The organism is Legionella worsleiensis (assembly GCF_001467535.1).
Taxonomy (GTDB): domain Bacteria; phylum Pseudomonadota; class Gammaproteobacteria; order Legionellales; family Legionellaceae; genus Legionella; species Legionella worsleiensis.
The window spans coordinates 352,619-410,289 of sequence record NZ_LNZC01000027.1; the positions used below are offsets into that span (position 1 = coordinate 352,619).

Here is a 57,671-nt window from a genome sequence, read left to right on the forward strand (position 1 = left end):
TTTTCTTAATGAATAGTTCAGTACTTAATGTCGATTTGGGCATTTTTATTGTTCCATCTGATTAATGACCTAATTATAGACACATTTATCTATAAAGTCACACCTTATGGGCGTTGACTAATCGTATCCCAAAATACTTGTAACTTTCCACGTCATCCTGAATCCGAGCGCAGCGAGCGAGGGTGGAGGATCTCCTGTTAGGTGAAACAATTTTTAAAGAATCGATTGATACAAATAATTCCCCCTCTGGCTTCAATGCATGCATCAAATCATGCTTCTTTTCTTTTTTTTAAATAATGATGAAAACACAATATGGGTTGGATTAGAGAAAAATTTAAGGCGCAACGTATAAAAAACCTTGATTTCGCTTACGCTGCATCAAGGCTTGTATCTTTAATGTGTAAGCAAAAAACTTGTAGCCTTGATGCAGCGTTAGCGAAATCAAGGAATTACTCTCCAAATCCACACATAGGCTCAAGCACCGAGTTAGCCGAATTTCTGGTTGTTTTTTTTCTGTTCTTAAATAATGTTGAAAATACAATACGGGTTGGATTAGAAAATAATTTAATGCGCAACATATAATAAAACCTTGATTTCGCTAGCGCTGCATCAAGGCTACAAGTTTTTGGTAAAGTGCTGAACACTAGAGTATTCAGCACTTTAATTCGAATTGTGTGTAATTACTTGGCGGGAATAATCTCAACTTGCAGATTAGCGATTACATCACTATGGACATGGACTTCGACTACATAGTTTCCAATAGAATGTAGTGGGCCTTCTGGCATAACAATTTCACGCTTACTGATTTCAACAGCTTTCTCAACCAAAGCATCTTTGATTTCGTTAACGCCAACTGAACCGTAAAGTTTACCCTCATCACTCGCCATAGCACTAATGACTAGAGTGATGTCGTTTAATTTAGCAGCACGTTGTTCTGCAGAAGCCAAAGCTTGTTGCGCTTTTTTCTCAAGCTCAGCACGTCTTTGTTCAAACAACTCAATGCTTTTGCTTGTAGCAAAAACTGCTTTATTTTGTGGAATCAGGTAGTTACGACCATAACCTGACCTTACATTTACCTTATCACCCAGATTACCCAGGTTACGAACTTTTTCTAATAAGATTACTTCCATCTTAAAAACCCCTTAAGTTGATTCTCTCACCCTTGCCGGGAGATATAATCTAAAATTAAATAAACTGTCCAATGCGCCAAAAACAACATAGGCAAATAAAACAAAAGCCGGTTTAAGTAGTATTATCAAAGCCAATAATAGTACAACCCTAAACTGTCGTTTGCGCGCAAAAGTAAAATATGCCAAGGAAAAACCTGATAAAAGGAAATAACCTAAAATGAGGGGGAGTAAGTTTAACGCACAGGCCACTTCATAATATGATGCGACAGATATGGCAATCAGGCTTAAAAATGCGAGACGACCACTGCGAAACTCAAGAACTTCTTTATGAAATCCCTCGGGCATAAACAATTTAGATTGAATCGAGCGTGCAAATATCAAGGAGATTACAGCAGAGCAAATCACACTTAAAATTTGTAAGCCAAAAAATAACTGAGCCAAAACAAACGCATTCATACCGTCCATGCTGTTATTCACCAGTTGATTGTACTCCTGAAATTGCGCCAAAAGGTTTTTGAATTGCTCAAATTGACCAATAACAAAATCAGGAACCATCAGCTGAATGCAGAAAAAACCAATAAAAGCCTGAATAAAAAACATTCCGAAAGCTGCTTGCCAGCTGGTAGCCTGACGCAGCGCCAGTGCAGCAGCAAAACAGGGAATATAAGTTATCAGAGTATTGATCAATGCGCTATCAACAGGAACCAACATCAATAGTGGTACTGAATGAATTACAAGCGCCGGTAGCATCACTTCGAATCCAGCCTTAGCTCCTTTTCTTAACGTAACCAGAGCAACCAAAGCTACGGAAAGCCAGGAGACAAAAGGCAAGACGGATAAAACAACAGCAAACAGAATCGCTTGCTGTTTGCTTTCCAGCACCAGTTTACATTGTCTCGTTATAAAATCGCCCGCACGCATCATTTTTTTATCTATGGCCGTCACAGTAAGGCAATAAACCGATAAAACGAGCATGTTTGATTGCTTTGGCTAGTTGTCTTTGAAAACGAGTCTGAGTGCCGGTGATTCTGCTAGGTACTATTTTACCTGTTTCAGAGATGTAATTTTTTAATAGATTAATATCTTTATAATCAATTTCATTACCGCCTTCAGCACTGAAGCGGCACATTTTTTTTCTACGGAAATAAGCTGACATCAATGTTCTCCTCTTAAGCGGTTCTGGTTTCTTTTTCTTTCTTCATCAAGACGGATTCACTGGTAATCGCTTGCTTCTGAACAGTAATCAGATTTCTTAAAATAGCATCGTTAAATTTAAATGCGTTTTTAATTTCTTCCAGTGCTTCAAGATTACACTCAACGTTCATCAAAATATAATGAGCTTTGTGAACATCATTGATAGGATAAGCTAACTGGCGTCGACCTAAGTCTTCTTTACGATGAATAAGGCCATTGTGCTTGCTTATGATCCCTTCATAGCGCTCAACCATTGCTGGTACTTGTTCGCTTTGATCGGGGTGCACAAGAAACATAATTTCGTAATGTCTCATGGTATCTCCTTGTGGATAAAGCCTTCTGATTCGGAAGTGACGCAGTAAGGCAAGGTTTTAAAAACGTGCAATTGTAACCGGTTTAAACACAAGTTACAAACACTAATGATGCTGATCAGGGCAAACGCATCTAAATTATGAACATAAATCTCCACCCTTTTGCCTACGTCCTGCGCTTTATGCGCAGGATCCATGCGATCTTAGTGCAGGCAAAGATCTGGATTCTGCGCATAAAGCGCAGAACGCAGGAATCTTGGTCTTAGATAATACGTTTAGATGCGTTTACCCTGTGATGCTGATTCCAGGTAAAAACTGCATTCTTAGTTATTACCAAGAAGCGTTGACCTGTTGCGCTGCCATACAAAGAGTAAAACGAGGCTTAAAATGCCTCAAATGTTCTGCTAGTGTTTTTTTTAACACCACTTGGGCTCAATAATACCAAAAATGCAATTATTTATTTAATTTCAGTTTAATTTTTAGTGACAAACATACCCCAATTAGGGTACCGTCCACATATCATTAAAACAAACAATTAGAGCCACATTTATTACCTAACTAATTATAAAATAACGAGGTTTTTTGATGGATATTATATCTCTTCAGTTTGAAGAACCCCTTATCATAAACATTGGCGATACAGTTGTGAAAATTCTCGCATTTAAAACCCAGGAACACGGAAATATAAAGTTTGGGGTAGAGGCGCCAAGATCCATAAACGTGCATAGAGAAGAAATTTTTCATGCCATTAAACAAAAAGAACTCTTAAACATAACGGAATAACTTTGTCTCATGCAAAATACTGTAACCCGTTATGTGATTTTGCTGGCATTTTTGATAGCTGGCCTATCTGTTTGTGCCTTGCTTGTAAACTCCTTTTTCTTTAAATTTCCTGGCAATAATTTTTTCCCGGAAGGCACTCCCCTTCTTGCCCTTATTCTCGGTATCAATTATGTCGGCTTGATTACATATTTTGGTAAAAATTCACCAATCAGTGACAGGGGTAAAGAGTTAATTTATTTTTATTTGATAATGTGTCTTATTGCGCTTGCCACAAACGCTGTGCAGCTTACCCCCTTCCCACCTATAGATAAATACATCGTTGCGCTTGAATCCAGGCTTAATATTAATTTGGTATCAATGATGGAGTGGACTAATCAATATCAGTGGCTAAAATACATTCTAAATCTGATTTATGAGAACATTCATTATCAATTAAGTATTATACCTCTTGTGATTATTGTCAGCGGGAAATTTCAACTTATGAGAGAATATTATTTCTTGTTGCTTGTAACAGCGATTGTTGGGTTTACATTTTATTATTTCTTTCCCACTACAGCACCAGCAAGTGTTCTATCCAGCTCATTGTTCTCACCCGAGCAAATTGCTACCGGGTATAAATTCAATCAAATCCATCATCACATTATCCCGACAACAAACGAGGGTGGATTAATCGCATTTCCGTCATTTCATACCGTATGGGCGATTTTTTGTGTTTATTTACTCAAAGATTGGGCTATCCCATGCTGTGTGTTGGCTATTATAAATACTTTATTAATTGTTTCTTGCGTGCTTTTAGGCTGGCATTATCTTCTTGATATTATTGGAGGCTTGATTTTAGCTGGATCAGGATTTTATTTATTGCATATACTAGATATTAGACCAGTTCATACACTTGGCAAATGTTAAAAGGACAAGATAAATTAACTTCTCGCCCTTTTGATGAACCCATGTCTTTAAAGTGCGGGTGCAAAAGATGGAGTCTCACCATTCATAACCAGATTCCAGACACCGTCTTTGGCATCAAGTAAGTCTAATGCCTGATTCGCTCCTCGAACTACTTTATGAGCCTGGGAGGGAAGCTTACTGTCCATATCGCTGTAATTAAACATTTTTTCATCAAAAAATGCATATCGTCCTGTTACCATTTTATGCCCCATGGAATAAAGACCAATTCCCAACAAACACAACAATAAATTTTTGAAAAAGGGTTTTAAGCTCAAATCCGACTCCTGGTAAGGCGTGAATTTATCCAGTATGCTCTGTACATCCAAACAGAAATTCAATGCAATGCGATTCAATTCGTCAGGACGAGTCTGACTTGTTACTTTTTGCAGGTATTCGTTTTTGATAATATTAATGTCCTTAAGCAAGCATATTCTGGCTTCTATTATTGAACATTCATCTCGTTCTAATTTTAAGATTTCATCATCAATCAATTTCTCAATTTTAGACAAATGAGCATAAAACACTAAAACACGATTCGGACCTTCCACTGAAACCAGTTTACCGTTTACACTGATCTTTTTCTCCTTCACCTCGTCTGCTAATCTCTGAAAATCGTTACAATAGTTCGGTGTGTAGTTTTGATTGTAATAGGAATTGGGCATAATAATATTTCCTTTGAGTTTAAATGTGATAAATTTTGCCACAAATACGATCCAAATACAAGCGCTTTGATTATTTTTTAATCAATACTTATCCCGTCGATAACCCATGAAAGGAATCCGGAACAAACCGTTCATTAGGCTGATAGTTTTTGCAAATAAGACCATAGCCTTCTGAATAGGTTACAGCATTTATTTCAACCTGCCTTTTATGTGATTTTTCAATGAGTTCTGCTTGAATTAACTCCGGGAGCGGACTAAACCGTTCCAGGGTTAAATCATCCTGTTGTTTAATAAATGCTAAAATATCCAAATCACTAAAGAACGTATTTTTCTTCCAGGCATGATAATAGCGTATTAAGCCGCTACAAAAACTATCAGTAAGGCAATCAGCCAAAGCGCTACATCCTATAGTTCGTCCTTCATACATCAGAGAGCTAAACAAACGATGCGGATCGCTAAATTCAATATAATGATAAGTGCGCAAATCTTTAACAAGATTCCAGGCCTTTACACCGTTTTGCGTGATGATAGAAACCAGACCCTCTAAAATATCCTTAACTGTCAGAGTATGACGAGACTGGTTGTATTCAAAAGTCATATTGATTTCACCGTGTTCAATAGCATAAATCAATATAACCCTTTGCAGCATATGAGATAATTTTCCGTGAAATAACCCCGTTCCATAACCACCCTCAAAAACATAATCTCCTTGTTTAACCTGACTGTCTGCAATTTCATTTGGAACAAATCCAATCCACTGATATGCATACTCAGCCATGCCGTATTTTCTGAAAAGAGAGATCAACAATTCCTGCAGCGCTTTATTTTTTTTCATGGGCTGATAATCAGCTTTAGGCACTGGATAATACAAATCTTCTATGAGTACAAAATCATATTCTTGGTTATTTAGTAAAGGAAATGGTTGACCGTGAGCCTCGAAGTAATACCGGCACAGTTCATCATTAAGAAATTTTAAATAAGGAATACAACGAGCAGGCTGGATTAACAACTGATGAAATTGGGCAATAACAGTTTTAATTGCTTCGTTTTTTTGAGACGCAAAAAGGGCTTTTTCAGCACCCGATCTGCTGCCAAACAAACTAAAGTAACAATCTGTTAATCGTGGTTCTGCCGGCAGGTTATGCAAAGATAATGGTAGGTGTTTGTATTTGTGAGGACGCAGGACCTGGCAAATAGCGTCAAAATCTGCCGCTTTTTCTGGAAATCGGAGCGCAGCGCCACGAGCTTGTGCCAATATATTGGTTACAGACATAAAGAGCCAAAATTGCGGTATATTCAAAAATTGGTGAACTATATCAACAGCTCCGAGAGAACAATGCAATGAAACTGCATCTAAATTTGGTTTATGTTCAATTGCGAGCAATTGTGGGAACAATCCCCGTTTATCGGCCTCTTCTAACAGCAATCGGACAATCCTGGCCTCTCGAGCTATCATTAAAAGACTATGGCGAATGTGATTTATGTGTAACAGATTTGCACCCTTTGCAATCAACAAATGTATAATTTCAGTGTGACCATGAAAACAGGCAATTCCAAGCGGTGAAGTTGCATGCAGTTTTGGGGCAGCGACTTCGCAATTCATCCCTTCATCAATAGGAGCAAGTTCCAATTCTATTAATAAATGAACTACTGAGGGGTAATTTTTTTTTGCTGCGAAATATAAAAGAGTTTCCTGTATAACACCATCGTTATTTTTATAGAAAAACGAAGGCTGTGGCTTACCAATTCGTCCTATGACCTGGTTTAACTGCTTTAATGCGGCTTCTTCTGTTTCCATAAAAGCGGTGAGCAATTCTTTCATTTCACCGTTTATAAGCTCAAAAAAAACCTCAAAAAGATTACGTTTTTTGGCATAACCAAAAGCACTTATGCCATCTTGTGTTTTTTTAGAGATCAATTCATTGAAACAGCCATTATCCATACTGTGGTTTACAATCAAATGACATATTTTAGCGTCGCGAATAACCATAAGCATACTTATCCCAAACGGGTTGGTATGCAATACATTTGCACCAGCTCTAAGCAGTATTGTCACTATATCCTTATTAGCCATGCCACACGCCAGCATCAGCGGAGATTGGTGATGGTAGTAAGGATCTGCTTCACAGACTATGCCGTCTTCAAGGTTGACACCAATATCGATTAATTTTTGTACTACAATCGGATAATTCTTAAGAATACACCAGCCTAACAGAGAGACGTTCATGCGATCAGAAAGTGTCTCGTGGGGCATACTGATAACTATTGGAGACTAAAAAAAAGCATCTGTGCCGTAAGATGCGAGAATATGCTCCAAAATTTCCAATGCTTCTAATTCAAACCCTTGTTTTAATTTATTTAAAAATATTTGCAATTGCAAGTCCATGGTGATCCCATTAATAGACACTACGCTTAAGCGGCGGAATGTTTTATTTATTTAGCCAAAGAATGCATAATTTTCACATAGGGCAACTATTGTGGTCAAATTTTATTGCGGGTAGTTTTAAGATATCGTGAATTGCAATTTCAATGACTGCTGTGGAGAGATAAAATTAATAATCCGCAATTGAAAACAGATACTAGTGGGTATTAATTTGTTTAAGCAAACCAGACGGGTTTTTAAGCTCGGAGTCCATAATGCGATGGGCCTCTCCTGTATTGAGCACGCTCCTCTTCAACAGTGTCAGAAAGCTACTTTTAGAGTTTGAATTCTTTTGTCCTTTTAATAAAGGATAGGCCTGAATATAGGTAACTCCATCCTTAATTCCCACTTTTACAGATTCATTAATAACTCGCACTGGTGTCCCAGTACCTGCCAATTCGTATAAATGTTCTATATCTTCAGGCAACATACGAATGCATCCGGCGCTTACCCGCATCCCTACACCATCGGTTCGGTTTGTTCCATGAATCAAGATTGCAGGCCATCCTAATCTTAAAACATGTCGACCAAGCGGGTTATGTGAACCAGCAGGAAAAACTTCTGGTAACGGTGCGCCCATCTCTTCAGCAGCGGCCCTTATTTTGGGTGTAGGACGCCAAACCGGATCAACTGTTTTATTGACTATTCGGGTAAGCCCTAATGGAGTATTCCATCCTTCTTTTCCAATTCCTACCGGAAAAGTGACTACTATATTCTCTTCAGCGGGAAAATAATACAAACGATATTCAGCTAAATTAATCACTATACCTTTTTTAGGTACATCAGGAAGAATGTATTGAGAAGGAATGAGCAAACGAGTATGAGGTGCCAAGGTATGCATTGGATCTGCATGCGGATTTGCTCTTACCATTTCCTGATAGCCCACATCAAAACGACGTCCGACTTCGTCAATAGTCTCATCAATTAGAGAATAGGTGTATTGGACTTCACCGACAACATCTCCTGATGCAGGTAAGACATAAGTTGCCGCATGAAACTGATTAGCTAATAAAGTACTTAACGAAGCACACAGTAACAGCCATCTTTTTATCAGCATGATTAGTTCATATGAAAATGTTTAAATAGCGATTAAAAAAATGACCCAGCAAGGTGTTAAACCCTGCCAGGCAAAATTCGATTACAAAGAGGCATCGACTTTAAATCGTTCACCATATTTAGATTCAAATGTTTTAAACACATTTTCCAGTTTGTCTTTGCCAAAGTCATGAGCATAGTTCATTGGGCCACCACGAAATGGTGCAAAACCGGTGGCAAATATCATACCTGCATCAAGTAAATCAGAATCAGTGACGACTCCTTCTCTAAGACAAGCTGATGATTCATTTACCATGCGCAGAATTAATCGATCAGCAATAGCTTTATCAATTTTCACATCAGGCCGTTTTTTAACAGGCTTGCCTTTTTTGTATTGATAAAATCCCTCACCAGTTTTACGTCCCAGCTTTCCTGCTTTGACCATATCCTTCAGTCTTTGAGGCACTGTACCGCCAAAATGACTGGTAAGATTTTCAGCTACTGCGAGGCAAACATCCATACCCACGGTGTCGGCTAGTTCTACTGGCCCCATAAACATACCAAACTCAAGAGCCGCTTCATCAATAGTTTCTGCGCTATACCCCTCATCTAATAATTGCACACACTCCATTAAATAAGGCATCAGCACACGATTAACCAAAAATCCAGGGCTTGACTTAACTGGCAAAGGTAATTTACCAATTTGGCCAACAAAAGCACATGAATTGTGTTGTACTTTTTTAGAGGTAGTTGAGCTACTCACAATTTCCACCAGATCCATTTTTGCAACAGGATTAAAAAAGTGTATTCCAACCAAACGTTTGGGATCACGCATCACAGCACTAATTTCATCCAAAGGAATACTGGAGGTATTTGTGGCAATTATGGCTTCTTTTTTGGCTTGTTTTTCAACGGACTTCATGATGTCTTGTTTTACAGCCAAATTCTCAAAAACTGCTTCGATAATAACATCTGCTTTGGTAATACCATGCCCTTGTGGATCAGGCACCAGATTATCCATAGCGGCTTGGACAAGTCGGGGTTTACGAAGCTTCTTTTTATAAAGAGCATGCGCTCTGCCTATAGCCGGCGCAATTTGTTCGTAGGTTTTATCTTGCAAGGTAACGTGTATACCACGTAAAGCACACCATGCAGCAATATCACCACCCATCACACCAGCGCCAATCACATGCACGTGAGATGCTTTAAACTCACCGTCTTTGGCAAAGCTTTTTAAACGTTCACGCAAATGGAATACACGAATAAGGTTTTTTGATGTATCACCATGGGAAACCAGTTGTTCTACAGAATCTGCCTCTTTCAAATAAGCTCTGTCGCCCACTCCACCTTCTTTTTCCCACAAATCAATAATCGCAAAAGGTGCAGGATAATGCTCTTTACGAACACGCTTGGCCACGTTGTGTCTTAACAAATAGGCTATTGGTTTTCTTAACCAACTGTTGTTAGTCAGGCCTTCGACAAATGAGGGTTTGTGTTTCGCTGGTTTCTTTTTGATAAAATAAACTGCAGCTCTTTTTAATTGACGAACAGGAACCACATCATCAACCATGCCCAAACTTTTGGCACGAGACGCTGAAAGAGCGCTTCCAGTCAATATGACTTGCGACAGCGCCTTAAAGCCGCCTACAAGTTGGGGTAACCTAACCGTACCACCCCACCCAGGGTGAAAACCTAACATGACTTCGGGAAGGCCTATGCGGGTATTTTGCTCATCGCTGGCAACTCTATACGTACAGGCAAGCGCTAATTCAAGTCCACCGCCCATGCAAAATCCATCAATCATCGCAACTGTTGGAATTGCCAGGTTTTGTAAGCGTGTAAATACAGCCTGACCTTTTTGCAGAAAATCAACGACCTGAGCAGTACCTTCAAACTGGGAAAATGAATTAACGTCTGCACCGGCGATAAATCCTTTATCTTTAAGTGAATGGATAATCAGACCAATGGCCTTTTTATCCTGGGCAATTTCTTGCAATAGACTGTTAAACTCATCCAGAACTTCTTCATTAATGCTGTTTACCGCAGCATCTTTTCTATTGATGCCTAACCACAAAATATCGTCTTTGTCTCGTTGAAGATCCCAATGTTTGTATTTATTCATGTCCTTTCACCTCAGTCACTCGTTCAAGATACATTGCACCACCCTGACCACCACCAATACAAATGGCAGCGATTCCTTTGGACTCATTTCTTTGCTCCATGGATTTTAAGGCATGCAAAACAATACGAGCTCCACTGGCACCAATAGGATGACCTGCAGCTATAGCACCGCCCTCTCTGTTTAGCTTATCCATTGAAGGACCACCCAGTGCTCCTGATAAACCAAGCTGGGTTTTGCAATACTCTTCATCATTCCAGGCAGCAACACATCCTAACACTTGCGCTGCAAAAGCTTCGTTAATTTCCCAGCAATCAATATCCTGGGGTTTTAAATGATGTCTTTGTAATATTGGAGTAGCTGCATGAACAGGACCCAGACCCATTTGCGAAGGATCCAGAGCAGACCATTGCGAATCGACAATTTTACCCAAAACCTTTAAGTTGTATTTTTTAACAGCATCAGCACTGGCCAGTAAAAGCAAGCACGCCCCATCAGTTATTTGGGAGCTGTTTCCAGCTGTAACCATACCGTATTTTTTATCAAAAAATGGTTTGAGCTGAGCCAATTTTTCAACTGTCGAATCCGCACGAATCCCATCATCCTGGCTGTATACAGTGCCTTTTGGCGCTATGATTGGTAACACTTCGGTCATTTTGTTTTCATTGAAGGCTTGTGCAAGTTTTAGATGACTTTGCACTGCAAAATCATCCATTTGCTCACGAGTAATGTTGAATCTATAGGCCACTTTTTCAGCGGTTTGTCCCATATTCAGTCCTACTATAGGATCGGTTAATCCTCTGAGCAAGGCAATGACAGGTGCTAGATAAGAGGGTCTAAATTGACTGACTAAACCCAGTTTTTGTCCCACACTCTTGGCAGAATACCAATTTGCAAGCCAACCAGCCATCTTTTGGTTAAAAAGTAAAGGAGCATGGCTCATGGCCTCAGTACCACCTGCAAGAACAAGATGACTGCGGCCGCTGGCAATTTGCATTGCAGCGTTATCAATAGCCTGCATTCCTGAAGCACAATTTCTCATCACCGTAAATGCCGGCACTTTATCGCCACAGCCTAATCGTAAGGCAATAACTCGTGCAATATTTGCTTCATCAGGGCCTGGCATAGCGCTGCCAATAATGACTTCATCCAAATCGGCGGGAGCAAAAGGTTGCCTGTTTAGTAATGTCATACCGGCCGAAACGGCCAGATCAGAGGCGGTAAATGGGCCTATTCCCTTGGCTTTGAGAAACGGTGTTCGACTTCCATCTACCACGTACACATCTCGACCACTTAAATTCGACTGCTGTTTCATTAGTCCTCCTTATTCGGGCCTGAATAACAGATATTCACTTTTTATTATTAAACTCAAAGAGTAGCAGTAATCCTGTAGATTTGGAAATTTTTCATTGATTTTTATAAGAATTATGGTGATTCCATTTGTCATCTATCCCCTTTTCTGGGCTCGAATTGAAGATGATGTAACATGCCGCCAATTAGAACAATGGCACACAGCTAAAAAAGTGATTAAATGGATGTTAAATGTTTAACGCATGGCTGTTTGTCTTCTTCTTTCGTTTGTGATGTTAGAGCTGGTGGTCTAAAAAAAGAACTGCTGATTTCTGTTGACAATACCCTGTCAATTGATTGCATCTGCCGCTCAATAAATACAATTAACGGTTCAAACCGCACATCCTTTTTCTTGAATGGTACCAGAGAAGTATACAAATGCTTTAGAACATCATGCGGATTATGTTGACGAAGCAATAATACACTCAAAACAGACAAGGAATAGGTAAAATCAACTCCAACGTGATAATGTAAGTCAATTAAACACTGGCGTTCCATTAATTTCAGTTTATCGAGAATGAACCTGCCTACGACAAAAAAATAATTGACTCGGCTAAGCACAAATTCATTGACTGTCTTAACTTTTGTTGCAGGTAAAATGGTTACATCGTTATATTTGCCATTGTAATAATCTTGTTTCAATACAACCAGATCGTCATTGATTTTTAATGCCGAACTAATCGTCTTATCTCGTAAAATATCAATAAAATCGGAACAATATACTTCATACTCAGAACTGTATTTGGCATGAATAACAACTAATCCAGTCGACTTACAGGCAAAATCTTCTAAAGATACCTCTTTATCCTTTAAGGCTTCGGAATAATCGAATAAATCCTTTATCACACCCAGAACAAATAAAGGTTCGATTTCCTTTTCCTTAAATAAATAAATGTGAACAAGGTGTATTAGTCTATTGATAAACGCTACAGCAGAGTCGGAATTAGACTTGCAAATCGTTGTTGCTAATTGCTCAAACAGAGGTGCATACCACATGATAACAAACACTCATTGATATTGATTTGACAAGCAATAGCATAAAACAACAGCAAAAAAAAAAGAGTGCCATTCTACTGCGCTATTCTAAAAAAACATGCCAAACTGGAAGTCCAGTTGAATGTATTTAATACATTTAATTTTTTTTAACGGTTAAGCTGGGTAAAAAAAACAAAGAGTTATTGACGACACAAAAATACCTGATATACTTCGCAACCATTGATTGGAGAGATGGCCGAGTGGTCGAAGGCGCTCCCCTGCTAAGGGAGTATGGGAGAAATCCCATCGAGGGTTCGAATCCCTCTCTCTCCGCCAGTCAACGCGCCCGTAGCTCAGTTGGATAGAGTATTTGGCTACGAACCAAAGGGTCGGAGGTTCGAATCCTTCCGGGCGCGCCATTTTTAGTTATAGCACCGTTCAGTCTGATTTGTTTTTACTATCGCAATTCAAAAATCCTTAAAAATTGATTTCAAAGTGATGTGTTTTTATTCTGATATTCATAAAAAATAAAATTCGTTGGCTAAATGTATTGTCCACGAAGACATTCATCGTTATTATCTAAAAATAGTCTTTTAAAAAGATAAGAATTCTTTGATTCAGAGGAACCGCATAGAATTGTGCGGCACCACCAAAATGTCATTTTAGTGGTGACATCATCATAAATAGGGAAGTTCGGGTGCTTATGTTAAGGATTCCAACAATAGCCGTTTGCTTTTTACTTAGCTCCTGCATGGTTGGACCTAATTTTAAAGAGCCTAATCAAAAAATAAGCAAAAATTGGCTCGATGTTAAATCATCTCTCAAACAAGCGCCCGTCCACAGTGCCAACTGGTGGAACGTATTTAACGACAAAACATTAACTTCCTTAATCGAAAACGGTTACAAAAATAATCTTTCATTACAAATTGCAGGCGTTCGTGTTTTGCAGGCCAGGGCTCAATTAGCGCAATCGGTGGGAGAGCTTTATCCTCAGCAACAAACGGTTAACGGCAACTATACCTATTGGAGAATTGGCGGCAGCGAGTTGCAATCGGTTTTACCCCCTAATTTTCTAACGGCATCCCTTGGTTTTTCAGCGAGTTGGGAAATTGACTTTTGGGGTAAATACCGTCGAGCCATTCTGTCTAATGATGCCGCATTCCTTGCCTCACTGGCTGCTTACGATCAAGCACTTGTTACGCTTACTGCAGATATAGCCAGTACCTTTGTCAACATCCGTACTCAAGAAGAGTTAATTCGGGTTACCAAAGCGAACATTCAAGTTCAGGCGGCAACCCTGCGCATCGCTAACTCACGTTTTAAAGGCGGTCAAACAAGCCTGCTTGATGTGGAACAAGCCCAAACAGAATTGGCAGAAACACAATCGAAACTTCCACAATATGTGAGCAATTTACAAAAACAAAAAGACAATCTGGCCGTGTTATTGGGTACCACCCCTGACAATGTAGATGCCCTGCTCCATAGAAGTCACGGGATTCCCAAGGCATCGAAAAAAGTAGCCGTAGGAATTCCTAAAGAAGTGATTGCCAGAAGACCTGATATTTACCAAGCTCGAATGGAAGCCATAGCCCAGTCAGAAGCTATAGGAGCAATCAAGGCAAATCTTTATCCGTCTTTATCACTTAACGGTAATTTTTCTTTTGCCTCTAATAATATAGGCAGCACGTCAATTAATGATTTGTTTAACTGGTCTAATCGCACAATCAATGCAGGCCCTTCTGTGATATGGCCTTTCTTAAATTATGGTCAAATAACAAACTCTGTGCGAGTGCAAGATGCCGTATTTCAACAGTCGTTGTTAAATTACCAAAATCTGGTTCTCAAGGTACAACAAGAAGTTCAGGATAATATCACTCAGTATGTCGAATCTCAAAAAACAGAATATTCATTGACCAAAGCGAATAGCTCCGCAAAACGCTCAACTCAATTGGCCATTATCCGTTATAAAGAAGGCGAGTCGGATTACACCACTGTCTTGAACGCAATACAGCAACAACTGCGTGTTCAAACCTCTTTAACCAGTGCCAAGGGCGATGTTTCACAATCACTTATTGCCCTTTACCGTTCACTTGGCGGAGGCTGGCAAATTCGAAATGGGAATGATATTGTTTCTAATCAGGTTAAAGATCAAATGGCAACAAGAACAAATTGGGGTAATCTATTAAATCAAGCAAATCACCAAAAACCCCAAACAAAAAAAGAACAAGTAAAACAACTTTATCTACCAACCTGGTAATGTTTATGAATTCAGACAAAAAAACAATGTTGTTAAAAAAAACTGCCCTAGGGTTCGCAATTCTTTTTGTCATTTATACTTTGGCACAATGGTATAAAGGCAATACACTACCCTCGCTGCCACCACCAGCAGTGATCACTCAAAAACCGAAACTAATGGAAGTGACCGAATACATCACCCAAACTGGAAATACTGTTGCATTTAATTCAGTCGATTTAGTTGCCAGGATTGAAGGCTATCTTGATTCACAAAAATTTGTCGATGGTTCCTATGTAAAAAAAGGACAAGAACTTTTTATTATCGAACCCAAACCCTATTATGAGCAATTAAAAGCAGCTGAAGCCACTGTCGCAGCTCAAAAGGCTGCTTATGCTTTTGCTAAAGCAGAATATGAACGCCAGCAATTAATGTATAAACAGAACGCAACGTCTTTAAAGAGCGTTGAAAAATGGGCATCTAAAAAAGATGAATCAAAAGCAGAAATTGATAAAGCGGTTGCTGATGCTGAGGTTGCCGCCATTAATTACAGTTACACCCATGTGAATGCGCCGTTTGATGGCAGAATGGGACGCCATCTTGTCGATCCAGGCAACCTGGTAGGAAATGGTGCTGCCACAAAATTGGCAACAATTGAGCAAATCAAACCCATTTACGTCTACATATACCTCAATGAACTGGATTTGCTCCACTTGCGTGCTGAAGCTAAAAAAAGAGGGCTTAATTCCTCTGATGTTTCCAAAATACCCGTTTTTGTCGGATTGCAATCACAAACTGATTTTCCTTATGAAGGAACACTGGACTTTGTAAACACTGGATTAAACTCCTCAACCGGAACTATGGAGTTTAGAGCATTATTAGCAAACAAGCAGCTTGATCTTGTTCCAGGGCTTTTTGTTAAGGTACGCATTCCCGTATCAGAACCGTCTAAAAAACTCACCATACCGGATACAGCAATTCAATACGACCAAATTGGACCCTACATTTTAACCGTTGATGCAAATAATAACGTGGTGCTTAAACGAGTTGTGATTGGTAGCTCAAATAATGGGTTAAGGGCTATTCTTGAAGGATTGGACGCACAGGACAATGTCATCGTTTCTGGGCTGCAGAATGCAACACCAAGCCATCAAGTAGCGCCAAAAATGCAAGATAATTGATGGATAATAAATAAAAAAAGGACACCGGCTTGCGATTGCCATTTGAGCAGAGCAGCAATTGAGGGAGAGTATCAGTTTAAATGATTTCAAAATTTTTTATAGAACGCCCCGTGTTGGCGAATGTGATAGCCCTCTTCCTGGTTTTTATCGGTTTAATTGCCATATACGTATTACCTGTAGCTCAATACCCGGCCATTGTGCCACCTACAATACAGGTTACGGCCAATTATCCCGGAGCTGATGCAAAGACGCTGATTAATACCGTGGCTCTTCCTATCGAACAACAGGTCAATGGTGTTGAAGACATGCTGTACATGCAATCGACGAGCACTAACAGCGGCACGTACAATTTGATCGTTACCTTTGCGATTGGAACTGACCTCAATTATGCGCAAGTACTTGTGCAAAATCGTGTTCAGGCAGCTATGGCTCAACTGCCTGAATCAGTGCAAAAACAAGGCGTCGTAGTTCAACAAAAATCAACCGCAATACTTCAGTTTATTACCTTAACATCCAAAAATAATGAGTATGACGGAGTCTTTCTTGACAGCTATGCAGAAATAAATATGCAAGATGAACTATCACGTTTACCCGGTGTGGGTAATGTCGTGGTATTTGGTTCTGGAAGCTATGCCATGCGTATCTGGCTGGACCCCGGCAAAATGCAAGCATTTTCTTTAAATCCCAGTGATGTGATTAACGCAATCAGCTTCCAGAATAAAGAGGTTTCAGCAGGACAACTTGGTGCACCGCCAACCGTTGGCGATCAGTCTTATCAGTTTACTGTTAATGTACCGGGACAGCTGGCTGATGCCAATCAATTTGCCAACATCATCATTAAAACTGTAGATACTTCTGCAAATGAAACTTCCAATGCCAGCAGTGCGGCACAAATCGTTCGCATTAAAGATGTAGGTCGTGTTGAACTGGGTTCTTCCAGTTACAACCAGCTTGCCAAATTTAATGGAAAACCAACAGCGGCTATTGGTATTTATCAATTACCCGGAGCTAATGCCCTTGATGTTGCCAATGAAGTAAGAAAAACCGTTGCCAAAATGGCTCTGAAATTTCCTCCAGGCTTGCAATACGACATACCGTTTGATACCACCATGTTTGTTAAAGCATCGATCACTGAGGTATATAAGACATTGATTGAAGCCGGCATTCTGGTATTGATTGTTATAGTAGTATTTTTGCAAAATTTCCGAGCCACACTTGTTCCTGCAACAACTGTACCTGTAACCATTATTGGAACATTCTTTGCCTTAATGTTAATGGGATATTCCATTAATTTACTTACCCTGTTTGGTCTTGTTCTGGCAATAGGTATTGTTGTTGATGATGCTATTGTTATTGTTGAAGGCGTAACACAGCATATAGAACGTGGGCTCTCACCTAAAGAATCATCAATAAAAGCAATGAAAGAACTTTTTGGCCCCATTCTGGGTATCACTATGGTACTCATGGCCGTTTTCATTCCCGCAGGCTTTATGCCTGGCCTTACTGGCGCCATGTATGCTCAATTTGCTCTGGTCATTGCTGCAACTGCTTTCATAAGCGCCATCAATGCAATGACCCTTAAACCAACTCAATGTGCGCTGTGGCTAAAACCTGTTGATACATCAAAACCAAAAAATATATTCTTTCAGGCTTTTGATAAACTATACAACCCGTTAGAAGACGCTTATGTACGATTTATTGACAAGCTTGTGCATCATAGTGTGAAAGTTTGTCTGATCGGCGCAGGTTTGGTTTTTCTGGCCATTTTTGGTTTGACACGCATTCCTACAGGCTTTATACCCGTTGAAGATCAGGGATATCTTGTTTTAAATGTGCAGTTACCTGATGGCGCCAGTCTGCAACGCACCGATAAAGTATTAAGTGAATTGACAAAAAAAGTTTCGGCTATTGATGGGATAGAAAATGTCATAGCAATCGATGGAATATCGCTTTTAGACAATAATTCCAGTCTTTCAAATGCTGGCGTTATGTATTTAATATTCAAGGATTGGAGTTTAAGAGGTAAATCAGAAAATCTTTTAGCACTTTATACCAAACTCAATCAAGTAGCCAAAGAGACACTAAACGCCAAAGTTATGGTAGTAGTACCGCCCTCTATTCAGGGCCTTGGGCTATCAGGTGGATTTCAAATGCAGATAGAACTGCAAGATGGGACTTTTGATTATAATAAATTGCAACAAGTTACCGATCAATTCATCAACCAAGGAAAACTGCAACCGGCAATACAAAATCTGATCACGTCATTTAGAGCAAATGTGCCGCAAGTATCTGCCCCCATTAATCGCACCAAGGCTGAGGCACTTGGGGTTCGTATTGGGGATGCTTTTGATACCCTGCAAACGTATCTTGGCTCGTCCTATGTCAATTTATTCACTAAATTTGGCCAAGTGTTTCAGGTGTACGTTCAGGCAGATGCAAGCTCTCGTAGCACTGCTGATAATTTAAGAAATTATTACGTAAAAAATCAGGCGGGCTCTATGGTTCCCCTGGGTACATTAACTGACGTCAGTCCTGCCGTTGGGCCTGCGATTATTTCACTTTATAACCTTTATCCCTCAAGTAACATTAACGGCATTTCGGCAAAAGGATTTAGTTCAGGTCAAGGAATACAGACCATGGAACAAATGGCTAAAGAGCAATTACCCCCGGGGCTCTCCTATGAATGGACAAGTACAGCGTATCAGGAAAAAGCGGCGGGCAACATGAGTTATTATATTTTTGCCATGTCTCTTGTTCTTGTTTATCTGATTTTAGCGGGTCAATATGAAAACTGGCTAATCCCAAGTTCTATCATTTTTAGCGTACCTTTAACTTTGATTGGTACCGCACTGGCATTAATGACCTTGGGAATGGATAACAACATGTATACTCAAATTGGTTTATTGCTATTAATCGCTTTAGCCACCAAGAATGCCATATTGATCGTTGAAGTAGCCAATGAACATCGGCAAATACATAAAAAATCAATATTTGAATCAGCGGTACTCGGCGCAAAAACTCGTTTTCGCCCTATTTTGATGACTTCCTTTGCATTTATTATGGGGGTTATGCCCTTGGTATTTGCAAGTGGTGCTGGTGCTAACGCCCGAAAATCAATAGGAATTGCTGTATCCAGCGGGATGCTAGCATCAACCTGCCTTGCAGTAGTATTTGTTCCTGTTTTTTATGTACTTCTGGAAACCTGGCAAGAAAAAAGAAAAGAAAACAAAAAAAAAGGCCAATAGTATCGAAATAGAGAATAAAACGAATAAATCTATTACCCGAGGGTAAATGGGATAAATCTGAGGAGTCTAAACTGCCATCAGGCCGCTCTACCCCAAAAAATTCTCGATAAAACCCATTTATTCATATTTCCTTAATGCTTGGTGTGTATCATATTACTAAATGTTTAAAAAAATGCCAGGCTACCGAGAAATGATAAACGATGACTTTGATTTTGATTTTGAACTGTTCCAGTTGAATAGTAATGAGGAATACCTTCAAGATATTCTCATCACAGACACCTCATCTTTAGACTTACCACTGTCTCTTGCGCAACCAGTTCTTAGCTGCGCTGACGATACTTCTGATCTTCCTGATTTGTTTGCAGTTGAACCTGTAGAGAGCTCAGAGTTACCTGAAGTTTCTCCTCTGCCACCGCTACTTGATAAAACAAATAATCTCCCAGAACATGATGCACCTGACTTGCTTGCACCAAATGCTCCTTTTCTGGATGTTCCGCCGGGTGAACGCTCTGCTTCGCCTATTTTGTTCACGTCAGAAACTCCTTTTATGGATGCTCCACCGGGTGAAGTGGTTATAGATAATCCTGAAATACTGTCTTCAGACAGTTTTGGCAAAAATGTGCGTAAACGAGCTTATCGCAGTACCGATTCCTTTTTTACGGCTCACGCTGCCAGCACAAAAAATCAACGCACTGCAAAAGGAAAACAAACAACTCTATCATTTGAGCGACTGACCCAAGCTAAATATCAACAGTATTATAAACCCTTATTCGAACTGGGCTATAAACAAGAGACAATACTCCAACTGTTGTCAAAACCAAGTTACAAGTTAACCATTGGAAAACTTATCAAAGTTCACAATGAATTAATAGAACAACTGAACGAAGAGAATTTAGGACATGAAGATTTAGTAAAAGTCGCTTTGCATAGTGGCGGATTTAATAATCTTGATGCGTTTAAAAATAATTACAACCATTTAAAAGAACTGGGCTATTCGGGAAAACAGATTGTTTCAGTGGCCTCTCATGATGGTGGTTCATTAAATCTTGAGTACTTAATATCCTATCACGAGAAACTAGTAATAATAAAAAAATTCAGCTTTAATGAAATGACCTCCATAGCGTCGAGAAATGGGGGGTCACATAATATAGAAGCTCTTTCTGAAAAATACGACGATCTCAATAATAATTTCACCAAAGAGCAAATAATTAGAATGGTATCGAGGGATGGCGGATCAAAAAATCTTTACATCGTACTGAAGCACTATGAAAAGCTCTGTAATCTTGGATTTTGTCCGAGATTAATCGTTAATGCAATATCCCATCATGGTGGTTCCAAGAATATAAAAGCACTAATAAAATACTATGATAGGCTACATACACTTAGGTTTACCAATCAACAGATGTCTAGTATAGCTGGGCATTGCGGTGGTAGGTTGAACATAAAAGCAGTAGTTAAATATGGTGTTCATCTCAATATTCGCGGATTTAAGAATGAAGATATTGTCTTGATGGCATCGAACAATTGCGGCCATATGAATTTGCAAATTGTCATGGATAATTTCAAAAGATTCCGTTTCCACGGACTCTCTCCGGATGAAATAACCAGAAAGTCGTCTCGGTATTACGGTGCCAAACAGCTTCTTGACAGTCTACCGCGAAATTCAGATTTCGATAAAACCCCCTCTTATTTAATGCGCTTTTTAATTGAACGGCTTCCACCTGAGTTGAAACCATCTGAGCCTGAAATGTCGTTAACAATGGCACAAGTCAGCGACCCTTTACCTAAAAGAGGATTAAGAACTCTTTTCTTCCAACGACCGATTATAACACCACCTGAATTCGACGAAACAATACAACCGTATTTCAATCCTGAGTAATAATACAATTCCCAAATTCATCCTGACCCCGAATACAGCTTGGGGTCAGGTGTAAAAAATTACCCATGATAAAACGTCCTGAAATCACTGTACTTTGAGGATGGTAATTTCACTACCATAGTTTATGATGGTATAAATACATTATAAAAAAAGGATTTTTTAAATGAACGTATTCACTATTGAAGAGCATTTTCCAACGCTAGTTACCCCGAATAAAAAGATTTCGTTTAACGAGCTTATTGACGAAATTCAAATCAATAAAGCAGTCATTGATCAATTGCTTCTAAAAAAAGGGGCATTATTGTTTCGAGGATTTCCCATAGATACGCCCGAACAGTTTTCTCATTTTATAGACGCTCTCAAACTGGGAAAAAAAGTTAATTATCTACTGGGTGACAGTCCTCGTGATAAGGTAAAAAAACAGGTGTACACCTCAACCGAAACTCCGGCAAAATTTCATCTTCCGCTTCATCAGGAACTTTCTTATATCAACAAATTTCCGCAACACATTTACTTTTTCTGTCAAATCGCCCCATCATACCGTGGTGAGACCTTAATAGCAGATGCACGTCAAATATATCAATCTCTTGATCATGAGGTTATCCAATATTTTAAGGATAAAGGCTTAATCTATTTATCCCGTTATTATTGCAAAGATAAAATCATGAAAACGCTTAACCGATTGGTTCGTTCGCACAAATCCTGGACAGAGGTATTTGAAACGCAGAATAAATCAGAAGTGGAAAGCATTTGTCAAAATAATGAGGTCGAATTTCAATGGTTAGGGAAAGATTGGATCGAATTAAAACAGTATAGACCGGCTTTAGTAACCCATCCCATCACTCAGGAAACGGTATGGTTTAATCAGGCACACTTGTTTGATTTTAATCCAAGACTCTTGGGGTTACTTAACTATATAGGTGCAAAAATTCTCTACTGCCGTCCGTCAACAAAACTTCATGAAATACGATTTGGCGATAATAGCCCTATTCCCCGTTCCTATATTTATCATATTCTCGATGTGCTGGAGAAAAAAACCGTTGCCTATCCTTGGCAAAAAGGAGATGTGATGGTGCTTGACAATATTCTCTCTATGCACGGCAGAGCCCCATTTAAAGGGAAAAGGCGTATTTTAACGGCTCTTACTACCTAGTTTTTGTCGACTGCGTGGTGTCCATAGATTAGATTGAGTATCTCAGTTAGAGTTTAAACTGAGATACCGCCTCAACAACATCCTGCCCTAAACGCTCCAAAAATGAATGGGTAAAATTTCCGCATAGTGTTAAATGTGCGTTATTTTCATTGTCTCGCTCAAAACCAATATTTAAAATATTTTTATCCACCTGCCTCTCTAGCTCATGAGTTTTAGTGGGAATTGAATCCAGAGAAAATAACGGTGAATTGCGTTTGGGGCCGATAAAATGATTCATGATATTCACATTAACGAAAAAAGAATCTGCTTTACTGGCAAGAAATACTCTAAAAAACATATTGAGTATTCGATAATCCAGGCGATAGCGAGCAAACAATCTGGAATAAATTGTTGCAAAAAAACCCATTAATTTAGTGCTAATGGGTCTGTTACACCATCCTTTTTTTAATAAACACCCCAATTTAACTATCACAGGACACGATTGGTGCGCAGCTGTTTGCGCTATTGCTCTTTGAACCTCGCGGGATAACTCAAGTAAATCAGTTGAATGAGCCAAATTAATTTTTAGAATATCCGAACGCACAAAAAGACCTATAGCACTGTCATACTCCTCATCATCACGAGTTGATTTAACAAGATTAATAGCAATCAACTGATTTTTATTTTCACTGATGTAAGATTTTAGTGCTCTGGAAACTGCCGCAGTCAAGCTGTCGGTGATCGCTAATCCGTAATGTGATGAGCAACGTTTAAGTTGTTCAAGCATTTCCTCTGATATATTAAAAGAACATGTATTTAGAGCGCGTCCTTTTTTCAAAACGAATTCATCGGGAAAATACAAATAAGGTATGTCCTGAAGATACGACTCCCAAAATTCCTGATTTTTTTGTAACTCGTGTTGATTTTTTTCGATGCTGTTCAACACATAGTCTTTAAACTGAACTCTATCAGAGTACAAAGCAATTTCTTTGTGGTGTAAGGATAAGTTGTAATAGTGTGATAAAGAATTGAAAAAAACATCTGTTGATAATTCATCACTGATAAGATGCGACATTGCCAAATGCAACTCATACAGATGTTCGTCCAGCCGAAACAGCCTGAGTTTAAATAAATATCCCTTCGATTTCCAGGAATAGTGATGCATGAAATCAAGCGATCGTGCCAATTGAGCTTCTTGTTGTGCAACGGATAAACCTTGCAACGAAATTTCCTCGATTTGAGGCTCAGGCAATTTCTGAACGTGCTGAATTGGTGCAAAACGACGAATACGATAACCAAGAATGGGATCATTTTTACAAACCCAACTCAAGGCCACGTTCAAGCACTTAATATCAAGAGATCCTTTGAGCCTTTTTCTGTCAATCACATTAAGTATTTTGGCATTAGGGTAAAATGTTCTCATTAACCAAAATAAAAATTGCAATTCACTCAATGGAATGATTTGATTTTTTGAGGCCGCACTCAAAACTCGCTCACCTGCAGAAGTAAAACTGTCTGCTTGTTCTATCCTGAGAGCAAGGCTCATGATGGTTGGAAAATTATAAAGATCTTTTAATAGAATATCTTTCTTTAAGCCATTTCTTATTTTGGTAAGAATCCTTGCAGCAAGAAGCGAATTTCCACCTAAATCAAAAAAATTATCGTCAACACGAATATTCGTGATGTTAAGCCCCTGCTCCCAAATGGATTTAAGACGACGCTCCATATCAGACCCTGTAAATGGCTCATCATTGGTGGTTACTGATGGAAATTCAGGAAGTTTTTGGCGATCAATTTTACCATTAGCAGATAATGGAAGTGTTTGTAACATGACAAAAAACACTGGAACCATGTATTCAGGAAGATGGGCTCTCAGATACACCCGCAATTCGTTCTCGTCAACTTCCTGTGCGTGATGAGGAACATAATAGGCGATCAGTTGTTTTTCAGTAGTTGAAAAAGTATTAGGGTCTCTTGCAATAACTGCTACTTCCCTTATTCCTGGATAAGCCATAAAACATGCTTCAATTTCTTCTGTCTGAACTCTAAATCCCCGAATTTTAACCTGATTGTCCTTGCGCTCAACAAATTCAATAGCACCATTAGCTAAAAATCGACAAAAATCGCCTGTTTTATAAAGTCGATCAGCAGGATTATCACTAAAAGGATCTTTAATAAAACTTTTTTCAGTACTCTCTTTGCGATTCAAATATCCTTTTGCAACCCCTTTACCACCTATATACAACTCTGCAATTTCACCGCAAGGTACGGGATGTAAATTGTCATCTAGTATATAAAGTTGGGTATTTAAAGCCGGCCAGCCTATAGGAATTTTATCATGAAACTGGTTAATGGTACTGCTGTCTACCTTAAGCCAGGATGTAGCTACCGTAGCCTCGGTAGGCCCGTACTCACAAAACATAACGTGTCGGGGAAAATGATTCAGCCATTCTTCAATATCCTTTCGGAACAATGAGTCACCACCAAACACAATATACCTTAAATTTAAATATTTTTTCTCGTGTAGCACTGCCTCCTTTAAGTTCCTAAAGTGAGCAGGAGTTAATTTAGCTACAGTTACATGATGACGGGCTAAATGGTTCATATACAAATAAGGATCTTTTTTTGTTTGCGGAGGGCATATTACAATTTGAGCTCCTTGCATCATGGGAAACAATGTGGTTGCAACAGCAAAATCGAAGGAAACAGAAGATGAAAAATCAAAAATATCCGCTGCACAAACTTCCAGTGCTTTGCTGAACCAATGAATAAAATACAAGACATTACTGTGCGTTATCATCACCCCTTTTGGCGTTCCGGTTGAACCAGAGGTGTATATTATATAAGCCAAATCATCAGGTTCGTTGATGGGTTGAGGATTGCATACAGGGTAAGCTGTTAATTCTGAACGTTGTTTGTCAAAACACCATTTATGGACGTTAACCTCGCTAAAGAGTTGCAGCTCTGCAGATTGAGTCAAAAGAACATCGGCTTTTGTATCTTCTAAAATGTATTTAATGCGTGACACGGGGTTATCAGGATCTAGAGGTATGTAGGTACTTCCGGCTTTGATTATTCCCAGAATGGCTATAAGCAAATCAAAAGACGGTTGCATGCATAGGGCTATCTTGATTTTTTTATTTCCGGAGAAATTACGTAAATAATGAGCCAGTTGATTTGCTTTTTCATTTAACTCAGAGTAAGTAAGGCTAAGATTATCAAAAATAAGCGCTGTATGATTTGGCCTAAGAATAGCCTGCTCTTCAAATAATGAGGATAAATTAGAATGAAGAGGCACATTAGTTTCTTTTTTAACTAAAATAAGGGTGTTATTTTTTAGTTCTTCCATATTGATACTCACTATCCTTGTTCGTGTTTTCAGTCTGGAACAATTCGCTATTCGTTACATTTTAATCCCGAAATAGCACTATCACTGCTTGAACAATATCGTTAAGCCCCGGGGTTAGAGATTGTTATTGTCATGTATCACTTTTTAGACAAAGACACACACTCTTTTGCTCCAAATTAATCCATAAGTAACTCAAATTTTTTGATTTTTCTTTTATCGGACACGGGTTGACCAATATCTCTGATTTTTTTACCAGACAGCAACCTATCCTCAATATGCTCTAACGAAACACCGGTTGTTTCAGGCACAAAATAATAAATAAACGCACAAGCCAACAAACAAAAAGAGCCAAACATGGAAAAAGTAAATACTTGCCCAAATGATTGGTATACGCTAAGAAAAGAAATAGAAACCACAAAATTAGCAGCAAATTGGGTCACTGTTGCAATACTCATCGCCATTGCCCGCACTTTGAACGGATAAATTTCAGCAATTAAAACCCAAAATAAAGAGCCAACACTAATGCAATAGCCCATAACATAAATCGAAAGAAAACCGAGAACCCAATATTTTTGCCCCTCAAAATGAGCATGTAACACATAACTGACCGCAAATAAACTCAAAGAGGCAATCAGTGTTCCACACAAGAGTAATGGCCTGCGGCCTAATCTATCAACTGACAATAACGTAATGAGGGTAAAAATACAATTAATCGTCCCAATACAACATGTTGCCAATATTGCGTTTTTTACTGGTAAGAAACCTGCGGATTCGAAGATCACCGGTCCGTAATATTTTAAAGCATTAATACCAGCAAACTGTTGAAAAATCCCTAAACAGATACCAACCAATAAAACAGCGACTACAGGCATCTTAAAAAGTGACAATAAATTCGGTTTATCAAACGCTTTATGAGTATTCATTTCCTCCAGTTCTTGCTCAACATTATAACCCTGAGGTCTAATTCGTCGGAGGATTTTTAAGGTTTCATCTCTACCCTTTTGTTTCAAAATCCACGCAGGTGAATGGGGTAACCCTGACATACCCAAAAACAAAACAATAGCTGGCAGGCTGCCTATCCAAAATAAACAGCGCCAACTGGTGGCGGAATAATCATGCAACAAAAAACCCGTCAGATAAGCAATGGCCTGCCCAAAAGTAATCGCTAATCCATTAAACAAAACCAAGGTACCTCTTTGCTGCGGTGGAGCCATTTCTGAAATAAACAAGGGCGCAATATAAGAGGCAATGCCAACACAAAATCCCATAATAAAACGACCCCAAAGTAACAGATACACATGATGAGTAAATGCACAAATAGCAGCCCCGACAATAAAACCTGAGGCAACCATTTGGAGTAACGATCGCCTGCTTATTTTATCTGCAATAAATCCACTGAGTGGAATACTCAACATGCATCCAATTAAACTGATACTTACCACCCAAGACCACTGCAATTGAGAAAGAGATAATTGCTCTACTACCTGATCTTTGACATTGGCTAAAAGACTGGAATCAAAACCAAGCAAAAAACCGGCAAAACCGGCGATAAGGGCAATAACGAATACCAATGAATTCACTCCCTTGTGCATTGAAACAGAAATCCTTATTGATTAGATGAGCTTGAAATTCTAACACAGTCCGGCATCATTTAAAAAAGTCAAATGTATGCTTACAACAGTGTAGCTCATCAGCTCATCAGTGTATTCAGAGGACAGACAACCCCAACCGCTGCAAAAGCCTCTTTAACCCCAAGCGTATTATAGTGCCTGTCAATTGCAGCCTGGATGACGCCACAGGAAGCAGCTTCAAAATGAGTGCCTGAAGTCCAATAATTCCTGTTCGCATCAATCATAACCTGAAACGCTTTACGAACAGACCAATCCGGTTTTTGAGACAACAGATAAAATGCCTTGTTAAACACCCCGCTGCTTTGATGAACATCCAATTCATCATTAAAATCACGGGCATTATCAATGGAGATGCCGTCTTTTACTGGTTCATCCATATACCTCATGGGTTGTGCGCCTATTGTTGCCTCTCTTCCTACAGACCAATCCAAACCGTTCCAATACCACGGATAATCTTTGCGCAAATAATCAAACATGGCTATAGAGGCCATATCCGAAAATGATTCGTTAATTCCCCCAGATTGACCTGCGTAGATAAGATTGGAATGGATACGGGTAAAATTATGCGACAGCTCATGCGCCAAAGAACCTTGCGCCGGTGCAGTTAATCGCTTGTTTCCATCGCCAATAACGATTTGTTGGTGTATTAAGTACAAACCCTTTATTTTTATTGATGGCACTGCAAATGCGTTATCAAAATTTTTTAGATGGGTATAAGCTCTTAGGGGTAAATCATCACCAATAGGTTTGGCAACCCCATAATAATTTTTATACATATCCAAAGTGACTCCAGCAAAATACATGGTGTCATTCACTGGAGAAAAACTGAAATTGACTGGTGCCGTATCGCCATCGTTGCTATTCACATAGTGTGATTTTTTATTGCACGGATACGAAAAGGTGGGGGGCTTTTTAAAAAATTCCATTAGACTTAATACTGGAAAAGAGTTTTGATCCATATCGGTTTGCGCTACATTGATTACTCTGATTTCCGGTGTTTCCACATAACATTTACCTCCCTTGACAGTGACGTCAAAAGCGCCAAGAGAAGGAATATCTTTTTCAACAGTGCCGTGTTGAAAAATTCCTGGCCTGTAAGGCAGAATAAACACGTTCCCACCCAATCCCTGACCAATTTTTTTATGAGTCAAATCATCCCATTGCTTCAGAACATTTCCTGTATTGGCATCAACAATATAATTTGGTGCAGCAACAAAATGAATCATACTGTTAGTATACATGGCTAAATGATAAGCAAGATGCGATTTATTCTCATGATCCAAATAAATAATCTGCTCTGTATTCTTGTACATAATCTTGTCGGTAAAAGCAGCCAGGAGTTTGGTTTCAATTTCTTCGGCACTGTATTTAGGAGTTACTGTTTTCAGATCATGTTCAATTCCCGACACATCAATTCCGCTAAGATAAGCTGTTGCATTATTTTTTTTATGAAGAATGAGCTCATGTCCCCATACAGGGATATTTTTAAAGAGGAGCTGATAACGCACATGAGATAAATTAAAGTCAGGTTCGTTGTCTGATTTCTGTAACTGATAAGACCCCTGCTTCAAAGAATCAATTGACCGCAATAATCCCGATTTATTCGATACCACCATGTGATATTTAGATAAAACATCAGGTGCAGAACCCCAAATAAGGTGTTCCTGAGCTGCATTTGCAACTGCATTAAATAAACTGATAACCAATAATAAACCAATCCTTATGTGCATATCATCATCCCAATTGATTATTGAATAGCCAAATATCGGGCGTCACACGAGCACCCTACACCTTAAGCTCAGCAAGGTGAGGTGATTTGTGCTGTTTTACCCAATGAAGCAACACTCTGTTCTATATAACTACATACAGCATCTGCCATAAAATCAGCAGATTTGGACGCTTTACGAAACCAAAGTTCAGGTTCTATCATCTCTAATTCAGATAGGCACAGGTTATTGCTATTATCCCACATCACGTCAACACGGGCATACACGGGTGATTCCTCACATTGTGCGATAACTGCTTCAACAAACTCAATCTCATCTGAAGATGCAGTATAACTATGCAAAGTACCACCAAAATCATCCTGAACTCTAAAATCACCTGTTTTGGGTCGTTTTAAAACTGAGTGACTGTACTTTCCACCAAAAACCATAAACGACACCTCGCCCTTGGAAAGGATATGATGTTGAAACTCTTGTAAAAGCAGGGATTCTAAAGCTACCAACTGTTGAAACACAGGTTCATAGTCGTCAACATGCGATTTATCAATAAAGTAGGTGTGTCGGGCAGCTCCAGCAATTGCTGGTTTTAAAATCACGCTTGACCAAGAACTTTGTTGCAATAATTGCTTTAATGTAGTTTTTTCCCCCTTCTCAATAAAACGTGTAGGTGGAATATTTATTCCCTTATTTTTTAAATCTGCAAGATAGTGTTTGTCCATATTCCAACGAATTATTGAATACGGATTAATAAGCTTTATTTGTTTAGACGTCCTCGCTAACCACTGCTCAAATTCAGCAAATCGATTAAAATAATCCCACGTTGCTCGAAATAAAGCAAAACGTGCCATGGCCCAATCAAAATCAGCATTATCCCAGAAGGTACGATGCACTCGAAGTCCTCTTTGTTCTAAAGCCTGAGTAAGCAATCGATCCTCAGTGAGAATATTTTCCACGTATGGGGTAATGTGTTGGGGATGCACGTAATCTTTTTGCGTCAACAAAACAATATCATAATTTCTTAGGCTCATTTAAACCGCTCTGTTTATCAAAAAATTAGCATAACTATCTTTTAAGCCTAAATCCATACCTGTAAAAACACCGCTGGCATTAAATTAAAACTGCGCTAGACCTCTTGATCATTTTTTAATTGAATTGACGAGCCCCCTTCTTCACTTCGCATAGCCTGGAAAAATTTGGTACGCTCAATTAAGTACGTGAGTAGGTACAACTTTGTGTCATATAACAGTGTTTTTTATGTACAAAAAAGTGTGATAATATGATTTTTTTGTCTTGGGAGTTGATCATGTTTCATAATGCCATAGTTAGAACGCCTTCAGCTTCAATGATTCATGGTTTAACAACCTCTTCGTCATTGGGGGCGCCCGACTACGCTCTGGCTCTGGTGCAGCATCAACATTACATTCAGGCCTTATCCCAATGCGGACTTGAAGTCACCATACTCCCTGCTATTGAACGCTTTCCAGACAGTTGTTTTGTGGAAGATGTTGCCTTGTTAACCAAAAATACCGCCTTTCTTACTCGACCAGGCGCCGTTTCAAGACAAGATGAAGTAAGAGAAATAGAAAAGACCATCATAACTTTTTACAAAGACCAAATTATTCAGATTGAGGCACCAGGTACACTTGAAGCAGGAGATGTCCTTGCAATAGATAATCATTTTTACATAGGTCTTTCCGCCAGAACGAATCAAGAAGGTGCTAATCAACTGATTAATGGACTAACCAGAAATGGTTATTGTGCTTCGACTGTTGAATTGAACGAATTTCTTCATTTAAAAACCGGAATAAGTTATCTTGATCACGGGTATGTACTGGTCAGTGGCGAGTTGGTCAATCACCCTGCGTTTGCTCATTTAAAACAAATTATAGTGCCGCCAGAAGAGGCCTATGCCGCCAACTGTATTATGGTAAATGGAACTGTTCTTCTGGCACAAGGCTATCCTGAAACAAAAAAACAAATCCATGCGCTTGGATTTAACTGTATTGAACTCGATGTGAGTGAATTCAAAAAAATTGATGGTGGCTTGAGCTGCCTGTCTTTGAGATTTTAATGAATAAAAAATTATCTGTATTAAGCTTGACGCTCATCACTGTCTGTTCTGTAGATAGCATTCGCAATTTGCCAGCTGCGGCTTTGGCAGGTAGTCAGCTCTTTAATTATTTTACTTTGGCATTAGTTTTTTTTCTGATTCCGTGTGCTGTAGTATCAATGTGGTTTTCAAACCAATCTCATCAGGGAGTATACGGCTGGGTAAAAAAAGGCCTGGGACGGGATTTGGCTTTTTTAGCCATATGGTTTCAATGCATTCAAAACATATTAATCTACCCCACACTACTTAGTTTTATTGCAGGCACTATGCTCTACAGCTTTGCACCTGCTTTAGTCGATAACAAACTATTGCTTTTTACCCTGATTATTACGCTTGTGTGGATATTGACCTGGATTAATTTAAAAGGAATACAACTCTCAAGTCGCTTTAATTTCTTTTGTTCTATCACGGGATTACTAATACCTTTTGCTATCATTCTTATTATGGGTTTATATTGGTGGTTGACTCAAACACAACCCGATCAAACCCTGCTACCTCAAAATACAAACTATTCATGGACATCATTAACCGCAATTATTTTGTCATTTTGCGGTATAGAATTAGCAGCCGTTCATGCGGAAGACAGCAATCCAGGTGCATTTTCCAAGGCGGTATTTATCTCAATCTTTGTGGTATTTCTTTCCATGTTATCAGGCTCACTAATATTGGCCATGATCATTCCACCTGAGCAATTAAGTTTTATCAGCAGCATCCCGCAATTGATTCAATTATTTTTTTCAAAAATGGGTTGCGCTCCCTTAGCGATAATATTTAATGGGTTAATCGCAATTGGTTGTGTAGGTACCGCCAATAATTGGCTCCTCGCTCCTATTAAAGGGTTAGGTTTTGCCGCAGGAGAAGGTTTTTTGGATAAAAGACTGACCAAGCTTAATAAAAACAGGGCGCCAGCACTTTTATTAATTCTCCAGGCCTTATGCGTTTCATTTATCAGTACCTTGTTTTTAATCATTCCATCGCTCAATGCGTCCTACTGGATTATGCTTAATGCGGCAACACAAGTTAATTTATTGATGTATCTGTTGCTCTTTATTAGTGCAATAAAACTGGTCATGACCAGCAATAAAGTATCTCGTCTTAAAATAATTACCGCAGCAGGTTTTGGACTGTTTGGAGCGACTATTGCTTTAATCGTGAGCCTCTCTCCGCCACCATCTCTGGAATTCCACTCTAAATTGTTGTATGCCATTTCTGGGGGATTTTTTTTACTGCTTATCATATTACTCCCTGTATTGGGTCAGAAAAAAAGACAGCGCTTTATTGAGGCATAAACCATCATATACCCTACATGAATACCCCCCTCCATCAAGTCTTGCTTGATGTACGGGGAGCTTTAACCATAGCATCCTTGTATTCCATTATTTTATCATTAGTCTATGAGTCATCTATAATGTATTAAATACAGTTAATACTGCATCTTGTGGAGCCATAATGAAAATATCAAGAACTATGATGGATAAAGCAGTTGAAGCCCAAATCATCACAAAAAAACAAGGCGAACAGCTCCTGGATTTTTTTAAAAACCAGCCTGAGCAAAGTCCTGGTTTTAATCTGACTAATGTTCTTTATTATTTTGGCGGCCTTATAGCCATAGGTGCAATGACTCTGTTTATGAATTTAGGCTGGGAGATGTTTGGCGGATGGGGAATTTTATTTTTATCCGTTTCCTATGCCATTCTGGGAATAGCACTAACCCATAAGTTAAATGACAAAGGATATCATGTGCCGGCAGGAATTTGCGCCACTTTTGTAATCTGCCTTACCCCTTTAGCCATTTATGGTTTTCAACAAGGGATGGGCTGGTGGCCTGATGCCAGTGTTTATCACGATTACCACGTGTACATCAAATGGAACTGGATTTTCATGGAGCTAGGGACTCTAGCTTGTGGCGTCATTTTAGCATGGATATATCGCTATCCATTTATGATCATGCCCATAGCGGTAACACTCTGGTATCTGTCTATGGATGTAACCCGCATGGTAGGTGGAGAATACTACACCTTTGAACTAAGCGCCATGGTATCAATGTATTTTGGAATTGCTACCATTCTGATTGCTTTTTGGGTAGATATTCGTTCCAGTCAAACAGCCGACTATGCCTTTTGGCTCTATCTTTTTGGAGTCATCATTTTCTGGTCAGGACTAACCTGTCAACATTCAGATAATGAGTTTTCAAAATTTATTTACATGTGCATCAACGTGCTGATGATATTAATTGGGGTTATTCTCAGTCGCAAAGTATTTGTAGTATTTGGGGCTTTAGGGTTCTGTTTTTATTTGGGATACCTTGCTTCTCAAGTCTTTAGTTTAAGTTACCTCTTCCCGGTAGCTCTCACCGCAATCGGATTTGGAATGATTTACTTAGGCATCTTATGGCAGAAAAATGCCTTGATGTTAACCCATAAACTCAGATCCATACTTCCTAAACCTATCCAGGATCTCCTCGAAGCGAGAGATCACAACGAATAATAGACCCAGAGAACTGTGCGTTAACCTGTCAAAGACGAATAAATATTCTTTTCTTATACAGTACGGTAACGATGACAAAATTAAGCAGCAAAAAAAATAGGGAGTACAACAAAGCTGCATTAGGGGGACTGAAATAGCCAAACCAATATTCTGTAAGCATGGTTTTCATGTTCCCTTTAGCGCCACTATTCAATTTAAAATAAAAAACAAACTGAAGTTTTAAAAGAAGTACATGGAAAGTAAAAGCGAATAAAGCATTTGTACCAAAAATTGTAAGAGGTAAAAAGCAACGCCTGTAATGCAAAATATCAACCAGCAAAAAACATAAAGAAAAAGCAATCAATGCACATCCACTGCTCCAAAGAACAAAAGAACTTGTCCATAAATTTTTATTTATAGGAAAACTGTAACTCCACAACCAGCCCAGCATCAAGAATAAAACCCCAAAAAACATCATCCTATACATTTTCTGTGGCTTGGTCTGAGATCCCAGTAACAAATTACCCGTTAAAACACCAGCCAAAGTGGTCGCAACAGATGGCAAAGTACTTAAAAAACCCTCAGGATCATAAACTTTTTCTAATAAATGGGCGCTTGAAAAAATCAATTGATCACAAAAAGAGACCCAACTTCCCTCAGGAGTCAGTTGATTAGCACCATATCCCGGCACAGGAATCTGCGTCATAACAAACCAGTAACTTAATAAAATTAACAGAAAAATAAGAGCGAGTACTTTGACGTTTGTTTTTAAATAGAGAACTGCACTGATAAAATAACATACTGCGATACGTTGTAAAATACCATAAACTCGTAAGGAACTCAGATGGATATGAGTGGGAAAAATATTTAAAAAAACACCCAAAGCAAATAAAAGAACGCTTCGACGAAATATCGCCCAATAAACTGAACCATCTCCACCTCTTCTAAAAGAATTTAAACTGACAGCACAAGTTAAGCCAACAATGAAAAGAAAAAAGGGAAACACCAAATCAGCCAAAGTACACCCATTCCAAGGGGCGTGTTCAAGAATAGGATAGGCAAATTGATTGCCCTGACTGTTGACCAATATCATTAATACAATAGTCAAACCACGAAAAACATCTAACGATGCAATGCGATGAGTCACAATCAAATTATCCGCCATTTTCAATCCTCAGCTTACAACTCCTATTCAATAGCGAGAATACCACGGCTGCTCCAGTAAAAAAATGGTGTCATTTTTTATGCTAGAACCTGAGTAAGAATACTCTTTTATAAACCGTTCATTTTATGGTAATGTGCGAATTTTAGACTCCAATTAAAGGACTAAGTATGTTTGAATGGTTAACAGAGTGGTTGGCTGGTATGGGCTTAAATCCTTACACATCAACTACAGGGCATCGTAATGCCGAACGAGTCAACGCTGGAACTCAACTGCTCTCCTATTCTTTTCAACAACAACCTTATGTGATGATTGCGACAAAGCTAAGTCAATGCATTGCCTCTTTTTATTCACTCTTTCGTTCAGACACCAAAATACCTGAAAAAATAATTCATTTATTGCAAATGACTATATCCGGGGCAGAATTAGGAATTCAAACCACATTACTCTTCAAAAGCCTCACTTGTGAATTAGCATCTGAAAATCAATTATGCACAGCAGCCCTATTGTTGGAAGTATTATACGACGGCACTTTAGGTGTGGGGTGGGTACCCAGCGAATTTTCAAAACAACCCTACGAACCCGTAAATGCCGGTCAACCAATAAACGCGGCCTTGGGCGCATGATTCCATGTTAATCACCATGATAAGGGAAGCCATCGCTGCAAATAGAACAACCCAGTCAGTCAGGGTAAACGCATCTAACCGTATTATCTAAGACCAAAATGCCCACGTTCTGCGCTTTATGCGCAGAATCCAGATCTTTGCCTGCACTAAGATCGCATGGATCCTGCGCATAAAGCACAGGAAGTAGGCAAAAGGATGGAGATTTATGTTCATAATTTAGATGCGTTTGCCCTGCCCCAGTCAGTTATAATTTGACTAAAGTGCTCTTTTTTTTATATTATTCGCATTTATGTTGCTTTTGGAGTTCTGTCGTTTTGCACATCATGCTTAATATTATCGCTCTTGGCTCCTGTGCCCATATTTACGCCAAGGCTGATGTTGATGAACCCTTATTCAACGCTATGGACAGCATCAAAATATGGCATAACAACCAACAACCCAGCTTAAGTGCGTACTCAGAGCCAAAACAGCAATACAGCAATGATCTGTGCCTCAGCTTCGAAAGCTCGGTTCCATTTGTAACATTCTGTGAAGAATTTTCTAAATCAGAATACAACAATCCTGATTTGTACCACATGATGACTCACAACTGCGCCGATAGTGCCCTATTCGCACTCCGATTAGCAGGTATTCAACTGGACTTACCACTATTACAGTTTGGCCGTTTTTATGAGCCATCTTACTTTTTAAGACTTCCTGGCATTACCTTGACGCCACTGGCCTTATTTGAAGCCGCAAAAGAATATAAAATACAACAACTGCAAAATAGCCCATTAAATAGGCGATTTAATCGTCTGGTCAAACAATTATTCGAACAGATTCAACAAGAAATAAATCCTGCCCGTCAAATTCACACTCAAACCATAATCCAATACACCATTCGTTGCATTACAAAACGTCCTCACCAGCTGACTGTCTGTACCGATACACTTGCAACAACCCATAAATTACTGACCCATGATTCAGCTACCCCGGATTATGAGAACTATCTTCGTCAATCGTGTTTTTTTAAACGCCGAGTAAAACCAATTCAAGCGGTTTACCTCGGAGCAGTAATTGATAAAAGTGCCATTATTCTACTAGCTCGATGGCTCGTATATTTTGCCTCTGCCGAAGCACATCTGAGTTATGTAATCGACTTTATAGCCATAACATGGACACTAATCGGTATTTATTCTCTTATTCTCGACATGCAAAATAAAACAAACGCCCAAGCCAAACCAACACAATTATCCTCTGCTATGGTCGAGTTGGTTCATACAGTAGCCCAAGCTCCTGTACTGTGCGATGGAGAGGTTTTAAAGGTCCATACTGAAAGTCATGCACTGTGACAGACCTTAAAAACCAGCGACAGATCATAAACACCTTGTTTATGTATCCATAAGTACACGTATATCACGTGCGTCAGATAGCCCATGATCATCCACCACTCGCACAACATAACTTCCTGGTTTTGCATTCCAAAAAAAAGTTTGCCCTGCTTTTGTTTTGGCAACAAAGGTTTCATCTATAAACCAATACAAATAAGCAATACCCGCATCACTAACCGCTGCAAAAGGAATTTGATTATTAACCGATGAATTGGCTCGAACTACATAGCTAATGCCGGCCTGAGGTGAAGTAATTTGTGGATTCATTCCTGAATTTCCGGATAACGCACAATCTGCTTCAACAAAAGGTGGGGAGCGGCGTTGAATACCTGCTTGCCTGAATATTCTTAATACGTCTGATGGCCAAAACTCAAAAATTTCAAAATGCGTATTTTCATCAATATGGCAAGTACGCAAACCAGTTTTGTTATTTACAGCTACTTCTCTAAAGATATTATCTGTTTTAATTGGCGACTTACCAGGAATAAACCAGGTCCAATCCCTGTCATGACAATAACGTGTAGGCAGCATTCCTGAAGCCTTGCAAATTTCAACTCGCTCAAGATTCATAGCAGCAGTATTTTTGCTAATGACAGACAAAGGACCACGCTCATGTTTGATTGCATCCATCAATTCAAAAAACAGAGGTGCGGCTAAATCCTTACCAATAAAAGCAGGATTTGCTTTACCATCAAAATTTCCAAGCCATACTGCCATCACGTAAGGGCCAAATGCGCCAATAGTCCATGCATCCCTGTAGCCTGAAGAAGTCCCTGTTTTCCATGACACAGGAAGTTGATTTGGCGAACCGTCCCCCAAATGACCATGCGGATTACTTTTAAGCATATCCAAAACTAAAAAGCTGGCTTCGGGACTCAGTAATCTTCGACCTACAGTCTGCTTTTCATCTGCAGAAAAACGGATTGGATACCACACACCATCATTGACTAACATGGCGTAAAGTCCGACCAATTCTCTCATCGTTAATTCAATCCCACCCAGATTCAGCGATAAACCATAATGAGATTGCGGTTTTAAAGAGCTGACCTGAGCTTGCTCCAATAACTGATGCAGTGTCGGGGACTTTAATTGACTTGACAAATAAACAGCCGGAATATTACGACTGAGTACAAGTGCATCCGTCGCACTAACTGGCCCCATAAAATCATAATCAAAATTTTCCGGGTTGTATCCATTAAAACTGTGAGGAACGTCCTTGAGAACAGTTGCAGGATGAATTAAGCCTTGATCCAGAGCCAAACCATAGATAAACGGTTTTAATGCCGATCCGGGCGAGCGTTTAATATCTGTTCCGTTAATTTGTCCGCTGATCTTTTTGTTGAAAAAATCAGCCGATCCCAATAATCCACTCACCGTCATGTTGCGTGTGTCAACCAGGAGTACTGCCGCATTAGTGACGCCAATTGACTTTTTTCTTTCCAAATACTTTTTAGTTACCCTGTTTATAATGGTTTGAGCTCGTGAATCAAGAGAAGTAATTATGCTGTGCTGTTGATCTGTTGAATTATGCAAAACCATAGTTACAAAATGTGGCGCAGAAAAGGGTAAATCACTAATCTGCCGCATCGTCATGGGAAGACCCAAAGTCTCTTTTTTGTCAATATCCTCAGGATGAAGAGTCAACCACCTGGTGTACAGATGATTACGAATTGTTTGCAAATCTGTATTTCCCGGAATTCGTTTACCTGGATTTTGTGGAATAATACTCAAAGTGAGCGCATCAGGCAGGCTTAAGTTTTGTACTGGCTTGTTAAAATAGACCAAACTGGCAGCTCCCACTCCTTCGATATTTCCCCCATAAGGAGCCATATTCAAATACGCTTCGAGAAGCTCATTCTTGGTGTAATGTACTTCAAGTTGTATTGCCCTTAACAATTGCAGCAGCTTACCCGAAATCGTTCTGGAATTAATGCCAAAACGCATTCGAGCGACCTGCATGGTTATCGTTGATGCGCCTATACGGCGCGATTGCACACCATAGGTTTGCCAAATCGCTTTGAATAAAGAAAATGGATTAAATCCAGGATGCCAGCGAAAATACTGATCTTCCTGAAGTAATGTCGCCTCAATTAATTTAGGAGAAATATCAGACAAAGGAGTAAACAAACGATACTTTTCATCCTTACTTAAAGTTAAACGCAACAACTTCTGTTTCTCATCGTACACTGCTTTAGAAAAGCTAATTCCTTCAAGCAAAAGGGGTTTGGGTAAAAATAATAAGGTGAGATACCCGGTAAAAAAGAGTAAAGCCAAGAGGATACCGATTCTTTGAATAATTTTTTTCATAATAGAGGTTGTGCATTTTAAGGGTTGAATTATAATCAATTTTCAGTATTGAATACACTAAGTAAAATAAAACAGTACTCAATCAAGATCACGCATTCTTTTTTTAAACAAGGCCGTCTTTAAATACAACAACCAGACACTCCTGGTGGGAACTTAAAAGATCATGAACAAAAAGCCAATTAATTCCATTGTCCGTTTTATTGCCTCAATTTTTACGTCTTTATTCGGTACATTAAACTGGAATAGTCCACCATGGTTGTTGAAAATTCGGCAAAAAAAGCAAAAATCACCTAAAGTGTTCTGGGGTTTGACACTCATCCTGATAACCGGTATCTGCGCTGTCTGTTATGCGAATTACTGGTACAAAACCCAATTCCAGCCCATTTACACCTCAGCATCCATAAAAACCCCGGATATCTCAAAAAAAGAAAACGATTTTATTCCTGAAAATCTTATTATCGATTTTGGCATCAGAACCAATGCGTTTAATTTTCAATCAGTAGCGCCAATCAACATGATAGGCAAAACGGTTACTGAAGGCATAACCATAAATCCTGCCATAGCCGGAGAATGGATGTGGGAAAGCGACAGTCAACTGATATTTAAGCCATCGCAAGACTGGCCTGCAGGACAAGAGTACACCATCCATTTTGCCCAAACATTTTTTGCTCCGGGCACAAAAATGGAACATTATGATGTGTCGTTTTCTACCAAACCATTTGCTGCAACCCTCTCCGATTTAAGATTATACCAGGATCCAGTCAATTCTGAACACAGAACTATAGAAGCTACTGTTCAATTTAATTTTCCCGTCAATCCAGAAACTCTCGAAAAAAACACGTCGGTAATTCTGCAAGATACCCAGCAAGGCACAGCACAAAGTGTTGGCAGACCCATTAAATTCACTTACACCCTGGATGAAGACAAACGCACCGCTTATCTCCATTCTGAGTTCATTAAAATCAAAAAAAACACTCAATTAGTCCAAATAATCCTGGACAAAAAAATAGCTTCATCGACCAATAGCGCTATTATTGGAACACAATTGGAGTACAGTCTCGTTATTCCTGACACCAGCAACTTTCTCAAAGTACTTACTGCATCAGCTGAGATCATCAAAAATCAACAAGATAAAGCAGAACAGGTTCTTACTATAGAAACAAGTCTCGGCGTCAATGAGCATGAATTCAATAAATCCGTACACATCTACTTACTGCCGCTTGATCGCCCTGCTAATGCAATTGAATCTGCAAAGACCAATTATTATTGGCAAAATCCCGGAGAAGTAACACCAGACATCCTTGCTTTAGCGACTCCATTAACCAAGGAAGCAATTCCAGCAGAACACAACTATTCTACATTGCATAGTTTTAAGTTTGTTGCACAACCCACCCGTTTTATCTATATAAAAATAGACAAAGGGATGAAAGGTTTCGGTGACTTCACCTTAAAATACGATTATACAGCTGTCATTCCTGTCCCCTCATTTCCCAAGGAAATCAGTTTTCTGCATAAGGGCTCTCTATTAGCACTAAGCGGTGAAAAAAAATTATCCGTTCTTGTCAGAGGAGTAACTGCAGTTAAATTCGACTTTGCACGAGTACTGCCAGATAATATCAATCAATTGGTCACCCAAACGCAAGGTGACTTTAATAATCCTTATTTTATTAACCCTAACTTTAGTGAACAAAACATCAGCCAAATTTTTTCTGAAACTCAGCATTTCTACAGCACCGATCCCTCAAAACAAGAATATACAGCGCTTGATTTGAGTAAATATTTATCATTCGACACAGATACCTCTGGACCTAAAGGTCTCTTTTTATTAAAGGCGACAGAGTGGAATACCACCTATAATTACGCCCTTGATGCAAACGCCAGCCGTTTAATTCTCATTACTGATATGGGAATGATAGTAAAAGACAATAATGATGGAACTCATGATGTGTTTATCAGCTCCATAACTCAGGGAACCCCGGTTGCAGACGCCACGGTAACAATACTGGGTAAAAACGGTTTGCCTATTCTTTCTCGAATCACCAACGATCAAGGTCGAGCCAGCTTCCCCTCCTTAAAAGATTTTGTTGCAGATAGAGAGCCGACTGTATACCTGGCCAGTCTGGATAATGACGTTTCCTTTATTCCGTTCAACAACTACAATCGTCAATTAAATTTTTCCAAATTTAATATTGGTGGTATTTATACCTACAATGAGGACTCACAAAGTTTAAGCGCTTTTGTTTTCTCAGACCGAGGCATTTACAGACCCGGTGATACAATTCATGCGGGAATGATAGTCAAACAAACCTATGCCCAATCCCAGCCCGCAGGCTTACCATTACAAGCAACTGTAGTTGATTCTCGCGGCACAACAGTTAAAGAAGAACGTTTAATCTTGAATGACTCTGGGTATATGGAGCTTGATTTCACTACCTTAGCTACTTCACCCACGGGACAATACACGATTAATCTTTATTTGGTTCAAGATGAGCATGCACGAAATCTTCTTGGCTCAACCAGTATCACTGTTTCTGAATTTCAGCCGGATAGAATGCGAATTGCATCAAATCTGACCGAACGAAACATTAATGGCTGGATTTCACCTGATGGTTTAAAAGCGTATGTAAGTCTTTGGAATTTATACGGTGCTCCAGCAACGGATAGAACAATTAAAGCTAAAATTTTACTCACGCCTCAGGAAATTAACTTTAGCAAATATCCAGACTATAGATTTGTCGATCCTTTATTTGATCCTAAAAAACCACCTAAAGTATTTACTGAGTCCTTAACGGATAAAATCACCGATGATAAGGGTGAAGCCGTATTTGATTTAAATCTTGAGCGATATGACCAAGCCGCTTATAAACTTACTTTTTTTGCAGAAGGATTTGAGGCAAATGGCGGCCGCAGTGTCACCTCTCAATCTCAGGCACTCATCAGCCCCTTAAGCTTTTTTATAGGCTATAAACCCGATGGTGATTTATCTTTTATCAAATATGAGAGTAAAAGAACAATACAGTACATTGCTATTAATCCTGAATTAACTCAAGAGGAAGTAAACGATTTAAAAATTCAACTTATATCGTTACATCCAGTAACAACTTTGGTTAAAAAAGCAGATGGTACTTATCAATATCAATCCATTATTCAATCATCAGTAATCAAAACCGAACCATTTGCAATCAGTGAACAAGGAACAAACTACTCGTTGCCAACACAACAAATAGGCGATTATTCTCTGAATGTCCTAGATAAAGAGAACAACATATTAAGCCAGGTTAAATTTACTGTAGCAGGTTCAAGCCAAACACCTCTGGCAAGAAATGCGGAATTATCTATAAAGTTGAATAAAGATCAATATCTGGCCAATGAAGACATAGAAATTCAGATTACGTCTCCCTATACAGGCTCAGGACTTATCACTATAGAACGAGACAAAGTTTATGCAACCCAGTGGTTTAAAACTGAAACACCAAATTCAGTACAGACCATTCGTATTCCTGCTGACTTTCAGGGTAACGGGTATGTTAATATTGCATTTGTCAGAGACTGGGATTCGCCCGAATTATTCATCAGCCCATTAAGCTACGGTGTTGTACCCTTTACCGTAAATCATGATGATCATGATATTAAAATAAAACTTGATACGCCCAAGGTTGTCAAACCTGGAGAAACGCTGAACATAGACTATCGTACGGATAAAACTGGAAAAATCATCGTCTATGCCGTAGATGAGGGTATTTTACAAGTTGGTAAATACGTTACCCCTAACCCATTGTCTTTCTTTTTTCAAAAACATGCTCTGCAAGTATTCACCCAACAAACTGTAGATCAAATTCTGCCTAAATTCATTCAGGATCGAGAATATTCTGCGGCTGGTGGCGATGATGGTGAAGCAGACTTAGCCAGCAGGCTTAATCCCTTCAAAAGAAAAAATGAATTACCGGTAGTTTACTGGTCAGGAATTTTGGATACAGACGAAAACATTCACCATGTTTCTTTTAAAGTTCCTAATTATTTTAATGGCTCAATAAAAGTGATGGCTGTTGCCGTTTCAAATGACTCTGTTGGTGCCGCAGATACCTCAGCCGAAGTAAGAGGTGATTTTATAATCAGTCCTAATGTACCCACATTTGTTGCTCCAGGAGATGAATTTGAAATCAGCTCCAGTGTCGCAAACAATATCAAGAACTCTGGAGATCACACACCAATTACCGTTCGAGTTACACCAAGCCCAGAGCTGGAAATTATAGGCGAAGCGGAGCATACTCTGGAAATCAGAGAAAGTCATGAACAATTGGTTCGCTTTAAAGTTCGTGCCAAATCACTACTAGGCGCAGCCAAAGTGACCTTTGTCGCCAGTGCTGGTGATAAAACCAGCACAATGAATGCGACACTTAGTGTGAGACCTGCAACACCTTTCTTTACACAAATTCAAAGTGGTCAATCCCAAAACGCCAAACAAACATTAGATATCAGCCAATCTTTATATCCAGAGTACCGCACTGTAGATGCAACTGTATCCACAAGTCCGCTGATAATGGTATTTGGCTTAAAGACCTACCTGGATAATTACCCTTACGGTTGCACGGAGCAGCTCACCAGTAAAGCCCTGCCCTTACTCGCTATGAACGGCAAGAGCTGGTTTAACACAAATTACGATGAGATTAACAAAGGCATCAATTCAGCCATTCAAATGCTAAGCCAGAGACAGATGTCTAACGGGGGATTTAGTTACTGGCCTGATTTGATGGATAATCAAGGCAATAATTTTAGTAGCGTGTATGCCATGCATTTTTTAACAGAGGCAAAAAATCAAGGGATCAATGTCCCCAAAGAAATGTTTTATAGCGGTATTAATTACCTCACCGAGCTGGCAAGTCGTAATGTTTCAACTATGGATGAGGCTCGCATACAGGCTTATGCGATATATATTTTGACCAGAAACGAAATAGTCACTACAAATTATCTGGCAAATCTGCAACTGTATTTACAAAAAGACAGTACTCAAGCCTGGAAAAAAGACATTACTGCTGCATACATTGCTGGGTCGTATCAACTCCTTAAAAGTTACAACGATGCATCTCGCCTAATCAGCCAGTATTCAATACACAACAACACCTATGATAATGATTTTTATAACAGTGCGATTGCAGATGCTCAATATTATTACATTGTAGCGAAACACTTCCCTAACCTGCTACCAAAGATTGGAAATAAGCTGCTTATGGAGTTAGTCCAGGCAATAAGTAGTGAGAGCATTAATACCGTCTTATCCGGTTATGCCAGTTTGGCAGTAGCCGCATATCCTGATGGTGATTCTAATGACCCATCCGCTTTGACTTTAAGTAAAGTACTGTTAAACAATCAAACTCAATTAGTGCCAGCTGAACAAACAAACTATCAAAACCTTTCTGTAGACACTAATATCAAGCAAATCAACATAAGTAATCCCAAGCAGCTCAACTATTTTTATCAGCTGGTGCAATCTGGTTTTGATAAGACCCTATCTTCTTCGCCAACCAGTCAAGGCATAGAAATATTCAGAGAATATCGGGATGACAAGGGAAATGTGATTCAATCCACCTCCATGGGTAATGAAATTGAAGTACACATTCAAATTCGAGCTTTGGATAATTCTTATTACACCAATATCGTTATCGAAGACCTACTGCCAGGCGGGTTTGAAGTTGTCCGGGACTCGGTGAAAACTGATACCATGAATTTTGTCGATGCCCGTGAAGATAGAGTTAATTACTTTGGAAGTTTAGACACAACGACCAAAGAGATAGTCTATAAAATAAAGGCCATCAGCGCTGGAACATACACTGTACCGCCTGCTTTTGCAGAATCAATGTATAACCCTAGGATCAAAGCTCAAGGAACAGCAGCAAAAATTACCGTTACTCAATAATTCGCTTTATAAACAGGTAGGCTTTTGCCTACCTGTTTATGTAAATAAAAAAACACCCGCATGCTAAATACTTACATTGGGACATAATCAACAGCCGTTTATTGAGTTAACATACCACGCCAGGGAGGATTATTTCCCAATAAAACTTCAGGATCAAAACCAAGAACGCTCATTCTGTTCCATTCTCTCTTAAGGTATCCAGCCTCATCTTTTACAGCGCGTTCTTCATTGACCTTAGTAATCTGTCCACAATTATCAAAAGGAGCATAGGTATATGAATTACAAATAACACCATCCAGTTCACGATGATCCCCCATTTTACTAAACCATTCTTCAACGAGAAGCGGTCTTTCAGGATTTAAAGCAGGATCGAATACGTAAATGGAACCCATATAATTTACTGCGGTGGATACATGATACCACCAACTAACAAATCCATCCGGGGCAAAGGATGTCTGGAGCACAAGATCGCCGAAGACAAAAATTTTAGCAGGTTTTACCCAATAATCCTGTTCTATTTTGAATGCAGATAAAGCTGCTCGTGCAAAACAACCATCATCAGGATACAGCCAACTAATCCTTCGTGCAAAATCGGGTTTGTCATCAACATACAAATAACGTGTATCGCGAATCAATTGAAATAAATTCATCATTTCTTCATAAGTCACGACCACTGGAACCGTACTGAAATCCATTTGCTGTACAGGTACCTTTTTACTCACCGGTGTTTCCCTGGCCAATAATGATTTTCTTTGCGAATCAGGAATACTAGCCTCAACTCGTTTAATTGCTTGCGAAAATGATTCGTGAGGGGCGCGTTTTGATGAAACAAGCAAATCAGAAGATCCGGAAAAAACGAAAAACGGAAAAAGCATCAACAAAGAAAAGAGTATTTTCATAACAGCTCCTATTCATGGTGTGATTTTCAAACTCACTGACTGCAATATAAAATTCATCCTTGTTCCTTTTCATAATTAACACGGAGCCGTTAAACAAACTGGCTGAGAGTTTAATAAAGCACAGCGCCATAAAGCTGTTAAATAATCTAAAAATTAAGTGAAGTGTTTTACTGATCGCAATTTAAATGAACTATATGCATCATCTCAAACACAAAGAGGAATCTCCTCATTACGCTCGAAATAGACCTTATTTAAATGACTATCCTCATTAGCACGTTATTATTTGCAATAAAAAACGAGCAAATCATAGAAAATTATAGCTTAATTATACGAAGTTGGTTTGCTGATGACAGACTTACATGAAAAAAAATACGCTTACTGATCTTAATATGATCGAGTATCAGGTAGATAGGGAGAGGAGAAAACTTGGCAAGCTCAATTAAGTAGGTGGAAAGTTACAAAAATTAAATCAACAGTATAGTAAGGTTCAAATTACCTCGTCTTCAATCCCTATACCCAAAGATATGAAAAAGATGGTTTCCCAGCCAAGAGAGCCTGCACCTAAAAGAAGTACTCAGCATGACATATCTGAAAAGTTATCTGTATCTTTAATAACGATTTACAGCATACAGCTCACATCATAAAGTAATACAGCAGCTTGAAACAAACGAAGCTAAATGTGTTCAACTGATGATCCATTCAATCTGTTTTTTTAGATCAATAGAAATTTCTGATAACTCTTCAAGATCATAATCCATGTAAGGATTTTGTGTTGGTTTGCTTCTTTGATGATTTTTTATCTGCTCATCACGAACATGATGCAACCATTCAATTTGAGGAGAAAATAAATGCAACATTCCTTCAAGCCATTTATCTAAAACCTGCCAATAAGGATCATCAGCTAATGTCATTTTATAGCGTTTAAGAAAATAGGAAATATGATCTGCATCATACCAAATTTCGGAGGTGACCCAGCGATTTACGGTAAATAAACGAATGGGCAAACCAAATTGATTCATTCCTATTGCAACAAGATGAGTCATCGGGTTATCTATGTATCTATCCCAGTCAGACAAAGCTGCTGGCTTGATGCGTTTGGGAATGTGTTTGTATCGAATAAAACAGTGAAAATGGCCATGTTCCGTGCTGTCGTAGTTCTCTCTATGGCAATGATAAAAATACTGAGATCCTGTGCTGTGATCTATTCTGTCTCCCTTGGGATAATGGCTCATGCGTTCATGCTTACGCTTTTTCCTTAGCGTATAATGCAGGATGTTTTTTCCTTTAGAAGTAGTCATTTGCTGTTGCGCTTCGAGAACCTGGGTTGCGTAACCTAAAAAAACATTCTTTCGCCATTTGCTTAATTGGGGCAATACAAAATCAGTTTCAGTTGTCATATCCATATCTGTATAAAAAGAAAGAGGTAGTTATACTACCTCTTTATTGGAAAAAACTAATGACTAGTCGCCACTGCAACCGCCACAGCCTTTGCATCCATTGCAACCTTTACAACCATTGCATCCCTTGCAGCCTTTACAGCCTGAACAAGTAGCAGCAGAAGGAGTAGATGTATCATCAGCATATGCTACAGACACCATAGGAGCTGAGGATAAAGCAGTTAACAGTGCAGCTACAGCCATTGTTGATTTTTTCATAATATTACTTCCTTGATAGTTAAAGGTTTTTATTTAGACCCAATAAGATATTAGCAAACAAATCAATAATTTTCTTCATTTTTATAAAAAAAAATAGGCCAAGCGATCATCTTTACAGAAATAGACTAACCTCGGTTGCCAGGAGGGTTATCCCATTAAAAATATGCTATCATTTCGAGCAGTAGTGAGGAATCTCCTGCAAAGGGATACGTTCTTACTTAGAGCACTACCAATAAATACATATCAAGAGTTGCGTCGCCGCTACCCGCTTTTTTATGATGATGGCCTATTTTTAATAGGTCAGTACTGCGATTGCGAGCGAAATCGCTTGTCATGATAATTCTTTTTGAGATAGTTTAAGTATTATTTTATCAAGTAATCGAGTAGGAAGCAGACGTTTTACCGCAATCAACAAATAAGCAGGTAAAGTTACTGGATATTTTGCTTTAGGTCGTTTTGCCTCAACAGCATGAATCAGTTTTCTAATCACTGCCTCAGGTGTTTTGGTAAAAATCGATTCAGATTTTTTCTGTTTGTAGCTTTTGAGCATGATGTCGTACTGTTTTTTAAAAAAACTGTTTTTCCTGTCTATGTGGTGCAAACTGACATCCACGGCATTATCTCTGAATCGACTCTCAATAGGTCCAGGCTCAATGGTAATGACGTTTATTCCTGAAGAATGCAACTCCAATCTTAACGTATCACTAATTCCTTCTACGGCATATTTTGAAGCATTATAAGCTCCTCGCATGGGCATACTGACGATTCCCAATATGGAGCTTATATTGATGATTCTCCCTTGTCCCTGTTTTCTCATTACAGGTACAGCAAGATTGGTTAGTTCCACTAAGCCAAACACATTCGTTTCAAACTGTTGCCTAATCACGGCTCTACTTATATCCTCAAGAGCACCCGCCTGACCATAACCGGCGTTATTAATCAGAACATCCAGTCGCCCTGCAGTACACCTCATTAGTTGCGAAAATCCGTCGATAATAGATGCCGAATCACTGACATCCATAAGCAGCGCTTCTATGCCTTGCTCAATTAATCGGTTGACATCGTCAATTTTTCGACATGATGCGATAACTCTATGCCCTCTCTTTTTTAGCGCAACAACAGTGTCATACCCTATTCCGCTGGAACAACCTGTTATAAAAATAATTTTTTCTTCCATGCGAATCATCCTAAAATTAAAGTCGCATAATACGTTTAAATGTCAATCAGCTCGAGTGCTGTTCTCAATACCAAAAGCAAAAAATTAAACCATATTGATCAAAATAGTCTATAATTTCAATCAAAGAACAAAAACAAGGTGACGGCGATGAAAACGAATACACAACAACAAAATAGTGCTTGTGCTGCAATGACACTTATGGGAATAGTTCTGTGCACCCTGCTGCTCTGCGCTTCCCTACACGCAAACACTCAATCGCCAACGCTTAAAAACATTCAACTGGCCTATTTTATAGGATATCACAGTTACACCAGAAATCCTGGTATAAATCCTGTACCTGCACCGCAAGTCATAAAAGGTGCACATTGGACACAGTGGCAATCGACAGGGAATTACTGCCAAAAAAAATGTTTAGTAGATGATTGGACTGGGCTTATTATTCAGTGTCAAAGAAGATGTTAGACATTAGAACTTTTCAAACCCAGATCATCCTATTGGGCAGGTTCCAAACAACTGGGCTTCATCATGGCTCTCCAATGATCTTCAGCAGAAGAACCCCTTCTATTCCAGAATGATGGGAGTAATGACTCCGAATATAACCTGGAAGGCAGACTGTATGCCTGACTGAAACGCTCATCAGAAATTAATCCCATCTTGAGATCACGATTGTGTTTATAATACCGACAATGAATAAGATGGTAGCTTTTCTCAAGATGTGATGACAGAGGTCTGGGTTTATATTGTTGTTGCTTTGTTATTGTATCCAAAAGATCGCTGCGCTGTTTTACTTGTTCAGAAAGGATCTCCTGATTCTGTTCCAGGTCTTTGGATATTCTTTTGTTTTCTTGCAACAAACTGATCAAATAGCGGTTTCCAGACACTAAATCACCAGGAACGGACTGATGATGGTCAACACATTGAAATAGATCTCTAAACGTACTGTCATCATCCAGTTCTTTTTGTAATCTGCTGATTTCTCTGCGCACCTGTTTTTTTCTGCTTTTTAAAACGATATCTTGCTCACGAATGTGAACAATAGATTCATTTATCATGGCAATGGCATGATAAATGAGGATTAATGGTGAAAAATCCGCCTCGTTAGTTCGATTTTTTATAAAACTTCTCAGAGCAAGATGATTTTTACTTGGTGAATTTAAATGACATAATTCGTTATAACTGTTTTGAATATTCTGCGGCAAACCCCGAACTAAATCAGGACTTGCTATCAATTGCAGATTGGTAAAAACTAGTAAAAACCCCTCATAACAATGACGACTTAACAACACATCTGCTATTTCAATCCAGCGTCTGAAGGCATTAAGTTTCGCATCAGGACTGTCTTGATGTTGTAAAATATCCTTTTTTAAAAAATATTCTAGCTCGTTTCTCAACGTAAAATACTTATTTTGATGAGCACTCGATTTATCTTTGCATTCAAATCCCTTAGGATCTTTAAAATCTTCCTGAGTTAATCTTACGAAGGCTTCCCTTAATTTAAAATCTATAAGCGTAGCATAGTCTGTTACGATTCTGTTTTCTATGTAACCATAAAGGGCTTGATTTTTTTTCGAGCCGGCTATTGATTTTTGCACTGATGTACTAACTATGGCTTTATCCAACTGCTCCGAACACAAAGGATCGAATAAAAATTGAAGGTTGCCTCTTTGACTCAACCACTCAAGAAATACATTGCTGGGCATTACGTTAAACTCCTTTTAATATCAATCCCTTTGAGATGATTCCATTCATCATGCAAAATAATCAATTAAACCTTTAGGTGGTTGCCTTTTAATCTGAGTAACCAATGGCTCATTTTCTGATTGTTGCACTGATTCATCAGGAGCAGCAGCAAAGCCTTGTTCATTTTGCTCTGATTGTCGTGAACTGTCATTCATACCTACAGTGACCTCAGACAAGTTTAGCCCTTGATCAGCCATTAACTCTCTCAACCTGGGTAATGCCTGATCAACGACATCTCGGGCATGGTAAGTGTGGCTGGTTATATTTACAGATGCTAAGTCTTTTATCACTTTAATATTAATTTCTAATGGACCCAGCTCTTCAGGATTAAGCTTAATCGTAGCACTTTTGACTCCTTGCTGTCCCATCCAGACAATATGTTCTGAAAATTTATCAGCCCATTGGGCATTAGTTAAAGGTAGGGAAATGTCGAGCTGTTTGACTTTATCAGCAACAGATGCAAGGTTGGAAAAATGGGTATTTGTGAAATCTGGTTGAAGATTAGGTTGTTGGGAACTGTTAGACCCGGACTGCTCTGATTGAAGCGATTGTTCGTTAGCGTAAGGGTCTACAGCTAATGTGTTTTCTTTAGATGCAGCAAAATTACTTTTAAGATTGGTGTTAAAAGGTGCGCTCTGCTCTGTTGACAAAGAGTCTTCATCTAGTTGAGGAGCTGCATCTTCATCGCCATTAACAGCACTTGAGTTATTAAGGTAATTGATGTTGGGCTGGTTGAGACGATTACTATCAGAACCCAAAACAGACAGCTCTGCACCCTTGCTATCGCCAGTCAGAAGGGTTTTCAAATCGCTGGACGGAGCTAAGGGCGGGCTAAACTGGTCATATTCAATCCAGTTAAGAACAACATTTGTATTTAAATTTTCTTCTTGAGAAGACGATAATTTGTCAGTATCAGTCAAAATATCGCCTTGTGAGAGAGCTTCTTTATCATCAGTTATCAAGTCATCAACATTACTTGCCAGATTGGGATTAATCCCATCAACTTGGCTTTCGTTTAATTGTTCGGTACTAAGATCAGTATTACTGGGGAGATTTTCCTCAGGGAGTACATCTTGTTTGGTGACATCATTAGAAAGGATTTGCGCAAAGAGCAAAACAAAAGCCCCAGGATCCACAGATGGATCATTGACCTCATCATCAAGACTTGCCTTAGTTTCAAGAGAATCCAGAGATTTCGTCTGATCCTGGCCTGTTCCGCTTCCCTCTGATAACTTAAACGAATTAAGAATAAGATTATTCAAATCCATCATCTGATGACTCCTTGTTTAATGTTCACATGTGATGCAATATCCATACCAAATGCAAACATTACGCAAAAATAATCAAGGTTGTGTTAAGTAATATTTCCTTGATGTAAAACTCGGATCTAATCCCTACTGTCCAGGAACGACTCATGTTAGCCTTCATCAAAGTATAGACCATGAGAAAGAAATTATGAATGGAATTTTATTTTCGCCAGCGCCAACCCCTAAAGAAATAGACAAAAAGGTCAAAAAAGTACTTAAATTAATCGAAAACATTGAAGCCAACGAAAGAGAATCCTTTCTTTCGCTTTTAAATGGCCGAATTGAGGATTTTAAAAAAGATATTATAAATGAAGGACTTAATGTTTACGAAAAAGAACAAGTAGTGCTTCAATACGACCGATTTGTCAGAACATTATCAAGTTGTATGGAATTTCCTGACAGAGCGTCAAATGCCATTAATTTTTATCATCGATTTAGATATCACCCTGTCGGAGTTAACGATCTCATTAAACCTGACCCCATTATAAAAAACACGCTTTATGCCACCTTGGGAATTGGAATTACTTTACTGGCGACAGCCATTCCCGCTTTTTTCTTCAATCCAGCCCTAGGCGGAATTATAACGTGTATTGCGATTACTCTGCTGTTGCCAACTTGCTTCTATCTGATGACTCCAGATTCTCCTGATACAAGCAAAAAGAAAGCCGAAGAAAAAATTATCTTGCAAAAGGCAGCGCAACTCATCAAGCCGACGCTGGATTTTACCAACCTAGATGAACATCCATTGTCATCATCAATCTTTGCTTTATAAGCATTTAACCTAATCTCCTGGCTTAGTTGACTCTGTACTGTTCGTAAAGACTATTTATTTATCAACATGCAAAAATAGATTAAGCCAAGTTTAAAAGACCTCATGAAAAATTTCTAAAATTAAGCTATTATTATTTTTTTGATTTTGGGAGTTCTTCTATGAAAGTAGGTCATGACAGTCTGTCAACCAAAAGTGAATTAACTGTTGACGGTAAAACCTATCATTATTACAGCTTGAAAGAAGCTGAAGGTAAACACTTCAAGGGGATTAGCAAATTACCTTATTCTCTTAAAGTCCTCTTTGAAAATTTATTACGATTTGAAGACGCAAATACAGTCACAACAAAAGACATCAAAGCAATAGCTGACTGGTTAGAAACCAAAACATCCCAACATGAAATTGCATTCAGGCCAGCACGAGTACTGATGCAAGATTTTACTGGAGTTCCAGCGGTTGTTGACTTGGCCGCAATGCGAGACGCCATAGTCAAAATGGGCGGAAATGCTGATAAGATTTCACCTTTATCACCTGTTGATTTGGTCATAGATCACTCCGTAATGGTGGATAAATTTGGTACAAATGATGCTCTTACGATTAATACCGAAATTGAAATGGAACGAAATAACGAGCGATATGAGTTTCTTCGCTGGGGACAAAAAGCATTTTCCAATTTTCAGGTCGTTCCACCAGGAACAGGAATTTGCCATCAGGTCAATCTTGAGTACCTTGGTAAGACTGTATGGAGCAGTCAAAGCGAGGGGCAGCTATACGCCTATCCAGATACTCTGGTAGGTACCGATTCTCATACAACCATGATTAATGGTCTTGGCGTTCTCGGCTGGGGGGTCGGTGGGATAGAAGCCGAAGCAGCCATGCTAGGCCAACCGGTATCCATGCTGATACCTGAAGTCATTGGCTTCAAATTATCTGGAAAATTAAAAGAAGGCATTACCGCTACAGACTTGGTGTTGACCGTAACCCAAATGCTCCGAAAAAAAGGAGTTGTAGGTAAGTTTGTTGAGTTTTATGGCCCAGGATTAAGCGATTTACCTCTTGCTGACCGAGCCACCATCTCTAATATGGCACCAGAGTATGGCGCAACCTGTGGATTCTTCCCTGTAGATAAAGAAACCATTCGCTATCTTGAATTGACCGGACGCGATCAACACACTATCGCATTAGTCGAAGCTTATGCCAAAGCACAAGGTATGTGGTATGAAAAAGACAGCGAAGATCCTGTATTTACCGATACTTTGCATTTAGATCTGAATACCGTTGAGCCTTCACTGGCAGGCCCCAAAAGACCTCAGGATAAAGTGAATCTGAGCACCTTACCCCTTGAATTCAACCAATTTTTGCAGGAAGCAGGTAAAGAATCAGAACGTAATACTGAATTCGCAGTAAAAAATAAAGATTTTAAAATGAAACACGGTAACGTAGTGATTGCTGCAATTACCAGCTGTACCAACACATCAAACCCAAGCGTCCTTATGGCAGCAGGACTCGTTGCCAAAAAAGCAATTGAAAAAGGCTTACAACGTAAGCCCTGGGTTAAATCTTCTTTAGCCCCAGGTTCCAAAGTTGTAACCGATTATTTGCAACAGGCAGGATTACAATCCTATCTTGATCAGCTGGGCTTTAACCTTGTGGGCTATGGTTGCACTACCTGTATAGGTAACTCAGGACCTCTGCCGGACGCCATTGCTCAAAGTATTACAGAACACGATTTGGTAGTATCAGCTGTTTTATCAGGAAATCGAAATTTTGAAGGACGTGTTCATCCTCAAGTACGTGCAAACTGGCTAGCATCTCCTCCACTGGTTGTTGCTTATGCTTTATGTGGTTCAACTACCCTCGATTTAAGCAAAGAGCCCTTGGGAACAGATACTCAAGGCAATGCCGTTTTCCTTAAAGACATTTGGCCAAGCAACGCTGAAATTGCCCATGAAGTTGCGAAAGTTACTGGAGCAATGTTCCGTAAAGAATATGCTGAAGTATTTCTGGGCGATAGCCATTGGCAAGCCATCAAAACCAGTACAGGAAAAACCTACGAATGGAACCCCAACTCGACTTACATTCAGCATCCTCCCTTCTTTGAGCATCTGAAAGCAAAACCTGATGCAATAAAACCCATAAAACAGGCATACATTCTTGCCTTGTTCGGTGACTCCATTACCACAGATCATATCTCGCCTGCAGGTTCGATCAAGGCAAGCTCCCCTGCCGGTCTGTATCTCAAATCCAAAGGAGTGGATGAAAAAGATTTCAACTCCTATGGTTCACGACGTGGAAACCATGAAGTGATGATGAGAGGTACATTTGCCAATATTCGCATTCGTAATGAAATGACACCGGGCCAGGAAGGTGGAATCACCCGATATATTCCCACCGGTGATATCATGCCTATTTACGATGCATCCATGCTTTACCAAGCCGAGCACCACGATTTGGTCGTTATTGCAGGAAAAGAATATGGAACAGGTTCATCAAGAGACTGGGCAGCAAAAGGAACCAACCTCTTGGGTGTTAAGGCTGTGATTACCGAGAGTTTTGAACGTATTCACCGCTCTAATTTGATTGGTATGGGTGTTCTGCCACTACAGTTTATTGACGGTATGACACGTAAAACACTGGAATTAGAAGGCAGCGAGAGAATCAGTATAGACACCTCTGACGCTCTTACTCCAGGAGCAAAAGTATCCGTTACCATTGAACGCAATGATGGCCGTGTCGAGCATATTAAAGTTCTATGCAGAATAGATACCGCAGATGAACTGCAGTACTACAAAAACGGTGGTATTCTTCAATACGTATTAAGAAATCTTTGTTCCAAGTAGTTCCCCTCCTAAATGAGATGATGGTCTGATAAGCTTACCATCATCTCGATCGAAAGCTGTATTAGAGTGTCGGACAAAGCGTCCGACCTACACTCACCAGTTACTTGCAGAAACGGATGAGTCTCTATATGTAGCCTGTATTAGACAAAGTCGTAATACACGGTCTATCCCCTTTGGGTAATGCTCCCTTTTTTTCATTTTAATTTGATATACACATCATCGTCCAAATTAGGGCATGTTTTTTCGTCGGACAATATCGTAGAGATGATTCACCCGCTGCCACCTGATTTTTTATATCAACTCGATGAGATAGGCAATCTGACCACCTGTATTAATACAGGCTACCTTTGCTAACTTATTTTCATGACAGCTGATGAGTGTTTTAGTTACTTTTTTTTTCATTTATAGAGAAACGAACAGACAACTCATTGTTTTTTTTTGCATAAAATGATACATTCAACGGTTCACTATTTATGCTGAATCCAGGTGCATGGACATTATTTATTTTAAGCAATTAAACTCTCTTCATATCAGTTATCCGCACTGCAGTTTGCCTTATTACCGCACCCATTAAGGATCCTATTATGAACCATTCAAAAAAAGTATTAAGCGTCTTTTCTTTGGTCATGATTAATATAATTGCTGTGGACAGTTTAAGAACGCTCCCCATCAGCGCAAAGCTCGGTTTATCGCTTGTTTCCTATTATCTCGTAGCTGCGTTTGCCTTTTTTATCCCCGTTGCCCTTGTTGCTGCCGAGTTGGCAACAGCTTATCCCAATACTGGCGGCATTTATGTTTGGGTTAGGGAAGCGTTCGGGAGACGAGCCGGTTTTATAACCATCTGGTTACAGTGGATATACAATGTGGTCTGGTATCCAACCATGCTGGCTTTTATTGCAGCAACATTATCCTATCTCATCGCACCTCATTTGGCTAACAACAAATTCTATCTTTTAGGGACTGCCCTAAGCCTTTTTTGGCTGTTTACCCTGCTTAACTGTTTTGGAATGAAGTTATCAAGCATTGTAAGCATTATAGGAGCAACTATAGGTACAGTACTGCCCATGGTCGTCATTATACTTCTGGGTATGGTGTGGATGATACAAGGAAGACCCGTAGCAGTGAATTACCCCTCATCGTGGCTTCCTGACTTTAGTTCATTTGGTAACATGTCTTTATTTTCAGCGGTATTGTTTGGTCTAATTGGCATGGAAATGTCAGCCGTTCATGCTGAAGAAGTAAAAAATCCACAACGGGATTATCCCAGAGCCTTGTTTTACTCGACTATATTAATCATTTCAACCTTATCGCTAGGATCCTTGGCCATTGTAATCGTCGTACCTAATGATCATTTAAGTGTTGTATCAGGCCTGATTGATGCTTATTCAGTATTTTTTAAATCCTACAACATGACCTGGATGACTTCAGTTATTGCTATTCTCATTATATTAGGCGGATTAAGTGGCGTTTCGGCATGGATTATTGGCCCAACAAAAGGACTTCTGGTGTCTGCTCGAGACGGTTCCCTACCGCCACGTTTTGCTCGAGTTAATCGCTTTGGTGCTCCAGTTACGATTTTGGTTACCCAAGGGCTTATTTTTTCGGTATTAAGCAGTATTTTTATCTTACTTGATTCAATCAATGCAGCGTACTGGATACTCAGTGATTTAAGTGCGCAAATGGCATTACTGGTTTACATCATCATGTTTGCGGCAGCGCTTAAACTTAGATACTCCAGACCCGATCATCCCAGAGGTTATACTATTCCTGGAGGTAATGTCGTCATGTGGCTGGTCTGCGGAACAGGCATAATTTGCTGCATTCTTGCCATGATAGTTGGATTTATCCCACCCTCACAAATACCTATAGGTAATGTGTATTTCTTTGAAGCATTTCTGATTGGCGGATTGATTTTATTCGTCCTCTTGCCTTGGTTACTTGCAAAAAGAGATGATGATTAATTGATTAAATAAGCTTGGGAAAAGGCTCGAAGAGCGGTATCCCGGTGGGATGCGTTCCTGAGTCAATA

39 protein-coding genes and 2 tRNA genes are annotated in these 57,671 nt (G+C 39.2%); 19 read left to right on the forward strand and 22 right to left on the reverse strand.

Features of this window, described 5'->3' with window-relative positions; all coding sequences use genetic code 11:
- Positions 1 to 680: 680 nt before the first annotated feature.
- From rplI to rpsF, 4 genes are read right to left on the reverse strand one after another with little or no spacing between them, the layout of a single operon-like run.
- The gene (gene rplI / locus Lwor_RS11100) at positions 681 to 1,130 is read right to left on the reverse strand and encodes a 50S ribosomal protein L9 (protein WP_058493941.1); all 450 of its coding nucleotides are present in this window, start codon (positions 1,128 to 1,130) and stop codon (positions 681 to 683) included.
- Between the two features lie 12 nt (positions 1,131 to 1,142).
- Positions 1,143 to 2,054, reverse strand: coding sequence for a hypothetical protein (locus tag Lwor_RS11105; protein ID WP_115091100.1), 912 nt, complete (start codon positions 2,052 to 2,054; stop codon positions 1,143 to 1,145).
- 4 nt (positions 2,055 to 2,058) lie between these two features.
- The gene (rpsR, locus tag Lwor_RS11110) at positions 2,059 to 2,286 is read right to left on the reverse strand and encodes a 30S ribosomal protein S18 (RefSeq protein WP_058493942.1); all 228 of its coding nucleotides are present in this window, start codon (positions 2,284 to 2,286) and stop codon (positions 2,059 to 2,061) included.
- Positions 2,287 to 2,299: 13 nt separating this feature from the next.
- Entirely contained in the window at positions 2,300 to 2,638 is a 339-nt protein-coding gene (gene rpsF / locus Lwor_RS11115) for a 30S ribosomal protein S6 (protein ID WP_058493943.1), read from the reverse strand.
- Positions 2,639 to 3,220: 582 nt separating this feature from the next.
- On the opposite strand from rpsF, the gene Lwor_RS11125 reads away from it, so the two are divergent.
- Positions 3,221 to 3,418, forward strand: a complete 198-nt coding sequence (locus Lwor_RS11125) for a carbon storage regulator (RefSeq protein WP_058493945.1) — start codon at positions 3,221 to 3,223, stop codon at positions 3,416 to 3,418.
- Between the two features lie 9 nt (positions 3,419 to 3,427).
- Positions 3,428 to 4,324, forward strand: coding sequence for a phosphatase PAP2 family protein (locus Lwor_RS11130; RefSeq protein WP_058493946.1), 897 nt, complete (start codon positions 3,428 to 3,430; stop codon positions 4,322 to 4,324).
- Between the two features lie 47 nt (positions 4,325 to 4,371).
- Here Lwor_RS11130 and Lwor_RS11135 read toward each other — a convergent pair whose 3' ends face one another.
- The 6 genes from Lwor_RS11135 to Lwor_RS11160 form a co-directional block, all read right to left on the reverse strand.
- On the reverse strand, positions 4,372 to 5,025 hold the full coding sequence (locus tag Lwor_RS11135; protein WP_147279880.1) for a hypothetical protein: 654 nt from the start codon (positions 5,023 to 5,025) through the stop codon (positions 4,372 to 4,374).
- 88 nt (positions 5,026 to 5,113) lie between these two features.
- The gene (locus tag Lwor_RS11140) at positions 5,114 to 7,279 is read right to left on the reverse strand and encodes an ankyrin repeat domain-containing protein (protein ID WP_115091098.1); all 2,166 of its coding nucleotides are present in this window, start codon (positions 7,277 to 7,279) and stop codon (positions 5,114 to 5,116) included.
- 325 nt (positions 7,280 to 7,604) lie between these two features.
- Positions 7,605 to 8,504: a L,D-transpeptidase family protein gene (locus Lwor_RS11145; RefSeq protein WP_058493949.1), complete on the reverse strand. Its 900-nt coding sequence runs from the start codon at positions 8,502 to 8,504 to the stop codon at positions 7,605 to 7,607.
- Between the two features lie 81 nt (positions 8,505 to 8,585).
- Complete coding sequence (locus Lwor_RS11150; RefSeq protein ID WP_058493950.1) at positions 8,586 to 10,604, reverse strand: 3-hydroxyacyl-CoA dehydrogenase NAD-binding domain-containing protein; 2,019 nt, start codon at positions 10,602 to 10,604, stop codon at positions 8,586 to 8,588.
- Positions 10,597 to 11,916, reverse strand: a complete 1,320-nt coding sequence (locus Lwor_RS11155) for an acetyl-CoA C-acetyltransferase (protein ID WP_058493951.1) — start codon at positions 11,914 to 11,916, stop codon at positions 10,597 to 10,599. The genes Lwor_RS11150 and Lwor_RS11155 overlap by 8 nt, the downstream gene beginning before the upstream one ends.
- Positions 11,917 to 12,128: 212 nt before the next feature.
- Positions 12,129 to 12,947, reverse strand: a complete 819-nt coding sequence (locus Lwor_RS11160; RefSeq protein WP_058493952.1) for a hypothetical protein — start codon at positions 12,945 to 12,947, stop codon at positions 12,129 to 12,131.
- Between the two features lie 225 nt (positions 12,948 to 13,172).
- On the opposite strand from Lwor_RS11160, the gene Lwor_RS11165 reads away from it, so the two are divergent.
- From Lwor_RS11165 to Lwor_RS11195, 7 genes are all read left to right on the forward strand, one after another.
- A tRNA-Ser gene (locus tag Lwor_RS11165) sits at positions 13,173 to 13,262 on the forward strand.
- A gap of 6 nt (positions 13,263 to 13,268) precedes the next feature.
- A tRNA-Arg gene (locus Lwor_RS11170) sits at positions 13,269 to 13,345 on the forward strand.
- Positions 13,346 to 13,629: 284 nt separating this feature from the next.
- Positions 13,630 to 15,183: an efflux transporter outer membrane subunit gene (locus Lwor_RS11175; RefSeq protein WP_058493953.1), complete on the forward strand. Its 1,554-nt coding sequence runs from the start codon at positions 13,630 to 13,632 to the stop codon at positions 15,181 to 15,183.
- Between the two features lie 5 nt (positions 15,184 to 15,188).
- The gene (locus tag Lwor_RS11180; RefSeq protein WP_058493996.1) at positions 15,189 to 16,340 is read left to right on the forward strand and encodes an efflux RND transporter periplasmic adaptor subunit; all 1,152 of its coding nucleotides are present in this window, start codon (positions 15,189 to 15,191) and stop codon (positions 16,338 to 16,340) included.
- An 80-nt stretch (positions 16,341 to 16,420) separates the two neighbouring features.
- Positions 16,421 to 19,585 carry an efflux RND transporter permease subunit gene (locus Lwor_RS11185; RefSeq protein ID WP_058493954.1) on the forward strand — a complete coding sequence of 1,055 codons (3,165 nt, stop codon included), beginning with the start codon at positions 16,421 to 16,423 and terminating at the stop codon, positions 19,583 to 19,585.
- 172 nt (positions 19,586 to 19,757) lie between these two features.
- The gene (locus Lwor_RS11190) at positions 19,758 to 21,464 is read left to right on the forward strand and encodes a hypothetical protein (RefSeq protein WP_147279879.1); all 1,707 of its coding nucleotides are present in this window, start codon (positions 19,758 to 19,760) and stop codon (positions 21,462 to 21,464) included.
- Positions 21,465 to 21,627: 163 nt separating this feature from the next.
- The gene (locus tag Lwor_RS11195; protein ID WP_058493956.1) at positions 21,628 to 22,617 is read left to right on the forward strand and encodes a TauD/TfdA family dioxygenase; all 990 of its coding nucleotides are present in this window, start codon (positions 21,628 to 21,630) and stop codon (positions 22,615 to 22,617) included.
- Positions 22,618 to 22,663: 46 nt separating this feature from the next.
- Here Lwor_RS11195 and Lwor_RS11200 read toward each other — a convergent pair whose 3' ends face one another.
- The 4 genes from Lwor_RS11200 to Lwor_RS11215 form a co-directional block, all read right to left on the reverse strand.
- Complete coding sequence (locus tag Lwor_RS11200) at positions 22,664 to 25,945, reverse strand: amino acid adenylation domain-containing protein (RefSeq protein ID WP_058493957.1); 3,282 nt, start codon at positions 25,943 to 25,945, stop codon at positions 22,664 to 22,666.
- A gap of 176 nt (positions 25,946 to 26,121) precedes the next feature.
- Positions 26,122 to 27,537: a sugar porter family MFS transporter gene (locus Lwor_RS11205; protein WP_058493958.1), complete on the reverse strand. Its 1,416-nt coding sequence runs from the start codon at positions 27,535 to 27,537 to the stop codon at positions 26,122 to 26,124.
- Positions 27,538 to 27,635: 98 nt separating this feature from the next.
- Positions 27,636 to 29,306: a M4 family metallopeptidase gene (locus tag Lwor_RS11210; RefSeq protein ID WP_058493959.1), complete on the reverse strand. Its 1,671-nt coding sequence runs from the start codon at positions 29,304 to 29,306 to the stop codon at positions 27,636 to 27,638.
- Between the two features lie 68 nt (positions 29,307 to 29,374).
- The gene (locus Lwor_RS11215) at positions 29,375 to 30,328 is read right to left on the reverse strand and encodes an ATP-grasp domain-containing protein (RefSeq protein ID WP_058493960.1); all 954 of its coding nucleotides are present in this window, start codon (positions 30,326 to 30,328) and stop codon (positions 29,375 to 29,377) included.
- A gap of 275 nt (positions 30,329 to 30,603) precedes the next feature.
- On the opposite strand from Lwor_RS11215, the gene Lwor_RS11220 reads away from it, so the two are divergent.
- The 3 genes from Lwor_RS11220 to Lwor_RS11230 all read left to right on the forward strand — a co-directional run bounded on the left by Lwor_RS11220 (position 30,604) and on the right by Lwor_RS11230 (position 33,897).
- Entirely contained in the window at positions 30,604 to 31,371 is a 768-nt protein-coding gene (locus Lwor_RS11220) for a dimethylarginine dimethylaminohydrolase family protein (RefSeq protein ID WP_058493997.1), read from the forward strand.
- Positions 31,371 to 32,699 (forward strand): APC family permease, encoded by a 1,329-nt coding sequence (locus Lwor_RS11225; protein ID WP_058493961.1) that lies wholly within the window; start codon positions 31,371 to 31,373, stop codon positions 32,697 to 32,699. The genes Lwor_RS11220 and Lwor_RS11225 overlap by 1 nt, the downstream gene beginning before the upstream one ends.
- A gap of 160 nt (positions 32,700 to 32,859) precedes the next feature.
- Positions 32,860 to 33,897 carry a hypothetical protein gene (locus tag Lwor_RS11230; RefSeq protein ID WP_058493962.1) on the forward strand — a complete coding sequence of 346 codons (1,038 nt, stop codon included), beginning with the start codon at positions 32,860 to 32,862 and terminating at the stop codon, positions 33,895 to 33,897.
- Positions 33,898 to 33,925: 28 nt separating this feature from the next.
- Here the strand turns inward: Lwor_RS11230 and Lwor_RS11235 are convergent, their stop codons facing one another.
- The gene (locus tag Lwor_RS11235) at positions 33,926 to 35,041 is read right to left on the reverse strand and encodes an acyltransferase family protein (RefSeq protein ID WP_058493963.1); all 1,116 of its coding nucleotides are present in this window, start codon (positions 35,039 to 35,041) and stop codon (positions 33,926 to 33,928) included.
- Positions 35,042 to 35,208: 167 nt separating this feature from the next.
- On the opposite strand from Lwor_RS11235, the gene Lwor_RS11240 reads away from it, so the two are divergent.
- Positions 35,209 to 35,664 (forward strand): hypothetical protein, encoded by a 456-nt coding sequence (locus tag Lwor_RS11240; RefSeq protein ID WP_058493964.1) that lies wholly within the window; start codon positions 35,209 to 35,211, stop codon positions 35,662 to 35,664.
- Positions 35,665 to 35,978: 314 nt separating this feature from the next.
- Positions 35,979 to 36,995: a hypothetical protein gene (locus Lwor_RS11245; RefSeq protein WP_147279878.1), complete on the forward strand. Its 1,017-nt coding sequence runs from the start codon at positions 35,979 to 35,981 to the stop codon at positions 36,993 to 36,995.
- A gap of 39 nt (positions 36,996 to 37,034) precedes the next feature.
- Here the strand turns inward: Lwor_RS11245 and pbpC are convergent, their stop codons facing one another.
- Positions 37,035 to 39,341: a penicillin-binding protein 1C gene (gene pbpC / locus Lwor_RS11250; RefSeq protein WP_058493966.1), complete on the reverse strand. Its 2,307-nt coding sequence runs from the start codon at positions 39,339 to 39,341 to the stop codon at positions 37,035 to 37,037.
- A 163-nt stretch (positions 39,342 to 39,504) separates the two neighbouring features.
- Between pbpC and Lwor_RS11255 the strand changes: the two genes are divergently transcribed.
- Complete coding sequence (locus Lwor_RS11255; protein WP_058493967.1) at positions 39,505 to 45,255, forward strand: alpha-2-macroglobulin; 5,751 nt, start codon at positions 39,505 to 39,507, stop codon at positions 45,253 to 45,255.
- A 98-nt stretch (positions 45,256 to 45,353) separates the two neighbouring features.
- Here Lwor_RS11255 and Lwor_RS11260 read toward each other — a convergent pair whose 3' ends face one another.
- From Lwor_RS11260 to Lwor_RS11275, 4 genes are all read right to left on the reverse strand, one after another.
- On the reverse strand, positions 45,354 to 46,154 hold the full coding sequence (locus Lwor_RS11260) for a protein-glutamine glutaminase family protein (protein WP_058493968.1): 801 nt from the start codon (positions 46,152 to 46,154) through the stop codon (positions 45,354 to 45,356).
- Between the two features lie 683 nt (positions 46,155 to 46,837).
- Positions 46,838 to 47,551 (reverse strand): DUF6969 family protein, encoded by a 714-nt coding sequence (locus tag Lwor_RS11265; RefSeq protein ID WP_058493998.1) that lies wholly within the window; start codon positions 47,549 to 47,551, stop codon positions 46,838 to 46,840.
- A 63-nt stretch (positions 47,552 to 47,614) separates the two neighbouring features.
- Positions 47,615 to 47,809: a hypothetical protein gene (locus Lwor_RS11270; RefSeq protein WP_058493969.1), complete on the reverse strand. Its 195-nt coding sequence runs from the start codon at positions 47,807 to 47,809 to the stop codon at positions 47,615 to 47,617.
- Between the two features lie 331 nt (positions 47,810 to 48,140).
- Complete coding sequence (locus Lwor_RS11275; RefSeq protein ID WP_058493970.1) at positions 48,141 to 48,986, reverse strand: SDR family NAD(P)-dependent oxidoreductase; 846 nt, start codon at positions 48,984 to 48,986, stop codon at positions 48,141 to 48,143.
- 147 nt (positions 48,987 to 49,133) lie between these two features.
- Between Lwor_RS11275 and Lwor_RS11280 the strand changes: the two genes are divergently transcribed.
- Positions 49,134 to 49,448, forward strand: coding sequence for a hypothetical protein (locus tag Lwor_RS11280; protein WP_058493971.1), 315 nt, complete (start codon positions 49,134 to 49,136; stop codon positions 49,446 to 49,448).
- A 29-nt stretch (positions 49,449 to 49,477) separates the two neighbouring features.
- Here Lwor_RS11280 and Lwor_RS11285 read toward each other — a convergent pair whose 3' ends face one another.
- Together Lwor_RS11285 and Lwor_RS11290 are read right to left on the reverse strand one after the other, a co-directional pair.
- Entirely contained in the window at positions 49,478 to 50,686 is a 1,209-nt protein-coding gene (locus tag Lwor_RS11285) for a RasGEF domain-containing protein (protein WP_058493972.1), read from the reverse strand.
- 48 nt (positions 50,687 to 50,734) lie between these two features.
- Positions 50,735 to 51,997, reverse strand: a complete 1,263-nt coding sequence (locus Lwor_RS11290; protein WP_058493973.1) for a flagellar hook-length control protein FliK — start codon at positions 51,995 to 51,997, stop codon at positions 50,735 to 50,737.
- Between the two features lie 184 nt (positions 51,998 to 52,181).
- Here Lwor_RS11290 and Lwor_RS11295 point away from each other — a divergent pair, with 184 nt between their 5' ends.
- The 3 genes from Lwor_RS11295 to Lwor_RS11305 all read left to right on the forward strand — a co-directional run bounded on the left by Lwor_RS11295 (position 52,182) and on the right by Lwor_RS11305 (position 57,603).
- A complete protein-coding gene (locus Lwor_RS11295; RefSeq protein ID WP_058493974.1) occupies positions 52,182 to 52,805 on the forward strand; it encodes a lpg1689 family Dot/Icm T4SS effector in 624 nt (207 codons plus the stop codon).
- A gap of 158 nt (positions 52,806 to 52,963) precedes the next feature.
- Positions 52,964 to 55,642 (forward strand): aconitate hydratase AcnA, encoded by a 2,679-nt coding sequence (gene acnA / locus Lwor_RS11300; RefSeq protein WP_058493975.1) that lies wholly within the window; start codon positions 52,964 to 52,966, stop codon positions 55,640 to 55,642.
- A 584-nt stretch (positions 55,643 to 56,226) separates the two neighbouring features.
- Positions 56,227 to 57,603, forward strand: coding sequence for an APC family permease (locus Lwor_RS11305; protein ID WP_058493976.1), 1,377 nt, complete (start codon positions 56,227 to 56,229; stop codon positions 57,601 to 57,603).
- Positions 57,604 to 57,671 lie beyond the last annotated feature (68 nt).

What these genes read in the sequence shown, in the direction of transcription:
- Lwor_RS11140 (WP_115091098.1), bottom strand. Translation starts at nt 7,279, where the DNA reads ATGCCCCACGAGACACTTTCTGATCGCATGAACGTCTCTCTGTTAGGC.
- Lwor_RS11260 (WP_058493968.1), bottom strand. Translation starts at nt 46,154, where the DNA reads ATGAAAATACTCTTTTCTTTGTTGATGCTTTTTCCGTTTTTCGTTTTT.
- Lwor_RS11285 (WP_058493972.1), bottom strand. Translation starts at nt 50,686, where the DNA reads ATGCCCAGCAATGTATTTCTTGAGTGGTTGAGTCAAAGAGGCAACCTT.
- Lwor_RS11200 (WP_058493957.1), bottom strand. Translation starts at nt 25,945, where the DNA reads ATGGAAGAACTAAAAAATAACACCCTTATTTTAGTTAAAAAAGAAACT.
- Lwor_RS11205 (WP_058493958.1), bottom strand. Translation starts at nt 27,537, where the DNA reads ATGCACAAGGGAGTGAATTCATTGGTATTCGTTATTGCCCTTATCGCC.
- Lwor_RS11295 (WP_058493974.1), top strand. Translation starts at nt 52,182, where the DNA reads ATGAATGGAATTTTATTTTCGCCAGCGCCAACCCCTAAAGAAATAGAC.
- Lwor_RS11195 (WP_058493956.1), top strand. Translation starts at nt 21,628, where the DNA reads ATGAACGTATTCACTATTGAAGAGCATTTTCCAACGCTAGTTACCCCG.
- Lwor_RS11235 (WP_058493963.1), bottom strand. Translation starts at nt 35,041, where the DNA reads ATGGCGGATAATTTGATTGTGACTCATCGCATTGCATCGTTAGATGTT.
- Lwor_RS11290 (WP_058493973.1), bottom strand. Translation starts at nt 51,997, where the DNA reads ATGATGGATTTGAATAATCTTATTCTTAATTCGTTTAAGTTATCAGAG.
- Lwor_RS11210 (WP_058493959.1), bottom strand. Translation starts at nt 29,306, where the DNA reads ATGCACATAAGGATTGGTTTATTATTGGTTATCAGTTTATTTAATGCA.
- Lwor_RS11240 (WP_058493964.1), top strand. Translation starts at nt 35,209, where the DNA reads ATGTTTGAATGGTTAACAGAGTGGTTGGCTGGTATGGGCTTAAATCCT.
- Lwor_RS11225 (WP_058493961.1), top strand. Translation starts at nt 31,371, where the DNA reads ATGAATAAAAAATTATCTGTATTAAGCTTGACGCTCATCACTGTCTGT.
- Lwor_RS11105 (WP_115091100.1), bottom strand. Translation starts at nt 2,054, where the DNA reads ATGATGCGTGCGGGCGATTTTATAACGAGACAATGTAAACTGGTGCTG.
- Lwor_RS11145 (WP_058493949.1), bottom strand. Translation starts at nt 8,504, where the DNA reads ATGCTGATAAAAAGATGGCTGTTACTGTGTGCTTCGTTAAGTACTTTA.
- pbpC (WP_058493966.1), bottom strand. Translation starts at nt 39,341, where the DNA reads ATGAAAAAAATTATTCAAAGAATCGGTATCCTCTTGGCTTTACTCTTT.
- rplI (WP_058493941.1), bottom strand. Translation starts at nt 1,130, where the DNA reads ATGGAAGTAATCTTATTAGAAAAAGTTCGTAACCTGGGTAATCTGGGT.
- Lwor_RS11305 (WP_058493976.1), top strand. Translation starts at nt 56,227, where the DNA reads ATGAACCATTCAAAAAAAGTATTAAGCGTCTTTTCTTTGGTCATGATT.
- rpsR (WP_058493942.1), bottom strand. Translation starts at nt 2,286, where the DNA reads ATGTCAGCTTATTTCCGTAGAAAAAAAATGTGCCGCTTCAGTGCTGAA.
- Lwor_RS11280 (WP_058493971.1), top strand. Translation starts at nt 49,134, where the DNA reads ATGAAAACGAATACACAACAACAAAATAGTGCTTGTGCTGCAATGACA.
- Lwor_RS11150 (WP_058493950.1), bottom strand. Translation starts at nt 10,604, where the DNA reads ATGAATAAATACAAACATTGGGATCTTCAACGAGACAAAGACGATATT.
- Lwor_RS11220 (WP_058493997.1), top strand. Translation starts at nt 30,604, where the DNA reads ATGTTTCATAATGCCATAGTTAGAACGCCTTCAGCTTCAATGATTCAT.
- Lwor_RS11180 (WP_058493996.1), top strand. Translation starts at nt 15,189, where the DNA reads ATGAATTCAGACAAAAAAACAATGTTGTTAAAAAAAACTGCCCTAGGG.
- Lwor_RS11215 (WP_058493960.1), bottom strand. Translation starts at nt 30,328, where the DNA reads ATGAGCCTAAGAAATTATGATATTGTTTTGTTGACGCAAAAAGATTAC.
- Lwor_RS11135 (WP_147279880.1), bottom strand. Translation starts at nt 5,025, where the DNA reads ATGCCCAATTCCTATTACAATCAAAACTACACACCGAACTATTGTAAC.
- Lwor_RS11130 (WP_058493946.1), top strand. Translation starts at nt 3,428, where the DNA reads ATGCAAAATACTGTAACCCGTTATGTGATTTTGCTGGCATTTTTGATA.
- acnA (WP_058493975.1), top strand. Translation starts at nt 52,964, where the DNA reads ATGAAAGTAGGTCATGACAGTCTGTCAACCAAAAGTGAATTAACTGTT.
- Lwor_RS11185 (WP_058493954.1), top strand. Translation starts at nt 16,421, where the DNA reads ATGATTTCAAAATTTTTTATAGAACGCCCCGTGTTGGCGAATGTGATA.
- Lwor_RS11255 (WP_058493967.1), top strand. Translation starts at nt 39,505, where the DNA reads ATGAACAAAAAGCCAATTAATTCCATTGTCCGTTTTATTGCCTCAATT.
- Lwor_RS11125 (WP_058493945.1), top strand. Translation starts at nt 3,221, where the DNA reads ATGGATATTATATCTCTTCAGTTTGAAGAACCCCTTATCATAAACATT.
- Lwor_RS11230 (WP_058493962.1), top strand. Translation starts at nt 32,860, where the DNA reads ATGAAAATATCAAGAACTATGATGGATAAAGCAGTTGAAGCCCAAATC.
- Lwor_RS11275 (WP_058493970.1), bottom strand. Translation starts at nt 48,986, where the DNA reads ATGGAAGAAAAAATTATTTTTATAACAGGTTGTTCCAGCGGAATAGGG.
- Lwor_RS11190 (WP_147279879.1), top strand. Translation starts at nt 19,758, where the DNA reads ATGCCAGGCTACCGAGAAATGATAAACGATGACTTTGATTTTGATTTT.
- Lwor_RS11155 (WP_058493951.1), bottom strand. Translation starts at nt 11,916, where the DNA reads ATGAAACAGCAGTCGAATTTAAGTGGTCGAGATGTGTACGTGGTAGAT.
- Lwor_RS11175 (WP_058493953.1), top strand. Translation starts at nt 13,630, where the DNA reads ATGTTAAGGATTCCAACAATAGCCGTTTGCTTTTTACTTAGCTCCTGC.
- Lwor_RS11265 (WP_058493998.1), bottom strand. Translation starts at nt 47,551, where the DNA reads ATGACAACTGAAACTGATTTTGTATTGCCCCAATTAAGCAAATGGCGA.
- rpsF (WP_058493943.1), bottom strand. Translation starts at nt 2,638, where the DNA reads ATGAGACATTACGAAATTATGTTTCTTGTGCACCCCGATCAAAGCGAA.
- Lwor_RS11270 (WP_058493969.1), bottom strand. Translation starts at nt 47,809, where the DNA reads ATGAAAAAATCAACAATGGCTGTAGCTGCACTGTTAACTGCTTTATCC.
- Lwor_RS11160 (WP_058493952.1), bottom strand. Translation starts at nt 12,947, where the DNA reads ATGTGGTATGCACCTCTGTTTGAGCAATTAGCAACAACGATTTGCAAG.